A 57,671-nucleotide genomic window follows, 5' to 3' on the forward strand; every position below is an offset into this window, starting at 1 on the left:
ATGAATTTTCGTTTATTACCGATCACGTTAGGATTGGCAGTAGCGACACTATTACCTGGCTGCGGTCTTTTTAATAAGAAAGGATCTGCCAGCGAAAAGGCTAATAGAAGAGGAGAAGTAACCGGAGTTCCTAAAAGGGAAAGTTGGCAACAAAACCTTCCATATGATATGGTTCCGATTAAAGCGGGAACATTTTGGATGGGACAATCTGATGAAGATATTGCCTATACTCAATCTTCGATGAATAAGCAGATTACCATCTCGGAATTTTTTATGGATAAATACGAGGTGTCCAATAATAAGTACCGCCAGTTCTTGGAAGCTGTTAAAAGCGGTCAATTGGAAACAGGTACTCCAACTACCTTAAAGGAGCCGCCAACTTTTAATTTGGATGAGTTAAAACCAGATACTACAGTTTGGTCCACTAGTTTTTCTTACCATTATGGAGATCCGCTGATGGAATTCTATTTTGATCACCCAGCATTTGACAACTATCCAGTAGTTGGGATTTCTTGGGATCAAGCCAAGCAATATTGTGAGTGGAGAACTTATCACATGAGAGCTAACGATGAATCTGAATATGATCTAACGCCGTTCAGGTTACCATCAGAAGCAGAATGGGAATATGCTGCCAAAGGTGGAAAAGATGTAGCTAAATACCCTTGGGGTGGTCCTTATCTTAAGAACAAGAGAGGATGTTTAATGGCTAACTTCAAACCAGGAAGAGGTAACTACATTGATGATGGTTTTCCATATACTGCTCCAGTAGACGTTTTTGCTCCTAATGGTTTTGGCCTTTATAATATGTCAGGAAACGTTGCAGAATGGGTGTTAGATGCCTACGCAGCTACGTCCAGTGCCATAACATGGGATTTGAACCCAGTTTATGATATTCCTAGTGAGCCTAGAAAAATCGTAAGAGGCGGAAGCTGGAAAGATATTGCGCATTACTTGGAAACTAGTACTAGAACCTATGAATATGAAGATGTGGCGCAAGCTCACATTGGTTTTAGAACGGTGATGACATTTATTGGTCGATCTGGATCTATGGATGTAAAATCATCAAGAAGAAGAAAAAGATAATACCAAACACATAAATAATTCCACGATTAAAAACCTAACACCTTAATTACAAAATTACTCATGGCTAGCAACAGCAATTCATTTAAGTCAAAATTTTACGGCAGCATCATGCCAAAAATCTATGGTATTGGTGCGTCAGTAGTTATTCTCGGAGCGATGTTCAAAATTTTGGATTGGGCTGGAGGTAACTTGATGATCACGATTGGTCTTACAACAGAGGCTGCGATCTTCTTTCTTTCTGCTTTTGAACCTCGTCAAGAAGAAGTTGACTGGTCTAAAGTATATCCTGAATTAGCTGGCGGTGCTCCAGGTAATAAAAAAGCTTCAGCAGGGGCTGCATCTGGCGATAGCGTATCTCAAAAATTGGATGAAATGCTAGCCAATGCCAAAGTTGGTCCAGAATTGATCGAAAGCCTAGGAAAAGGAATGCAAAATCTTGCTACTTCTGCAGAGAAAATGGGCAATCTGTCTGATGCCGCTGTAGCAACCAATGAATATGCAACGAATGTTAAATCTGCCGCTAAAACTTTGGTAGACATGAACGCTTCATATAGTAAAACTGCTGCAGCTTTGACTGAAATGTCCTCTGCTTCTCAGGATGCTAAGGAATATCATAATCAAGTTCAGACGGTAACTAAAAATCTTTCTGCATTGAATGCGGTATATGAGATGGAACTTCAGGACGCCAATAGCCATGTGAAAACTTTGAATAAGTTCTATTCAAATATGACTGCTGCTATGGAAGGTCTTACTGAAGCCGGAAAAGAAACTGAAGCCTTCAAGAATGAATTGGCTAAGCTTAATCAAAATGTAAGTTCATTGAATAAAATCTATGGTGGAATGTTATCCGCTATGAAAGGTTAATTATACTCAATCATCTAGAATAGACTAAAAAATTAAAGATGGCAGGAGCTAAAGAGACACCTAGACAGCGGATGATCGGGATGATGTACCTGGTTTTGACGGCCCTATTGGCCCTCCAGGTAAGTAACCAGATTCTCCAGAAATTTGTATTGCTAAACGACGGTATGGAGCGAACTTCTAGAAATTATATTTCTAAGAATGAGTTTACCGTAAATTCTATCGAGTCCACCGTAGAACAGCAAGGGAATAATGAAAAAGATGTTCCGAAAGTAGCAGCAGCTAAAGAAGTAAGAGAGGCTACCAAAGAAATCTTTTCTTATTTAGAAGAACTGAAGCAGCAATTGATTACTCAATCAAATGCCAAAAATGAAGAAGGAAACTTCGTTAGTTCAAGTTTGAAGAATACTGAAATTCCAGGAAACATGTTTGCCAACAATGGCAAAGGTGATGAAATGAAGGGAAGATTGAATGAGTATCCAACTCAAATTTCCCAGATTTTAAGTGGAATTGGAATTGATATGTCTTTCCAACCCATTGCAAAGGATGCAGGTGAAATTCCGCTTTTTGCGAATGATCGGGAAGTAAGAAATAAGGACTTTGTTGCATTGAATTTCGTGAAATCCCCAGTGGGAGCCGTGATGGCATTAATTTCACAATATCAAAATGAAGTTTTAAATATTGAAAGTGAAGCTTTGGCTCAAATCACAAGTTCAATTGGTACATTCTACTTCAAGGCAGATATCGTTGAAGCAAGAATTGCTGCTACTTCCAATGTGGTTGCTGCCGGTACCAAGTTTGAAGGAGATATGTTTATTGCTTCCAGTTCCTCCGCAGCTGCTCCACAGATGACAATTGATGGACGTTCGGTACCTGTAGAAAATGGATTTGGTAAGATTGATTTTACAGTGACTCCAGCGTCTCAATATGACGACAGAGGACTTGCTAAAAGAGTATTGAAAGGTGAAATCGTGACCAATGTTGGTGGAGAAGATAAAGTTCTTCCTGTGGAATATGAATACTACGTTGCTCAGCCTGTAATTAAAGTTTCTTCTGAGGTAGTTCAGCAACTTTACGCAGATTGTGCGAATGAATTATTGATTGAAGTTCCTGCTTTAGGTAATACCTATTCTCCAGACTTCAGCCTTACAAATGGCCAGTCTATTAAAGGAAATACTCCAGGTCAATTAACTGTCATTCCAGGAGCTTCTGGAAAAGTTACCATTGGAGTAAGCTCAGGAGGCAATAAAATTGGAGATGTAACGTATGATATTAAACCAGTTCCAGAACCTTCTTTAGTTCCAGCAGCATCTAATGGATCTGAATTGGATGTAAGTCAAGCTCAAACAATCAGCTCTTTGACCGGTCTGAAAGTGTTGGCAAAACCTGAAGCTACTTTCGGTAGAACCATGGCTAAGGATGCTAACTTTGAAGTAACTGGTGGGGAAGTAAGATTACTTAGAAATGATGTGCCACGACAAACTACTCAAATTGCCAATGGAAATAGCATTGCCATGCGACAGTTAATGGAAAGTGCTAGAGCTGGTGATGACATTGTAATCGTGGTTACTCAAGTAACTAGGACTAATTTTAGAGGAAATAAAATTCCTTCTACGTTGAATAAAGTTATTCGTATCGGAGTGAAGTAAGAATTCCCTACGAATCCAGATAAAATAATTATGAAAAATTTCCTTCCAAAATTGATCTTATCCTTGCTTTTTGCAGCAGCAATTGCCCCTTTGGCAAGTGAAGCTCAAATTGCAACTAGTGTGACTCCATCCGGGTATGGTGATCGGACCTTTGATATGGATACCATCTTCTCTGCGAAAAGAATTCGTGAGGATGATAAAATGTATCAAATTGCGGTTTGGAGAAGAATTGATCTTAGAGAAAAGTATAATCTTGCTCTATATGGATCAGGTGATGCAAAAAAGAATGGGATTATCAATTATATCTACAAAGCGGTAGTGGATGAAAATGCGCTAGAAGTTTTTGCAGATGAAGATTTTACCCAACCGATGTCTATCGCAGAATTCCAGGATAATTTCTGGTTAAATGCCACAGGCGATAGCATCTTTGTCAAGCAATTATATTATTTGGATTTTAAAGAGGACTTTGTGTTTGATAAGCATCATTCTGATATGGTGTTTGATATCAAATACCTTGAGTTGGTGATGCCTTCTCAGACGAATTCAAACGCAGGTCAGAAGACAATCGCATATATCAGATACAAAGATTTCTATAATTACTTCAAAGATCATCCAGAGGCTAGATGGATCAATTTCAAGAACTTATCAAAAAGCTTGACTTATGATGAGGCCTTTGAATCTAGATTGTTTAGATCTGTCGTTAGAAGATTTACAAATCCGGATGAAGCATTGATAGCCGACTTAGTGGATGCGGATAGTCCTAACCCTGAAGTACAGGCTTATATCAACTCACTTGAGTTTGAGTATAAACTCTTAGAATACGAAAACACTCTTTGGGAGTGGTAAAAAATAAAAAGGGGCTTTTAAGCCCCTTTATTTTTTGCTATCCAATCGAATAAGTTTTGAGCCTTACTGGCCCCAATTACAGAGGCTATTTCTTCTTGGGTAGCTTCACTGATTTTTTTGACTGATTTAAAATGGGAAAGGAGTTTGTTGGCAGTATTTTCTCCAATTCCCGGAATGGCAGTCAATTGAGTTCCAAATGCGTTCTTACTTCTGACCTTTCTATGAAAAGTAATAGCAAAACGGTGTGCTTCATCTCTAATTCTCTGCAATAGTCTTAAACTCTCCGACTTTTTATCAATGTGAATGGGGTAGGAGTCACCCGGGAAATAAATTTCTTCCAATCTTTTTGCGATCCCTATAATGGGCATCTTTCCATAAACGCCAAGCTCTTGTAAAGCCTCTACTGCGGAGGATAGCTGGCCTTTTCCTCCATCAATGACCACTAACTTAGGCATGGGCTTGTTCTCCTCTAATAGTCGCTTATATCTTCTCGTTACGATCTCTTTCATACTTGCAAAATCATTTGCACCTATGACCGTTTTGATGTGGTAGTGCCTGTATTCTTTTACTGCAGGCTTTCCATTAAGGAAACAAACCATGCTGGCAACTGGATTAGTCCCTTGGATGTTAGAGTTGTCAAAACATTCAATGTGATCAGGGATTTCAGGAAGACTTAAGTCCTGTTGTAACTGTTTAATGACCCTATCTTTTTTATCCTCATTAAGCCCTTTTAATAAGGCTTTCTCCTTCTTATAATAAAGTGCATTTTTCAATGAAAGTTCTACCAACTTTTTCTTATCTCCAATTTTAGGTAAGATCAAGTTTAATCCTTCAATGGGCTCTTCTAATTCAATATTGATTAAGACTTCGTTGGCATCACTTTGAAATTGATCCTGAAGTCTTACAAGTGCTGTAATGAGGAGTTGCTCCTCATTTTCATCCAGACGTTTTTTCAATTCTACGTTTTTGGAGACGTTCATGGCTCCATTTTTTACCCGCAGGTAGTTTACATACGCAGCTTTTTCATCCGTGACAATCGTACATACATCCAGATTTGAAATACTAGGATTGGCAACCAATGATTTGGCTTGGTATTTCTCTAGTAGATCTAACTTTTCCTTGGTTTTTTGTGCTTTTTCAAATTCCAAGTTTTCAGCATAATGCTGCATTTCATTTTTGAAATAGGATTTGGCAATCCCTAGATTCCCCTTAAGAATATGTTTGGCATGCTCCAAATCTTTCAAATAATCTGGTTCTTTTTGAAGGCCCACACAAGGCCCCTGGCAATTCCCAATGTGGTATTCCAAACAAACTTTATACTTCCCCTCAGCGATTTTGTAAGGAGATAAATCCAGATTGCAGGTTCGAATGGTGAATAACTCTCGTATCAAATCAAGCACATTGTTCATGGCCTTCACACTCGCAAAAGGGCCATAATAAGTACCTTTTTTAGGAATCATCCTTCTTGTCTGAAAGATTCTAGGAAAATTCTCATTGGGGAGCAGCAGGTAGGGATAAGTCTTGTCATCCCTAAGTAAGATGTTGTACTTTGGTTGAGTTTTTTTGATCAGGTTATTTTCTAGTAAAAGTGCATCAAACTCACTGTTTACAATCGTAATCTCAATTCTTTTGATTTCCCGAACCATTCTTTTGGTTTTGAGATTCACTCCTGAATTTTTATTGAAATAGCTGGAGACCCGTTTTTTTAAACTTTTGGCTTTACCTACGTAAATCAATTCGTTTTCCGAATTGAAATATCGATAAACTCCCGGTTGATCAGGGAGTGATAAATGTTCTTCGGGTGTATAAGAAGATGCCTGCATGTCCTAAAATTAAAAAAACAGCCTTGGATTTAGGCTGTTTTTCTAGCTAGTGTTTGATGAAATTAGAAATCATTCTTTTTCGCATCGTAATCAAAGTCTGCGAATCGTTGACTTTCTTTTTCATAAACATCACAATCAATTTCAATACTTAATGGTCTTTCAGGTCTTGGGAATGGGCCTTTGGTATAGCCTAAACTTTTATCAGCATAGACTTTTTCCATGTACTTCACCCAAATAGGTCGGGCAGTTCTGCCTCCTTGTCCTGCAATCCAACTTCTAAAGTGAATGGCTCGGTCGTCTCCTCCAACCCATGTGCCGCTAACAAGGTCTTTGCTGATACCCATATACCATCCGTCAGAGGCATTTTGTGTGGTTCCAGTTTTCCCACCTAATTCATTTCCTTCTCTTAAAGACCATGGAACACCCTGGCTGGTACCATCTTCTTCCTCAAATCCACCTCTGAGCATGTAAGTCATCAAATAAGCATGCTCCTCGCTCATAGCAGGACGTTTTTTGGCGGTGAATTGCTGAATGACATTGCCATTTTTATCCTCAATTCGATCTATGTAAAAAGGCGTAGTATGTTCTCCTCTATTTACGAAGGTTCCGAAAGCGCCCACCATCTCATAAATACTTACGTCATTAACACCTAATGCTAAGGCAGGTACTTCTTCTAAGTCACTGGTAACTCCTAATCTTCTTGCAGTTTCTACCACAATTTTAGGACTCAGCTTTTTCATCATGTAGGCTGTAATGGAATTGACCGATTGGGCCATCGCCTTACGAATGGTCATTTTTTCATAAGTGAATTTTCCATCAGCATTGGAAGGACTCCAAGTTGGTTGCCCAGGAATAAAGACTTCCACCGGCTGGTCTATTACTGAATAGCATGGACTGTAACCATTTTCTATTGCTGCGGCATAAACAAATGGTTTGAATGTTGATCCTGGTTGTCTCTTTCCTCTTTTAACATGGTCAAATTTGAAATATTTATGATCCATTCCCCCTACCCATGCTTTGATTTGACCGGTATGGGGGTCCATACTCATAAATCCAGTTTGAAGGAATTTCTTATAATATCTCAATGAATCCATGGTACTCATGAGCGTATCGATTTCTCCCTTCTCCCAGGAGAAAACTGTCATTTTCTTCTTTTCATTGAGTTTTAAATCAATGGAATCAGTGTCATTTCCATATCTGATTTTCAACAGTCTGTAAGCTTCAGTTCTTTTGACTGCGTCCTCAATGAAGTTTGGAATTACTCGATTGTCTCCGTCAACCCAAGGGTCTCTATTTCCCATTTCCTTATAAAATGCTTTTTGAAGAGTTGCCATGTGTTCGGCCACTGCCTCTTCAGCATATCGTTGCATTCTACTATCAATGGTGGTGTAAATTTTCAATCCATCCCCATATAGATCATAGGAGGTGCCATCAGATTTCAAGTTTTCTTTCGCCCATCTGATCAAATCTGCTTTGACAATTTCTCTAAAGTAGGTTGCCAATCCTTTGTTTTGGTTGGCCACATTGTAATCCAATTCGATTGGTAATTGGGAAAGGGAATCAAATTCTGCTTCGGTCAACTTGTCGTTTTTAACCATCTGGTACAAAACCGTATTTCTCCTTCTTAAGGAATTTTCAGGATTGTAAACTGGGCTATAATAGGTAGGTGCTTTAAACAACCCGACTAAAACAGCCGCTTCCTGTACATCCAATTCGTCAGGGCTTTTATTAAAGAAAGTTTTGGATGCTGTTTTGATACCATAGGCATTCGATCCAAACTCAGATGTATTTAAATAAAGTGTAAGAATTTCGTTTTTTGTGTAGGCTCTTTCCAATTGAGTGGCTACAATCCATTCTTTGGTCTTGATGATCAACATTCTTAGCCCAGGAACAGAGCTTAAGGCACCTTGAGAGGCATCAGTTCTAGTCTTAAACAGGTTTTTGGCAGTTTGCTGACTCAATGTTGAACCCCCACCTGCATCTTGTCCAAGTAAGATGGATTTGACAAATACTCGCATCATAGCGATCATGTCAATCCCAGAATGGTCTTCAAACCTTACATCTTCAGTAGAAATTAAGGCATGAACCAAATTCGGAGAAAGCTCCTCATAGGTGACAGGACTTCTATTTTCTCTGAAATAGGTCCCTAATAATACTCCGTCTGAGGAATATAGCTCGGATGCTAATTCACTTTCTGGATTTTCAAGCGCTTTGAAATCAGGTAAAGTACCGAATAAGCCCAGAAAATTGATGCTCACCATCCACACGAAAAGGATGAAACCAAAAAAACCAGCCACAAAGGCTAGCCAAATGAATTTGACTATTTTTTTGGCCCAGCCAGAGGATTCAGGTTTTGAATTTTTACTCATAATTACTTATAAACTGACTTAAAGAAAGTCCTGTACTCTTCTAAATTCTTTGTTTTATTCAGTTGTTGGAAGTTTTCAATTGAAATGACAAAAGAATCATTTTTTATTTCTTCTGTGATTTCATTGGACTTAAAATCCGTTAAAAACAACTGGTAATACGCTTTTGCTTTTTCCGCATTGCTAAAAGGGGAAATAATAAAAATAGCATGATCACTATTCATATTCATATTTCCGGTTCGTAACCTAGCGTTTTGGAAATTCTTAGTATGAAAAGCTTCTAAGTCTCCTAACAAACCTTCTGCATTTTCCATTTCATCTGGACTCATTACCAATACAAAGATATGTGTACTCGATTCATTGACCTTGTAAGGTGATTCTGGTAGGTTTTCAAGTCCTTCATTATTGGATAAATCGGGATTCGCCAAATTTGCAGAATCTAATGCAGTGCTATCTGATTTATTTAGAGAAGCGAGTTCTTCACTAGACATCATGGGTCTAAGCATATTTCTTGCCAATTCTATCAGATTTTCATCTTTTGAGTTTTGGATATAGGCTTCCAGTCGCTGGCGGTATTGCTGGCGGCTTTCCAATTTCCCGGTAATCATGATGTCCAACAATAAAATACGTTCCGTATTTCGGGTTAATGGATATTCTTCTAAGGTATTGACGATAATTTCACGGGCTTGTTTATAGTCACCTTTGTAATAGGCATCATAGGCCAACTCGTAATTTTTAGAGGATGCCAAGTAGGCGAGATTTCCTGAAGCGGCTTCTGGGTTATTTACCGAGTAGGTGTATTGAGAATCCGGGAATTCATTATTGAGCCTCCCGATATATTGTTGGAAATTCCCACCCCGATCTCTCTGGCCTAAATATAATAAGTAATAGGCTTCAGGTTTTCTACTAGAATTAGGGTATTCTCTAACCAAGGTTTCTAAATTTTCAATACTGGATTCTACTTCCCCTAATTCAAAGTAAAGTAGCTTGCCCAATTCAAAGTAAGATTCTTCCAGCTCAAGATTTAATTTGGAAATATCTTCCTCAGAGCTTGGGATCTGTGCGAGAAGAGTTTCTAAATCCGGTAACTGATTTAATGGATTAGCAGCTTCATCCACCCCTGTAGAATCGGTCTCAGTGGGTGCAGCAATGGTAGGCTCAGTACTTTGAAAACTTGCAGCACTTCTTCTCCAATTATCTTGAATGGGCCTATTTCCCCAAACCCGATAAAATTCAATGGTCCCTTGTTGCATGGCCACAGAATTATCAAAATAAAAAGTAGAGCCGGACCCTCGGTCATTGAATGCCAACAGGTTGTCAAAAATGCTGTTGCTTTCGGGCTCCTGTTTTGCCGCGGCTTCCGCGAGCAAACGTTCCTCTTCTTTTTTTATAAAATTCTCTGCAATGGCCTTTTGTTCCTCAGGAGATAAGCGAGCCAAACTAATCAGACTATCATTGGATGTGATTCTTTCTAGATGAAAAACATAATGATCCAGTGTTTCCTTTTGTTCATTTATCTGTTCTGCAACTGGGTCAGTTTCTTTAATGAAGGTTAATGCACTATCGAGATAATATTTGGTGGCTCTGTAATCTTTATAATTATCGAGGTTGATTTCAGCAAGTTTTTGATAGATATACCCTTTTTGACGCGGATTACTTCCAGGCTCTTTGGCTGCCTGATGTAATAATTGAAGTGTCTTGAGCGTGTCTCCTTGTTTTTCTTCAAAAAGGGCCATTTCATAAACGACAACATCTTTGAGATCTTTGTTTTTGGGGTCGTTGTATAAATCTTCATAATAGCGTCTCACCTTACGAAGGTCTTTCGACGCATTCAACTCAGCTACTTGTTGGGCGTAAAGCTGCGCAAAAAAGCTTCGCTCATAAGGAGGGTTCCCATCTTGGGAGTTGTTGTAAAAGTCATAAGCCAGCGCATCCAAACCGGCTTTTTGATAACGTTGTGCAAGGATGAAGTTAATGCGAGATTCTTCTTTGTTATCGTCTACATAATCCAAAGCTTTTGTTAAGGCTCCGATTACGCCATTGGCATCATTTCTAGTTTCATAATAATAGGCCAGTGTTCGATAGAGTTGGTATCTGTTTTCGTCGTTGATTCCAGATTCTTTAGATAAATAATCAATGGTGAAATTGGCATTTTCAAATTCTTTCAAATCCACATAGAGCTTCAAAAGTGAAATCAAGGTCTTATGTCGGAGATCTTTGTCTTTACTATTGACATTGACGAATTTAAATGTGTTTTGGGCATCATCGAAATGTGATTGTAAATAATCGATCTTGCCTAATAAATAATAGCTATCATCGACCCATTTACTGATGCGGTGCCATTCCACTGCTTTAGAAGCCAATTCTCGAGCAGATTGCAAGGTGTCAGCAGATTCCTGAATAGAGGTGGAGTCAATGGGGATAAAGACAGGCAGGACTTGGGTATAATCCTCCTTATAATTGCTTTTAACTAAGTTTTCTACATTTTTGATTTTGACATCAGCGAGGTAATACGCATTAAAATGCGAGGTTAAATTATGAAAAGTACGGTTTGTAAAGGTATTTCGCTCAGAAGAGCAGGCAAAGGCAAAAATTAATAAGACCAATGCCAACCTCGAAATTTTAATCATGAATCAATTTGCCCAATTTCCACACCAAAATAGGCTTTTTGGCTTACTTATAGAACGGATTATGCAATCAAATATTTTTTGATGGTGGAACTGATCTATTTAAGCCACAATAATTGGTTAATTTTAAACTCATCCAATGATTTATGGAATCCCAAAAACCAGCTAGAAAAGATTCAAAAGAGACCAAAACACCAGTATTCGTGAAATACATAGGTTTGTCTTTCCAATTATTCGGAATCATCGGTGCAGGTACTTTTTTAGGTTGGTGGATACAGTCAAAGAGTGAAATGAAGTTTCCTATTTGGCTATTGCTTTGTTGTTTTGCTTCGATCGCCATTGCATTCTATCAACTTTGGAATATGCTAAAGCAGGATGAATAACCATTTTCATTTTTTGGAGTAAATTGCAGCAAATTTCAAAAATCGTCATGCTTCAGAACTTTCATGTCCGCTTTTTTATGTTTACCGGGATCATTTCTCTGCTCATTTTTCTCTTGCAGCAAATCCTCCCTCAGGTGGTCCATGAAAAGATTTGGGGGATTTTGTGTTTTGTCGCGATCATGTCTTATTTAATAGGGTTTCTTAGCAAATTGTTATTGAAAAGTTCCCCTGAGAGCTTAATTCAGATAAAATTATTGGGTATGGTGCTACGGATTATTGCCTCATTGGTGTACATCACCATAGTTGTGATGAGCGGTGCGGAGAATATTCTTTTGTTTATATCGAATTTTTTTATTCTTTTTTTGTTCTTCCTAGTTTTTGATATCTATGCCTTTCTAGCTAACTTGCGCCCGATTTCAAAGTAGCCCTCAAAAAAACGAGTTGATGACGCGCAAATTATTGGCACTAAGTCTTTTATTTTCAGCATTTTTGCTGACCCTGTCTGGCCCCTTAATGGCAGCTGGTTCCGAAACTGAAGAAGGTAGCGAAGATCCTACGGGCTTCATCATGCATCACATCAAGGATTCTCATGAATGGCATTTTGCAACCATAGGCCATACTCATGTGACTCTTCCACTACCGGTAATTGTCTATTCTTCTGATCGTGGTTTGGAATTCTTTAAATCTTCGGATTTTCAGAATCATGAGACCCACGTTTTTGGAGAAGAGTATGCCCATGAAGGATATTACATCGATTCACATGATCATGTAGGAAGAGTAGATGGTGCAAGTTTTATCGACTTTTCGATTACCAAAAACGTGGTAATGATGTTTTTGGTCATTGCAATCGTATTATGGTTGGTGCTTTCAGCAGCAGCTCATTACAGAAAGCATGGTACTGCTGCTCCCAAAGGAGCTGCTTCTTTAGTAGAGCCGATTGTAGTGTTTGTTCGTGACGAAATTGCGCACAAGTCAATCGGTCCTAAGTATAAAAAGTTTGTGCCTTACTTATTAACCTTATTCTTCTTTATTTGGGTTGGTAACTTACTAGGATTGCTTCCTGGTGCTGCAAACTTGACAGGTAATATTGCTGTGACGGCTACCTTGGCTGTTCTTACCTTTATACTGGTTAATATTAACGGAAATAAAGATTACTGGAAGCACGTATTCATGACGCCGGGAGTTCCTCTTCCATTGTTATTGGTAATTGTGCCTGTAGAGATCATAGGTTTGTTTACCAAGCCATTTGCATTGATGGTTCGTCTTTTTGTGGCGATTACTGCAGGTCACATTGTGATCTTGGCTTTCATTGCATTGATTTTCATTTTCCAGTCTTATTCTATCGGGGTAGTAAGTACCTTGATGGTGACCTTTATTAATATGATTGAATTGTTGGTAGCAACTATTCAGGCTTATGTATTTACGCTGTTTACTGCGATGTACATTGGCTCTGCTGTTGCTGAGCATCATGACGATCATTAATTAGAAATTTCTTTGTTCAATTTATAAATCTAACTCTTATGTTAACTTCTATCTTGTTGACTGCTGGATTAGCTCTAATGGGAGCTGGTATCGGTGCAGGTATTGTTGCGATTGGCGCAGGCCTTGGTATCGGTAGAATCGGTGGTCAAGCTATGGAATCTATTGCTCGTCAGCCTGAGGCTGCTGGTAAGGTTCAAACTGCAATGTTGATTATTGCAGCCTTGATTGAAGTTGTTTCCCTGTTTGCAGTAGTAGTATGTCTACTTATTGCTTTGAACGCAGGTGGTATCGACTTCTAAGAACAAATGAATTGGGATCAGCTTCGTGCTGGTCCCTCTCTTTCTAGTAAAACAACGAAATTATATAAATAAAATGGATCTTATTTTACCTAGTTCCGGCCTTGTTTTTTGGCAATTGATTGGCTTTTTGGCCTTATTGTTCATCTTGATCAAGTTCGCTTGGAAGCCAATGCTTGCAGCTCTTGAAGAAAGAGAAACAAGCATTGACAATGCCTTGAAATCTGCTGAATTGGCAAGGACTGAAATGGCTAATTTAAAGGCGGAGAATGAAAAACTTCTTGCTGAAGCTAGATTGGAAAGAGATACTATTCTGAAAAAGGCGCATGAATCTTCTGCTAAAATGATAGAAGATGCAAAACAGGAGTCTTTAAAAGCAGGAGCTCAAATGATCGAAAACGCGAAAGCTGTTATCGAAACTGAGAAAAAAGCTGCTTTGGCAGATGTAAAAACTCAAGTGGCCACCTTGACCCTTGAAGTAGCAGAGAAATTATTGAGAAAGAATTTGTCTGAAGACAAAGCTCAAAAAGAGCTTGTAGACGAATTTGTGAAAGATCTTAAGTTAAACTAAACCACCTCCATGTCAAATCATAGAGTAGCATCCCGCTATGCCAAATCTATTTTGGAGCTTTCCTTGGAAAAGGGATTGCTTGAGGAGGTTCATGCGGATTTTCAAAAATTAACAGCAATGGCCAAGAGCAATTATGATCTTGTGCTTTTGTTGAATAATCCGGTAATCAATTCAGAAAAGAAGCTGAATGTACTAAAGGCACTTTTCCCTGAAAAGTCCACTCAAAAAATGACTTCTACTTTTTTCGAGATTGTTTCTCGTAAAAGCAGAGAGAAAATTTTAGTGGATGTAGCAAAGGAATTTGAGGTTCAATACAACATTCATAAATCAATTCAGGTTGCTGAAGTAACCACTACTACTGCGATTAGCGATGAGCAAAGGGCAGCGTTTGTGGATGCAGTAAAACAAATCTCCGGCTTGACTGACGTGCAACTGGTAGAAAAAATCAATCCAGACATTATCGGTGGATTTATTTTGAAAGTAAACGACCGTCAGCTTGATGAATCTTTGAGTAGTAAATTGAGGGATTTGAGATCTCAGTTTATCCAAAATCATTACGAGAAACAGTATTAAAAACAAAAGCAAAAATCATAATCTTATCATATCATGGCAGAAGTAAGACCAGATGAAGTTTCAGCAATCTTGAGAGAACAGCTTTCAGGAGCAAGAACTCAAGCGGAACTTGAAGAAGTGGGTACAGTCCTTCAAGTAGGGGATGGTGTAGCACGTATCTATGGACTTTCTAAGGCTCAGGCTGGTGAATTGATCGAGTTCGACAATGGTCTGAAAGCAATGGTGCTTAACCTGGAAGAGGACAATGTAGGTGCCGTACTTTTTGGTGATTCCAAAGAAATTAAAGAAGGTGACACTGTAAAAAGAACCAAGAAAATTGCCTCTATTAAAGTAGGTGAAGGAATGCTTGGTCGTGTAGTGGATACCTTAGGTAACCCTATTGATGGTAAAGGACCAATTGCTGGAGAGTTGTATGACATGCCTTTGGAGCGTAAAGCACCAGGTGTAATCTACAGACAGCCGGTAACTGAACCTCTTCAAACAGGTATCAAATCTATCGATGCCATGATTCCAATCGGTAGAGGTCAAAGAGAATTAGTAATTGGTGACCGTCAGACAGGTAAAACTGCTGTGGTTATTGATGCGATCTTGAACCAAAAAGAATTTTATGACAGAGGTGAAGCGGTATTCTGTATCTATGTAGCCATTGGTCAGAAAGCTTCTACTGTTGCGAACGTGGTAGCTGCTCTTGAAAAGGGTGGAGCGCTTCCTTATACTGTTGTTGTAGCAGCTCCTGCTTCGGATCCTGCTCCAATGCAATTCTTTGCTCCTTTTACGGGTGCTGCAATCGGAGAATTTTTCCGTGATACTGGACGTCCTGCTTTGGTGGTTTATGATGACTTGTCTAAGCAAGCTGTTGCATACCGTGAAGTATCTCTACTTTTGAGAAGACCTCCAGGACGTGAAGCATATCCAGGTGACGTATTCTACCTTCACTCAAGATTGCTAGAAAGAGCTGCGAAAATCAATAAATCTGATGCCATTGCTTCTCAAATGAACGATTTACCAGATTCAATCAAGCATTTGGTAAAAGGTGGAGGATCATTAACTGCACTTCCTATCATTGAAACTCAGGCTGGTGACGTTTCTGCTTATATCCCAACCAACGTAATTTCTATTACAGATGGTCAGATCTTCTTGGAAACAAACTTGTTCAACTCTGGTATTCGTCCTGCAATTAACGTAGGTATCTCCGTATCAAGAGTAGGGGGTAACGCTCAGATCAAGTCTATGAAGAAGGTTTCTGGTACCCTGAAGCTGGATCAAGCTCAGTTCCGTGAATTGGAAGCATTTGCTAAATTCGGATCTGATCTAGATGCTACTACAAAGAGAACGATCGAAAGAGGTAGAAGAAACCAAGAAATCTTGAAGCAGCCTCAATACTCTCCAGTATCTGTAGCGCATCAAGTAGCAATTATCTATGCTTCTACAAGAGGATTAATGGATTCAGTGCCAGTAGAGAAGGCAAGAGCATTTGAAAAAGAATTCTATGTGCTTCTTGATGCTTCTTATCCTGAGGCTCTTGATTTGATCAAAAAAGGTGACATTGATGGTGCTGGTAAGATTCTTGCCAAAGCAGCATCTGAGTTGGCTCCTAAATACGCATAATTTTAATATTCAATATCCGGTAGGATTTACTCCTACCGGAATTTCTATAGCTTACAAAGCAATCACTGATGGCTAACCTTAAGGAAGTAAAGGAAAGAATTAACTCGGTAGTATCTACCCAGCAGATTACCAAAGCAATGAAAATGGTATCTGCGGCAAAGTTGAGAAGAGCGCAGGATAAAATCGTCCAAATGCGTCCTTACTCTCAGAAGTTAACGAATATCCTGAATAATGTTTCTGCAGCATCCGAGGGAGCTGCGGATATTATTTATGCCGAAAAGCGTGAGGTGAAAAAAGTACTTTTAATCCCTGTTACTTCAGATAAGGGACTTTGTGGTGCTTTTAATACCAATATCATCAAGGCGACCAATGCAGCTATTAAAGATCAATTTTCTGCATATGATGTGACCATCTTGCCTTTAGGTAAAAAGTCATATGAATATTTCAAAAAATCGAAATACCCAGTTATTTCAGATTATTACCAAGTCTTCCAAGATCTGAATTTTGAGAACGTTCGCCTAGCTGCTGAATATGCGATGGGTTCGTTCGTTGCAGGGGATTACGATCAGGTATACCTAGTATTCAATGAATTCAAGAATGTGGCTACTCAAATTGTAAGAACAGAGCAGTTTTTACCGATGGCCAAAGAGGAGACTACTGAAGTGAAAACTTCTGAAGTGGATTATATCTTGGAACCTTCAAGATCTTACATTATTGAAGAGTTAGTGCCAACTTCCTTGAAAATCCAACTATACAAAGCAGTATTAGAAAGCAATGCTTCTGAGCATGGGGCTAGAATGACCGCCATGGATAAGGCAACAGAAAATGCAGGTGAATTGCTGAAAGAACTTCGATTAATGTACAATAGAACCCGTCAAGCTGCGATTACCAATGAGATCTTGGAGATCGTTGCTGGTGCAGAAGCTTTAGGGTAATTATTAATTGCAATAGATCCAACCGTAACCACAGCTCGAAAGAGTTGTGGTTTTTTTGTTTATTAGTATTTTAATCATAACCCTGTATTATTTATCCTTATTTATGAAACCTCAGGAGTATCCCATCTTCTTTTTCATTCTATTTCTAGGACTTTTTTCTTGTCAAAAGCAGGAAGAGGTTGCTCCACTTCCGAAACCCAATATCATTGTGATATTAGCGGATGATTTGGGGTATGGTGATATAGGGGCCTTCAATCCTGAGAGTAAGATTCCCACTCCGCAAATTGATCAACTGGCAACTGAGGGTATGATTTTTACAGATGCGCATACTCCTTCAGCAGTATGCACTCCTACTAGATATGGCTTTATGACCGGAAGGTATAATTGGAGAAGTAGACTGAAAAGCGGTGTGTTGACCGGCAAATCGAAAGCTTTAATTCCGGATGATCGAACTACAATTGCGGATATACTCCAAAATAAAGGATATCAAACGGCATTCATTGGTAAATGGCATTTGGGTTGGGACTGGGCTTTGACAGAAGGTGACTCTCTTCGTGGAGAAGGATGGGATGCCAAAGATTTTGAACAGTTGGATTTTAGTAAAGCGGTAACGCACACTCCAAATGATTTAGGTTTTGACTATGCTTATGGACATTCCGGCTCCTTGGATATGGCTCCTTATGTGTATGTTGAAAATGGAATGCCTACTGCAATACCGGATACTGTGACGGTTGATACAGGAGAATATTCATGGTGGAGAGAAGGCCCGACTTCTCCGGATTTTGTACACGAAGAAGTGACCCCCAATTTCTTTAATCGTTCCATAGAATACATTCAATCACATGCCAATCAAGAAGAACCATTTTTCCTTTATTTGGCATTGCCTTCTCCACATACTCCTATATTACCTCCTCAAGAATGGCAAGGTAAAAGTGGATTATTGCCATTTGGGGACTTTATGATGATGATTGATGACTATGTGGGGAAATTGAATCAAGCCATCAAGGATGCTGGAATTGAAGAGAATACCTTAGTGATATTTACCAGTGACAACGGAGGCTCACCAGCAGCAGGTATCGATAAAATGCAAGCCATGGGACATTACTCTAGCTATATCTACCGAGGACATAAAGCAGATATTTTTGAGGGAGGTCATCGAGTTCCTTTTATCGCAAAATGGCCAAAGAAAATACAAAATGGGACCTCACGAGAAGAAACCATTTGTTTAACAGATATCATGGCTACCAGTGCTGATATTGTAGGCTATTCTTTAAAAGATAATGAAGGGGAAGATAGTTACAGTCTTTTGGAGTTGTTTGATGCAGACAAGGAAGTGAGTTCCTTTAGGGAAGCCACCGTTCACCATTCTATCAATGGAAGTTTTGCGATCCGACAAGGGGATTGGAAGTTGATCATGGCAAAAGGTTCTGGAGGCTGGAGCTTTCCTAAACCAGGTGACCCTACTGAATCTGAACTCCCAGATGTTCAGCTATACAATTTGAAATCAGATCCGGCAGAATCTCAAAACCTGTATGCAGAAAATCCTGAGAAAGTTTCTGCTCTGAAATCGCTTTTGATTAAATACATCAAGGAGGGAAGAAGTACACCAGGCGCACCTCAACAAAATGATCCCATTGAGGGAGAATGGAGACAGATTGGTTTTGTGGAGTAGAAAAAACCCTCCAGGTTTCTAAAACCTGGAGGGTTTAAAATTGCTCTTCTAATTTTGCAAAGAAGGTAAATTACAACCGAATCGCTCTAGCAATTACTTCAGCCATAATTCCCAATCCTTCCACATTTGGGTGAACACCATCTGGTAGCAATTCAGCTTTGTCCATCAAGGGAGTATATAGGTCTATTAGTTCTGCATTGGCCGCTTGTGCAATATCTACAATCATCATTCTTTGCTCATTATTCATCACGGAAGCGGTAATACCAAAATTGTCTTTCGTTACCGGAACAGGCATGATTACATAAACTTTTCCATCTACGGGCATCGTCTTTCTGAATTCAGCAATCATATCTAGGTAATCTTGTCTGAATTCAGATGCATATTTCCAGTTTTGAGGTTTGGAATCATTGGTGCCCAGCATAATCACTAAAATATCAGGAGAAAAATCTTTGACTTGCTGAAATTGGGGCTCATTCCAATAGGGATAATCACCTTTACGAAGCAAAGTCCGACCGCTGACTCCAAAGTTTCCTACTTCATAGCCATCTCCGAGAATTTCCTGCATTTGTAAAGGCCAACTATCGGGGTTGTCTCTACCTGGGCCTTGGGTAATACTGTTTCCGACACAAGCAACTTTTAGAGTGGATTGAGCAAATGAAAAGCTACAAATCAGTGCAAAAGTTAAAATCAAATAGGTTTTTTTCATGAGTTAGGGATTTGTCAATTTTTAATAAGTTAATCAGTTCCAATTTTTTTAAGAGAAAGTACCTTGGAAAAAGAAAAATTTAAAATAAGCATTATCTGTCAAATCCGAATGGGTGGGTATCTTTAAGCGTGAATTCAATAAAAGAATTATACCAAAGGCTTACTTGGCTTTCATTGGATGTGGTTTTTGGAGCAATGGGAGGAATGCTCTTTTTCTCAAGGCTATTGAGAGTTCAGTTGCATTGGACCATTTATGCATTGCTAGGGATGGCAGTTTGGGCAATTTATACATTTGACCATTTGATGGATGCAAGAGTACATCCTACTGGGTCCAAAATGGATCGACATGGGTTTCATCAGAAGCATGGTTTAGCACTTTGGTTTTTATTGGTTACTGTGGTGTTGGTAGGTCTATATGGAGCCTACGTAGTTTTTGGGATTGGAAAAGAGCTTTTTGCAGGTGGAATATTAGCTGTAATTATCTTATTAGTCATGCTGATAATACGGGTATTACCACCTAGGTTTCATTGGTTGAAAGAATTGAATACCGCAATTTTCTACGTCATAGGGATAGCCTTGCTTCCATTTCTCCGGTTTTCATTTTTTGATTGGACCTGGGAAACAGGAACCATCACATCAGGGTACATCGCCTTGGCATACCTCAATTTAATCATGCTTTCTTTTTTGGATGCAGGGAAAGATCAAGCTTCAGGCTATGGATCATTGATCAGTGTGTTGCCCAAAGATCAATTAAATAAGGTAATCCGAATTTTATGCATTGCGATTATTGTCGTGTTTTTTGGAGGAGTCATTTTCCTTTCTTCATTTTATAAACTGTTTTCCTGCCTCATTTTGATCATGGGCCTGATCCATTACCTCACATTTTTTAATCCAAGGCTTAGCTCTCCACAAATTAGGTATAGGATGGAGGCTACCTTCTTTCTTCCCTGGATACTTTTGGTTTGGTGATTAGACAAACGCACTGTGTCCTGTAATCGCACGGCCTACGATTAAAGAGTTGATTTCTTTGGTTCCCTCATAGCTGTAGACTGCTTCCGCATCTGCAACAAATCGAGCAATATCATGTTGCAGCAAAATACCATTACCACCAAATAACTCTCTGGCATGATCCACAATGGAACGCATTCTTAGGGTACAGAAGACTTTGGCCAAGGAAGCATGTTCATCTTTCAATAGATCGCTGTCTTGCATTTCAGACAATCGGAAGACCATAGTTTGCATGGCTGTTAAATCTCCTAACATAGTTACTAAGAGGTCTTGAACCAATTGGAAAGATGCAATAGGTCTACCGAATTGTTTACGTTCATTCGTATAGGCTAAGGCTAATTCATAAGCGCCTCTTGCGCAACCTACAGCTTGCCAAGCTACTCCAGCTCTGGTCATACGAAGTACTTTGGAAGTATCTCTAAAAGAGTTGGCTTCTTGTAGTCGATCTGATTCTGGTACCTCACAATTAGTCATCGTGATCAATGCATTTTGCACAGTACGCAGCGCCATTTTATCTTCTAATTTCTCAGCAACAAATCCTGGGTTTTCTTTTCTTACAATAAAGCCTTTGACTTGTTGGTCATCTAGATCCCGCGCCCAAATAATTGTGATATCTGAAAAGGTCGCGTTTCCAATCCATTTTTTTTGTCCATTCAAAACCCAAACATCACCTTCTCTTTTGCAAGTTGTGGTCAGTCCCCCTGCAACCCCGGACCCAACTTCTGGTTCAGTTAGTCCAAAGGCTCCGATTTTCTCCAATTTTTGCATGGAAGGTAGCCATTCTTTCTTTTGTTCTTCAGACCCGCATAAATAGATAGACCCCATAGCTAATCCGCTTTGTACCCCGAAAAAGGTAGACATAGAGGTGTCGACTCTTGCCATTTCCATTGCAATAAATCCCTCCAAAAGGGCAGAATGCCCTGGGCATCCGTAACCTTGGTAGGTCAACCCTGCGACATCCAGTTCAGCCATTTTAGGGATAATATGCATGGGGAATTCGGCACGGTTCCAATAGTGATTGGCAATGGGTTTGATTTCTCTTTCCATAAACTCCCTGACCCGCAATTGGATTTCCCGTTCATGATGAGGCAGACTTTTTCCTAACTCATAAAAATCTCCGTTAATAGGAGGGATTTCTTTAGGTTTACTTCCTCCCTTGAGCATTCCCATCATCTTCGAAAGGTCTTCCTCACTCATTTTTGAGACCAGGTTAACCATTTTGGGTAAGTCTACTTTCTGGGAAAGCTTGGATATTTGGTCAAAGTCAACATTAGATAGGATTTGACGAAGTCCTGAAATGGATTTAAATATATTTTTCATAAAAAATTATTTTGGGTTTTCACTAAGTTACATTTTTAACAGATGAAAGACAGCTACGGTTTTATAGCACCTTACTACAATCGATTAGCCAAATTAGTTTTTGGCAATCAGTTAGCCCTAGCTAAACAATCTTTTATCTCAGATTTAAGGAAAAAAAAGGTCTTGATTATTGGAGGTGGGGATGGGAAAGACTATCAGATTTATCAAGAAGGTTTACAGGGAGATTATTGGGAGCTTTCGCAAGCTATGCTTGAATTGGCAAAGAAAAATCTTCCTAAAAGCTCATTAAACTTTCAATGGGGATATTTTAGGCAGGTAGAAGATCAGACCTATGATGAAATCTGGCTTCACTTTGTCTTGGACACAATGCTTGATTCAGAAATCGTAGAGTTGTTGGATCAATTAAAGAAATCTTTGGTCCCAAGTGGCAGCATTTTTTTGGTGGATTTTTTTCAACCCACCACTCTTAAAAGCAAGGTGCTGCAATTTTTAATGATTTCTTTTTTCAGGATCGCGGCGCAACATAAAAGGAAAAATACTCCTGACTATGAGGAGCTTTTCAAACGATGTTTATGGGAAAAAGAAGAAGAACATATCTTTTTAAAATGTTGGATAAAAGCCCAGTTATGGAAAAAATCAGATGGATGAGGATTGTTGAAGTAGTCTGAATTTTTCAGGAGAATAGGAAGTCTTCTTTTTGAATAGCCTACTGAAATAGCTTGGATCTTCAAATTGTAATTTGAACGCAATTTCTGAAATGCTTAAATCTGAATGTACCAGCAACCGTTTGGATTCTAGAATGACCCGTTCCATTAAGAGTTGTGAAATAGGTTTTCCGGTCTTTTTCTGGGTGAGTAAGTTGAGTTGCTTTAAACTCATGTTCATTTGAGAGGCGTAAAAGTTTACATCTCTTTGCACTGAAAAAGCTTCCTCTATGATTTTCTCCAGCTTTTGGAATTGATCGAGATTGGGTATTTGGTTTTTAAGCTGTGGATTTTGATCTAAAAAATATCGATAAGAAAGGGTCAAAAGGATATTAGTATAACTTTTTAATAAATCCATGCTTGACCAACTGGGATGAATAATCTCTTCTTCAACTTTTTCAAAGTTAGAAGCCAGTTTAATGAATTGAGCACTGTCTAAATTCAGCAAAGGGATAGTTAGATTTGAATTGAAAAAAATAAAACTGTTAAGCTTTGCGAGGCTATATGTTGAGGTATAAAATGATTGACTGAAAAAGAGAATGTGGCCTTTGGTATCTGGGGAAAGTGTCCATGAATGAACTTGCCCGGGGGCAAGAAAAAACATGGATTTGGGGGTCACCGGGTAGGATTTGAAATCGATTATATGAGTTCCATTTCCATGGCTAAAAAAAACAAGGATATAAAAATCGTGTTTGTGAGGTTTTTGGATAAATAGATGAGTCTGTAAATGTTTTTCTAGCCTTGAATAATAAAACTCTTGGGGATCAACAGAAACTTTTTCAAAATCTGGGATTTGATATGTAGGAAGTATGGCTTTGGGCATATTTGAATTTCTCAAATAATATACCGAAAACCTACTTTACGCTGCCGACTGGTCTCTGGATGGATCGGATTCCTTTTTAAAAGGAATGAAAATAGCTATCCAAATGGATCTACTTAATCGGAATATCATTGGCAAGGCAAGAATTGCAGCCAAACTGATGGTGATCAATAGCATGGTCAAAGAATAGTCTGGATAGAAAGTTTTCAAAAGTATCCAGACTGTAATGAAAAGGGCAGTATTAAATGCATAACTAATGAACATTGCCCCAAAATAAAAGCCTGGTTCCGGCTCAAAAGATTGATGACAATTTTCACATCTCTTATTCATACTAAAAAGGCTCGAGGGTTTAGAAATTCTTCCTTTCTCAAACATTTTTCCATGGTGACATTTTGGGCAGTTACAGCTCAAAATGCTTTTCAAAGTAGAGTCTTTGTTCCCGTCCATTATTGATTACGTTTAGACAAAAGTAAAACCCTATTGACTTTAGGCAGCAGGACAATTATTCCAATTTATAGGACAAATGGGAAAATTATGGTCTTTTATTGGCCCACTTTATTGATGATGTTCCTAATCAAATCATCATAGTATTTCCCATTACCAGGTCCGTACCAGTTCATTTCTCTTACTTCATGAAACTTCCGGTCATAGTATTTATCAGGAGTAATGTATCCCATATAGCCTCCATTGAATGTGGTAATCATTAGGTTTAAGCCATATTCTTTTGCTTGCTTTTCCCACTCAGCAAAGAATACTCCTGAAATCTCTCCGCTAGAGGCAATCATCAAGGTATTTCCTATTAAGGTGATGTCGAAATGAACATTCGTTTCCCCCAACAAATAATCAAAAAGCCAGGGCCTAATCCTTAGATTGTCCGAGACTCTGAGGTGAGGCTCCCTTAAGGCAATGGGTAAGGTACCCGTTTCAATTCGGTGTGTGTGAAGCGTAGCGTAATAGGTCATTTTGATCTGCATCACAGAGTCCAGTTGATGGGCATATTCCTGCACCTTTTCTGGGCTGTTCCCTGATGCCAAAGGACGGTGACTTCCCACAGTGCCAGCAGCAAACATGGCAAAATCAAAACCCCTTTTTTCCAGGTCCTTCATTAAGTAATAGGGATAATCTCCTGATAGTCCCATGAATTTGGAACTTAGAATAGTCGCATGTGCGGAATAGGTGAAAAATGTAGCCTTTTCTCCGCTTTTCTTGGTAAAGATTAGCTGTCTTATGGAAGGCTCAATCGGATCTTCTTTGACGAAACGATTGGCTACAAACTCTGAAGCATCTATCTTTTTATATTGAATGGTAGTGCTGTCCTGAGTCGTGAGTGCTTGGTTTAAAGCCTTCAAGGTTTTGTTGACAATCAGCTCTACAGTTTCCTCCTGGTATCCCCCAAAGGCTAATTCTCCTAAAGGGCCAGGCATATATCCCCCCATTCCTGCATGGGTATGGGTAGCTGTAAAAATCACTTGATCAATAGGCAGGTTTTGCTTGCGGATCGCTGTTTGAATTTCCTTTGCCAAATGAGGGTGTACAATCAATAATTCATAGCTTAACCAAGCGACGGTTGTTTCCCCATTTCCAAGAGCTAAGGCCTTTACAAAACTGCTGTCTTGTACAAATTCGTAATTCCCTCTAGGTGCATATCCCACAAGCTCAACGGGGTCGTCCGGTGTCATATTGGATTTGCCCCAGCCAGCTAACCAAACTGAAGTTTCAGAGCCCTGAAGTTGGAGCTGCTCTAAATCCGAAAACGTTTCTTTATAAAAATCCTGTTCCTCAATTGGAGATCTGTCCACTCTCGTTAAGGTGAATATGGCTACCAAAAAAACAAAAAGGAAAATCCCAAAAAGGATTTTCCCTATGTTATACGCCAGCTTTTTAATTGCCATTATTGATTAATATTCAAAGACTCCGTAAGGGCTTTTTATGGTGACTTTTTTCCCCTCATGTGGCTCAACTCTACCTATGATTTGAGCATCTACCCCGTAGGATTCTGCGATATCAATGATTTCCTCTGCATATCGTTCATCCAGATAGACCTCCATTCTATGTCCCATATTGAATACTTTGTACATTTCTTTCCAATCTGTACCACTTTCTTCTTGGATGATATTGAATAGAGGGGGAGTTTCAAATAGATTATCCTTGATGACATGTACATCATCTACAAAATGCAACACTTTGGTTTGAGCCCCTCCGCTACAATGTACCAAACCATGGATTCTGGATCTCATATAATTTAAGACATCTACCATGATTGGAGCATAAGTTCGGGTAGGAGAAAGCACCAACTTTCCAATATTTACAGGAGAGCCTGGAGCTGCATCTGTCAAATTGTATTTTCCTGAATACACTAAGTCTTCTGGGACAGCAGGGTCAAAACTTTCAGGATATTTGGTTTTTAATACTTTATTGAAAACATCATGTCTTGCAGAGGTGAGTCCATTACTACCCATCCCTCCATTGTAAGAGCTCTCATATTTAGCTTGACCATAGGAGGCTAATCCTACAATTACGTCGCCTGCTTGAATGGTATCGTTAGAGATCACTTCGTCTCTTCGCATCCTACAGGTAACCGTGCTATCTACAATGATGGTTCTGACCAAATCACCTACGTCTGCTGTTTCTCCTCCTGTAAGTACCGCATTGACTCCATTGTCTCTGAGCATCTGAAGTACTTCTTCAGTTCCTTCTATGATGGCGGAAATGACTTCACCGGGAACGAGGTTTTTATTTCTTCCAATGGTAGAGGAAACCAAAATATTATTGATCGCACCTACACATAGCAAATCATCTGTGTTCATGATGATCGCGTCTTGAGCAATTCCTTTCCAAACGCTCAAATCCCCAGTTTCTTTCCAATAAGAATAGGCTAAGGATGACTTGGTGCCTGCTCCATCAGCATGCATGATGTTGCAGTAGGCTGGATCGTTTCCAAGGGTGTCTTCCACGATCTTACAAAAGGCTTTTGGATAGAGACCCTTGTCAAGTTTTGAAATGGCCTGATGTACATCTTCTTTGGAGGCGGAAACTCCGCGCTGCATGTATCGCTCGTTCATAGCTGCAAAGTTAAGTAATCCCCATCAATTCGGGAGTAAGTTTGGGAAAACTTGAAAAGAGAAAAGTGGTCAGAATTGGGTTTGTATTCCAACTTGACCACTTTTATCATTTTTCCATGGTATTTACTCTATAATTTCTATGACCTTGAATTCAGTTCTTCTGTTTACTTGATGCTCTTCCTCTGTAGTTGCATTTTGGATGATCAACTGACTTTCACCATATCCCTTCGCTACTAATCTATCCCTACTGATGCCTTGAGAAACCAAGTAATCAACTGCAGATTGAGCTCTTCGTTGAGACAAGTCTAAGTTATACTCATCAGAAGATCGATCATCCGTATGGGAACTCAATTCTATTTTTATCGATGGATTATCTTTCAGAATTTGAACCAATTTATCCAATTCAACCGCAGCATCTGGGCGGATATCTGCTTTGTCCAGGTCATAATAGATGTTTTCTAACACGATGGACTTCTCTAAGATCAACTGATCCAAAACAATTGTCGTGTCTAGGGTGATATTGGTTACTTCCTGAATTAAGTCTTCGGGGTTTGGAGTTTTTCCTACTGTGGTATATGGAATTGACTTGGAGAAATAACCGGTTTTAGAGGCTATGATTGTGAAATCCGCATTAGGCTCTAAGGTGAATCTTACCCGGCCGTTTGAGTTGGAAAAATCTCCTCCGGACTGCTCATTGTTATCATCATAAAGAACTACACGTGCTTGTTCCAGCACTGCATCTGGTTCCCCTGCTACCCGTTGCTTGGTATATACATTAAGAAGTACATTGACAATTTTGGGTTTTGGAGTCTTGTCTTCAAAGAAATAAATATCATCGTCTCCAACTCCACCTTCACGGTTTGAAGAGATAAATCCTTCTTTCGGATAATTGGTAAAGAAAATCCCAAAATCATCTGCTGGAGAATTAAAGTTTTCTCCCAGGTTTTTGATTACTTGATTTCCTGAAGCATCTTTTTCAGCTACGAATAAATCCAGTTTACCATATCCAGCATGACCATCGGATGAAAAGAAGAATTTACCATCCGCAGTGAGCCTTGGGAACATTTCATTTCCGGGGGTATTTACATTTGGGCCTAAATTGACCGGATTCCCAAAATCACCATTCGCCAGTTTCGTAGCTTTATACAGGTCAATACCTCCATATCCCCCTGGTCTATTGGATGCGAAATATAGTTCCTCTCCATCTGGGCTGAAAGCGGGGGTGGAGTTCCACCAAAACTCATCTTCATTAACTGGCATCCAAATGGGCTGAGTAAATCCAGATCCTCTGAAATAGGAGGCAAAGAGTGCTGTTTCAGGAAGGTCTTTAGGAGAGGTAGAATTCCCTCTGGCGTAAATGATGGTATTTCCATCAGGGCTGATGGCTATGGCAGCCTGATTTAACCCCTCTTCATTTTGGAATTCCGGTAAAGTCTGAATATTTCCCACATCTACTCTCAATCCTTCAGCTCTTGTTCTAAACAGTTTGGTATAGGGAGATCCATCTGCTGGGTAAATTCCAGACGCTCTTCGTCCAGATGTGAAATAAATAAAATTATCATTGGTCACCGGGGCATAATCGGCACCCGGAGTGTTCAATTCATTGTAATTGACCAACACGTAATTCGGGAAGTATTCCTCAATCCCATTTGCTAAGTTAATCGCTTCAATTTGCCGTTGTGTTTCCGCAAGCAAGCTTTCATCTTGGGTAAACCCTTTTGCCTTCTCAAACGCTTCAATGGCCTCCTCATCTTTTTCTTGTGCTTTTAAACTTTGGCCAAGACGGAAAAGAAGGTCAAATGAAGGATCTTCCTCTACCAGTTTTTCATAATAAGGGCCTGCGTCTTCAATCCTATTTGAAAGTCTGAAACTCTCAGCCACTGCCAAATTAGCCTCTTGATTATCAGGATCCGATTCTAAAATCTGGGAATAAGAGTTGATGGCATATTGGTATTGACCGGAAAGGAACTGATCATTGGCTTTTTCTTGAAGGCTTTTACAGGCGTTCAAGCTCATTAAGAGAATAAAGGTGATCCACAAAAAATGGTTTTTCATCTGAAAGGGCTATTGATGATCTATCTAAGCTGAATATTACTAATTAATTTGGGAAAAATTTGTTTAACCAACTAGACTTTGCGGGAATCCATAGCTGATTTAAATGTGATTTTTCCTTAATCAATGGATTTATTACCTCCGTATCTACGGAGATTTCCCCCGCAAGGACTTTTTGTTTGATTCCCAGAGCCGGGGAAACTTTAATAGTTTGGTTATTTTTGTAACTCACTTTTCCCTGATTGGTCAGGTCAACTCCCAAGGAAGCTTCCAATTCACGAAGCACTCGGACTGAACTATCAATTGAACATCCACTTGCTCCTAAATTGCTTTCGTCCACTGCCAGCAGGATGATCTGGTTTTCAATCAAATCAAAAGAAGTAGGCATCAGATTTCCATGCGTATTCCAACCTTCACAAAAGGCAGTTAGCCTTCTTTTTAATTGAGACGCTTCCTGTTCATTTAAAGTCCGCTCAGCCTGATAAACCCAAACTCTGGAATTCTCAGGCATTTTATTAAAATCAACGTACATAATTCAAATTTATTTAGGCAAAGAAAAACCCTTTCTACCTAACGGCAAAAAGGGTCAAATTGATTCAATCTTATTCAATCATATTCCCATGTCCTTAGCGATCATCTCCGCTAAGTCATAGACTTTTACTTCTTCTTCTTTCTCTTTATTCTTTACGCCATCAGTCATCATGGTCAAACAAAAAGGGCAACCTACAGCAATGGCCTGGGCTCCTGTAGCCAATGCTTCTTCTGTTCTTTCCACATTAATGTCTTTTTTGCCAGGTTCTGGCTCTTTAAACATCTGTGCTCCTCCAGCTCCACAACAAAGTCCTTTAGTTTTACAACGCTTCATCTCCACCAATTCCACATCCAGAGCTTTGATGACTTCTCTTGGAGCTTCGTAAACATTGTTGGCTCTGCCTAAGTAACAGGAGTCATGGAATGTGATCTTTTTGCCTTTGAATTCTCCTCCTCCTTTTAAAGTCACTTTGCCCTCGTTAATCAGTTGCTGAAGAAATTGGGAATGGTGAATTACTTCGTAATTGCCTCCCAGGGCAGGGTATTCATTTTTAATAGTATTAAAGCAATGAGGACAAGCGGTCACTACCTTTTTTACTTCATAACCATTTAAGACCTGAATATTTGCTACTGCTTGCATCTGGAATAAAAATTCGTTTCCAGCTCTTCTTGCAGGGTCCCCTGTACAAGCCTCTTCCGGTCCCAAAACGGCAAAACTCACACCTACTTTATTCAATATTTTAACGAAAGCCTGGGTAACGGACTTGTATCGCTCATCAAAAGAACCGGCACAACCTACCCAGAACAATACTTCTGGAGTTTCGCCTTTTCCGGCCATTTCGGCCATGGTTGGTACTTGATAGGTAGACATATATTTTAATGTATTTTTTTGCTAAAAATGGAACCTGAAGACTTTATTCAAGTTCCGTTAACTGAAATCTGAAATCACTTCATTTCTTCTTCTTTCACTTTTTCTGCCCAATTGAATCGATCGGAAGGGCTGAATTTCCAGGGAGAAAAACTGGTTTCCATATTTTGGAACATCGCATTCCATTGTGCCGGGGAGCCAGATTCTTCCATGGCCACATATCTTCTCATTTGAAGAATGATGGAAAGTGGATCAATATTCACTGGACATGCTTCCACACAAGCATTACAGCTGGTACAGGCATTGATTTCTTCTTGGCTGATATAATCACCCAACAAGGACTTTCCGTCTTCCAATCCCTTGCCTCCGGCATCTAGGCTTTTTCCAACCTCTTCTGCTCGATCCCTTACATCCATCATGATTTTTCTTGGGGAGAGCTTTTTGCCGGTCAGATTTGCAGGACACTCAGAAGTACAACGTCCGCATTCTGTGCAGGAATAAGCATTCAACACATTGATCCAAGAAAGGTCGTTGATGTCTTTCGCTCCAAACCTGGCGATTTCAGATGGAGGGTCGGAAGGAGTTTCTGAAGGAATTCCCAACATCATATTCACTTCATTGGTGACTTCAGGCATATTGCTCATTTCACCTTTTGGTTTCAAATTGGAGTACCAGGTGTTGGGGAAGGCTAAGAATATATGAAGGTGCTTCGAATAAGTGACATAAACAGCAAAAGCCAAAATGCCTACAATGTGAAACCACCATGCAAATCGTTCAATGAAAATCAAAGTGGCATCGCTCATGGTTTCGAATAGCGGTTGGATGATGCCACTGAATGCCAGGCCTCCAAATGCCAAATAATGCGATACTCCTCGATCAGCTAAAATTTGATCCGTGGCATTCATGGTCAGAATTGCCAGCATCAAAATAATTTCGATTACTAGAATTAAGTTACCGTCTAAGGCTGGCCAACCTTGCATTTCAGGTTTGGTGAAGCGTTCCACTTTCAGGATGTTTCTTCGAATCAAGAATACGATACAAGAGAAGAGAACTGCTACGGCTAGGAATTCAAAGAAATTCATCGCAGCTACGTAAAAACTTCCCAGGAATGGGGCAAATAGCCTATGAGTTCCTAAAATTCCATCCAAGACAAATTCTAATACTTCCAGATTGATAATGATAAATCCTACATAAACGAATAAATGGAGGATGGCAGGGATAATTCGTTTAAACATCTTCTGCTGGCCAAATGCAACCAGTAACATGGTCTTCCATCGTTCATCTGGTTGATCATTTCTAGTTTCACTCTTGCCTAAAAGAATGTTTCTCCGAAGGAATTTTACCCTTTTACTCAGGAACCAAGCAGCGGCTCCAAAAATTATCAAAAATATTAATTGAGGTAAAAAGCTCATATTGATGAGTTTAGCGATTTTCTTCTGTTTAAACCTGTATTTTTTTCTTCAAATGATTTGGAACAAAAACTCAAATACCTACCTTTGCATCACTTTACAAGAAGGTGATGTAGCTCAGTTGGTAGAGCATCGGACTGAAAATCCGTGAGTCGGTGGTTCGAATCCACTCATCACCACAAGCCCTGTCGAAAGACGGGGCTTTTTTTATGCCGATTTTTGTGTTTTCGATTCCCATTTCCATTCATTTTTAACTACTGCAAAGTAATAAATACTCTGCATGCATACTAAATTTCTCTAAAAATTAAATTAGAGAAATTGACTTGACTTAAAGAAAGATGGATAGTTCCGTTGCTATAAGTCTCATGAAATCATTAATTTTTAAATATTTTAAATTTTTTTTCACCCAAAGTGTAACATTTCAAGTTTTGATGCATCACCTAACAAAATGAAGTCATTTTTTGAAACACATATCTGGCCGAAGAGATCGAAGCTCTACCGATTGGTTTACCTCTGGATTAGAGATAGGGCTTTGGCTGAGGATATGATTCAAAATGTATTCGAAAAATCTTTTCAAAAGGAAGAGGAATTGGCAAACCACCCAAATCTATCTGGATGGTTAGTGAAAAGTTTGAAAAATGAGGTGCTGATGTATTACAGAACTTCCAATAAACTGGAAGCATTGGATGGTTTGGAGGAAATACAAGTCTCCGAACCTGTCGATGAGGAAGCTAAAGAATCTGTGAGAAAAGTGATGATTTTAGTAAAGGATCTTCCTTTGAAGCAACAGGAGATTTTCCAATTGAGAGAAGTGGAGGGAATGAGTTATGAGGAGATTTCTGATTACCTGGAAATCAGTTTGGAACAGGTAAAGGTCAATTTGCATAGAGCAAGAACGAAGATAAGAGAGCGCATGATGTCATTAAAGGAAAGAGGATGAAAGATCGCATAGAATATTTGCTAGGAAAATATTGGGAGGGAGACACTACTCTCGAGGATGAGAAAGAATTAAAACTACTCCTGGGAAGTCAATCTGAATTTGATAGGGAGAAGGAGTATTTTGGGATCATCGAGGATTATGGAAAAGAAGAGCCTAAAAATCTATATATCCCTAAGGCAAAGGTGAGAAAGTTAAACTCCCGCTGGTTGAGTTGGGCTGCTTCAGTAGCCATTTTCACAGCTTCTTTTGTAGGGTGGAGAGCTTATGAACAAAAACAGCAAGAGGAACAAGCGTATCAAGAAGTGATGCAGGCCTTTGCTTTGATTCAAACAAATATGGCTAAAGGGCAGGAACAGCTTGAGGTCATGAACGAAATAAAATATTTGAATACCACAAACCAACTATTTGGTACAGTTAAAAAATAGAACCATGAAAAAAATTCTGATTATACCGATTCTACTCTTGTCTTTGGTATTCAAAGCCCAGGCTCAAGACGACGCCATTCAAAAGTTCTTTTCCAATTACATGGAAGATGACAGGTTTTCCCGTGTATACATTTCTCCTAAAATGATGCAGATGGCTGGAGGGTTTTTAAAGAGCAACTCCGAGAATGATCAAGATGCAGAAGATTTGGGTACCCTGATTCAAAAAGTGAAAGGGATCCGGATTTTGAGTTCAGAGGAGGTCAATGGGCAGGCATTATATAATGAGGCAATGAGTACTTTGACCAATAATAAATACGAGGAATTAATGGATGTTCAGGATAAAGGCTCCAGTCTCAAATTTATGGTAAGGGAAGAGGGCGGCTTGGTTCGTGAATTATTGATGTTGTCCGGTGACAAGGGAGGTCAATTCACTTTACTCTCTATGCTGGGAGCTTTTACCTATGAGGATTTAAATTTGCTAGCAGAAAAAACTGACATCCCTGGAATGGACTCTTATAATAAAGGATCTAAAGAAAATAACTAATAGAAAACTAAACCTTATTACACATGAAACGAATTATTTTAACCTTGATGCTGATTGGAACAGTGATGGCTGTTCAAGCCCAAAGTAAAAGCGTGAAAGCCCTTTATGAAAAATATAAAGGAGATGATGACTTTTTCCACCTGGAGTTAGGAGGTAACTTTATGAACTTCGCTGAAGGCTTTAAAATAGATATGGACAAGAATGATATGGCGACGGTAGCCAAGTCTGTGGAGAAATTAAACTTTTTCACCCTTCCAGATAATATTGATCAGGACCGGGCGGAATTCAAAGCACTCCAAAAAGGTCTTGAAAGAGAACGATATGAATTGTTGATGGAAGCCGCAGAAGGAAAAGGTGGAGTATTGGTCTATTCAAAAGGGAATAAGACCATTTCTGATCTAGTCGTTTTAGTAGGCGGAGATGAAGGTGATTTAATGGTGGTAGAGCTAAAAGGAGAATTTGATTCCGAGACGGTGGCAAGAGCTACCAGTAAAGGAATACATTAATAGTATTTAAGTATTGTATAAGGAGAGCTGTCGTGAAAATGATGGCTCTTTTTTTTGTCAAGGAATTATGGTGAGGAATACTATGGGATTTAAGTCTAAAAATGATTCTGAAATATTAGAATTATAGTCATAAAGCTTTAGTTTTTAAGTGCTTCAAAACTTTTTTAAAAATTTTTTTTACCAAATAACTATTTTTTTTCTGAGGAATATTGAAATTCATGTCGTTACATCATTTTGGATTTTAGGTAAAAATATAAATAAAATTCTGTTGAACTGGCAAAATTCAAAATGAAACGAGTTTCGCAATCGATAGCGAAAGAAAAATGTATTATCGTTAACAAATCATTATAATTCTTAAGGAATCATTAATGAAAAGTATTTTTTGTTGAAACATTTGCAAAATAGATTCCGTTAGCTACCTTTGTAGAGTAAACAATGTCCGGACAAGATCTAGACGACCCTGTAACCCCAAAATATCCCCCCTAGATGGAACGGCCATCCAGAGGTTACACATAAGAATCTAAAAACCTATTAAACCAATTATTAATATGAAAAAATTATTCTCTTTGCTTTTTGCTGCGGGGATCGCAACAGGAGCATTTGCAACTGATCAAGACAAAGTTGTCAACATCAGACAAACTGAAGCTAAAAAGGTAGCAGTAACTTATGCTGCTGTACCACAAGGTACTGTGATTGTTAAAATTACTGATTCTCAAGATAGATTGGTAATGAGAGACAAAATCAACAAAGAAGAAGCTTTCGCTAAAAGATATGACTTGAACGCTCTTCCTGAAGGCACTTATGAAGTTGAGGTATTGGATGAATCTGGTGTAATAAGAACTGCATCTTTCGATACATTCGTAGCTGAAACTCCAGAAGTATTCTCTAGAGTGACTAAAATGGGTGAAAACAAGTACAGATTATTGGTAAGTAACCTTGAAGCGAAAGAAGTGTCGGTTTCTATTTTCGATGGTGATCAATTGATCCACTCCGAAAGAATCGATAATCCTCAAGGTCTTCACAAGATTTTTGATATCGCTAAACCAAATGGAAACATCACTTTCAAAGTTTATACTGATGGCGGTTTCGAATCTTACGTAACAAGCCGTTATTAATTAACCAGCTATTATTTATCGAATCCCGTTCTTGAAAAGGAACGGGATTTTTTTTGTTAGAGGCAAAGAAGTTTATTAAGACGAATCCGTATGCTATTGCCAGTAATATCCTATGGAAATAGAATGCTCTTATCCTTAGGGCTTATTAGAATTTGTTTTAAGACAAAGTACAAATTCCCTTACCATAGATAGTAGTTCTTCCAAAAGGTTTCAATTATGGAGGCTTGCGCCTAATCAACAAACATTTCAAAGGAGCGAATTGTGAATTATGAAGTGCAAAAAAAAAAGCCCTGAGATTCGTCTCAGAGCTTTTTTTGAATTCTTGTGGTTTACTTCTTCCAGCTTACTTTTCCTCCTTTTGCAGAGTCAACAGTAATAGAGTAATTAGATCCTGAAGAAACAATCCACTTAACTTTTACTGCAGTCATTCCAGGGATATTTGCTACTTCAATCTTTTCAGGATTTCTTTTTTGTTCACTGAATTTCTTGAAGTCCTCATCTTCTACTACAAAGCCGGCCACTACTTTTGCCCCGGAAATACTCACATAATCTGGTCTCTCGATTTTATACTTTAAATCCTGACTAGCATGGGTCGGCATCAATCTTTCATTGAAGATGGTTGCTGTGATGGATTTTAATCCTCCTCCTAAGTCTTCTTCCTTCACATCCATAATCGAAAGTTTTGGCGTATGATAGGCATGATAAATAGTGAAAGCTGCATTTCTATGAGCATCTTGCTCCAATAAGAAGCCTGGATGTGCTCTTCCAAATGTCTTTTTGAATCCGCCTATTTCCACAGTGCCGAATTGAGGATGTTCATATTCATGCCACATCACAAATGCATCCCCCATGGTCAGCAATTGATCTACTTCAAACATTTCGTCTTGATTTCCTCTTCCAGAACCTTCTTTATGGAAATACAAATAAGAAGTCATTAATTCATTAGAATAGGTGAATACGCCTCTTGTCCCATAAAACCAGTCCAATTCTCCTCCAAAAACTGAATAGAGGTCTTTATAGACAGTCAAATAACGGTAACCAGGAATCATTTCCTCTCCTTTAGAAGCGATGGCATCATAAATGCGGATATCATCTCTGTTGTATGTGCTGACATCTTCCTCCGCGCCTGGGCCTCTTAAAATCATCCCCCCACTGTTGTGAAAGCTTTGAGCACCGGCAATGTTGGGGTGCTTCATCACAAACTCCATAATATTTCTGTTTTCAGGCAAGGAAAATGGATATCTCAAAGCCCCTCTTTGAATATAGTCTGGCTGCCAATTCCATCCCCAATCTCTGTTTGGGTCATAATACCCAACTCCGTCATCATTGACTCTACCATCTCCATCACCATCTGTACCTTCCTGTCCTAGTATTTCGTATTCACCGACTTTATCTGCACCCACCATGATCAATTTTCTTGGATCTTGGGGATCTTTGATATATCTGCCAGTAGGTGATTTTCGTATCATCATCGTAATATGTCCATCCCCATCTAAGTCATCCATCCCATCTTCACCTTTGAGTCCGTCCCCGTCATTATCCAAAACCATCATTCCAGATCGTGGAGAATTGGCGGTGTTGGGCTGATTGAAGAAATCGTTTCTTGCATCAGGATTGATTGTTGGGGTGATGTAAAAGGTTTTGTCCTTTAATAGTTGTTGGATGAATTCATTATCTGCATGCATTTCGGTCAAATACCAAGCAGCGTACAAAGCAAATTCCCCACCCTGAATTTCATTAGAGTGAATGTTACCATCGATCCACATACCTGGCTTGTCTGTATCAGGACCCGTGGAGAAATCAGTGATGGTTAAGGTCATCATATCTCTACCTTCGTAGGATTTTCCGATGGATTCTATCTTTGCGATATCGGGATGGGCTGCTGCAATTTTTTTCATATTGTCCACAAGCCCTTCGTAGGTGTAATAACGATTAAATGCTATTTCAACTTTTGGCATGTATGGAGTACCCACTGCTTGGAAGAATTTTTCCTGAGCATTGGCGTCGATAGTAGTTAGACTCAAAGCACTAAAAGCCAGCCCAACGATTAATTTTGTTGTTTTCATGATTTTTAGATGTTAGAGTTTAAAAGTTGCATTCACAAAACCTACATGAGAAGCTCCTGCTTTCACAGGTATTTCTCCTTTACCTTTTACAATCCAGCTAAGTTCTACCTTCTCATATGCTCCAATCACATCAATTAACTCGATTTTGTTTCCGGAAATAATTCTATCAGCTGGAAGGTTCATATCTACTCTAACCTTTCTTAACCATCTGGAGCGCTCTCCCATTTGAGAATGTGTCGGAATAGGAGAGTTGTTAAATAAATCCACAGTAATTCTCGTTAAACCATTTCCTAATCCCTCAATCTTGAGATTATGCATTTCCAGTTTAGGCTGCATTTCTGCAAGCTTTAAAATAAAATCCGTGTGTTCATCGGCTATCTCTCCTACTTTTTCAAATGGAGGATTGACCATGACAAATGGGTTAATTCCACCTACTTCTACTTTTTTGCCTGGAAAATCAGGATGATTGATTTCTTTCCAAGGAGTGTAAACACCTTCCCATCCCAAAGAATCAGCCCATGCCAGATAATTGGCTTCTGCATTTGTTTTTCCTTTAAATTCTGGAGTCCAATATCCCGGCGTTCCAAAACTTAATCTTCCAAAGTGAAAATAAGCCCATTGGAAAAAATCTCCATCAGTTCCCTGGTTCGTTTGCTGAAATGGTTTACTTGAAATGGTTTCATTGTAAATAGAAGATACCATACTATTTATGGCTTGGTCTTTCTCCAGAATAGAGGTCACAATCCTTTTTCTAGCCTCGCCCGCATTATATTTTAAGGGAGAGGAAAGGTTGTTTGCAGGAGAAAATGTAACAAATGCAAAAATGTTCCATTGGTCAAACAGGTAGTCCAATAAAGCTCTGGATTCTTTTTGAGCTACAGGAATATCACCCGCAAGCGGTTCGAATACGGGGAATTTATAGGTCAAAGACTTATTGAAAGCGATTCCTTCTTCAAGGTCTTCTGCATATTTCCCATCCTTATCCTCATCTACAGATTCTTTGAATACTAAATATTTTCCAGCTTCTCCTTTAGCATGATTCGCCTTTTCCATAACACGTTCATCTTCTGAAGAAATCACATAGTCTCCCATGGGATCTTCTACACGCATCCAAGTAATCATTCCATTTCCATCTAAATCAGTGTACCCATTGTCAGCAGGAACACCGTCTCTATCATGGTCTACTGTAACTGCATTTCCCCGTCTTTCATACTTCAATGCCGCATGATATTGCTCATAGGCATCTGGTGACATGTTTGGAAAAATATAGAAAGTAGTATTTTCCAATGCAGCAGCATTTTCTGACACTAATTTCTCAGCGAATTGCAAGGCGAGCTCAACACTAAGTACATGATAGCCTTCCACTCCTCCGACTACTGCAATAGCAGGTTTTTCATCTACTTGACCGGTCCCTATTTTTAACGCCCAAATATCTTTTCCTCCTTCCGTCTTGGTGAGAGAGGTTAGTTCGGCCGATGCATTGGAGCTAATCTGTTGTAGCCTTTGGTTTACTTGAGAAAGTGTGGGGTAATCAGATTGCGCAAAACCATGCATTGACCAACCCAAGCTTCCTAAAAGTAAGCCTGTTAGTAGTAATTTTCTCATAAATTGTTTGGGTTTTAAATTTCATTGGTATCCAGGAGAAGCTCCTGATCTTCCTTTAAATTTTATAAATTTTACAGATAATTTAGGTAGTACTTTTTCCGAATGCTTAAATCACGCATAAGTGGGCATTGCTCGGGATAAGTGGATAAGATAAAAAACTATGTTGTACAGATCGGGATTTTTCGCTTATTTCATGCAAATAGCTACTACATCATGTACCAAAAAATAGCCCTTGCAATAGCCTTTTCTCCAAGAATTGAGGCGTTGATCTCCGAAACCAAAAGATTGGTAGAGCTCTTTGAGTCAGAATTGATATTAATTCATGTTGGGAAAAAGACAGATGAGTTGGTACAGAAACTAGAAGGATTAGTAGAAAATGCACAGCTACCTAAGGACCGCACCAAAATTATTTGGAAAGAAGGGAAGCCTGGTAAAATGATTTTAGAAGCATGCAGGGATGAAAATGTAGATTTACTAGTAGCAGGAGCCCTAAAAAATGAAAGCTTTCTAACTTATTACCTAGGTTCGGTGGGGAGAAAAATAATCAGAAAAGCCCCTTGCTCTGTACTTACACTTATTGAGCCGAAAGTAGAAACTACTGGCTTTTCACAGGTGGTATTCAATGGAACGCAAACTCCTATCACACCTTTTGTAATACAGCAAGGCATCGATTTTTCAAAAAAAGTAAAGGCGGACCAGGTTTTTATTTTGAATGAGATTAAAATGTATGGGCTTCAAATGGGGACTGCCTCTGAAGATTCGGAGCAGGAGGTTGCTCAAACCAGACGTCAGCTAGTTCAGGATGAAATCAAGTATGTGGAGGATATCCTGAGCAAACTGGATAAAGATGATTTAAAAATTAGTATCAAAGTGACCGGGGGTAGGTGGGCCATCGAGTTGGCACGATTCTGTGAAAAAATTAATGCAGATTTGTTGGTAGTAGGTGATGAACATAAATTAAATTTTTTCGATAGGATTTTCCCACATGATTTGGAAGACTTATTAAGCACTTTGCCTTGTAATCTATTAATTGTAAAAGAATAATCTTCCATGGAAACTTTAAACCATAAGGAGGTTATTAATTTACTCCTCCAGCTTGCCGCCATGTTAATAATGGCCAGAGTATTTGCCGAATTGGCAAGGAAGTTTAAACTTCCTGCAGTAGTCGGTGAAATTTTGGCTGGTATCATTTTAGGACCGACCATATTAGGTACCTTATTCCCAGGAGCTCAGGATTATTTGTTCGGCTCGCATGAAATGTCAAATGTTGCTTTGGATGGCTTTGTCCAAATCTCTGTAGTCCTACTCCTGTTTATTGCGGGATTGGAAGTAGAGCTTCAAGTGGTATGGAACCAAGGGAAAAATGCGCTAAAAATTGCTACGGCCTCCATGGCATTACCCATTATTACAGGGTTTGTGTTAGCCTATGCTTTCCCGGAATTTTTGGGAGTGAATATCAATGATAGAGCGGTAGCCTCTACCTTTTTTGGATTGGCCATTTCCATCACTGCATTGGCAGTTGTCGCAAGGATATTAATGGATTTGGGAATCTTTAAGACCCAGACAGGTTTGCTGATTATAGCTGCTGCCATGATCGTAGACATCCTTGGTTGGATTGTTTTCTCAGTAATATTGTCCTTATCCGAATCGGGTGCAGAAGGATTGGGTGTTTGGCCTACGATTGGGTTAACCCTGATATTTACGCTCTTTATGTTGACTTTAGGAAAGGGGTTAATTAATCGGGTGTTGCCTTGGATCAATAAAAACCTAGCTTGGCCAGGAGGATTACTTTCCTTATCGTTGGCCATTTGTTTTTTGGCAGCTTCTTTTACAGAGTTTATTGGGATTCATGCCATTTTTGGAGCTTTCATCATTGGAGTAGCTTTAGGAGATTCCGAATACTTAACAGAAAAAGCCAAGGAGATCCTTCATCAATTCATTAACAATATTTTTGCACCTATTTTCTTCGTGTCCATTGGATTGAAAGTAAACTTTGTGGAGGCCTTCGATCCTGGCGTAACTGGAGTGGTGGTGATTCTTGGCTTGTTGGCAAAGTATTTTGGAGCCTACTTAGGAGGAAGGTATGCAGGAATAAGCCGAAAAGAATCGATCATTGTTGGCTTTGGGCTTAGTACCAGGGGGAGTATGGATATCATTCTGGGATTGATTGCCCTAGAGACAGGATTGGTCTCTGAATCCTTGTTTATTGGGTTGGTTATTCTTGCCTTGATTTCAAGTATTTTCTCAGGTCCTTTAATCAACTGGGCACAGAAGCTGAAATTTTAAGATCATTTTTCAATGACTCATTTGAAAGATCAATTGGCTTAAGTTAACAATCAGATGTAATTTTGGGTTGTCCTTTTCATTACCCACAATCAAAAGCACATGATCAAAACCGGAAAAACTGGCGTATTGCTAGTGAATTTGGGAACTCCAGATAGCACATCCACAGGTGATGTAAGAAAGTATTTACGCGAATTCCTAATGGATGGACGTGTGATAGATATTCCATTTATACCGAGATGGATGTTAGTCAACTTGATTATAGCTCCTTTTAGAGCCCCAAAATCTGCTGCAGAATACCGTAAGCTATGGACAGATAGAGGCTCACCATTGCTTTTTCATACCGTGGACTTAAAAGAAAAGCTGGTAGAAAAACTAGATTCATCTGAATATGTGGTGTCCATGGGAATGAGATACCAAAGTCCTTCCATTGAATCGGCATTGGAGGAGTTGATGAAAAAGAAAGTGAAGAAGATTATTGTCGTGCCATTGTTTCCACAATATGCCTCTGCCACCAATGGTTCGGTTATAGATCGAGTAATGGAAATAGCCCGTGGTTGGCAGATCATTCCAGAGATTACCTTTGTTAGCAATTTTATAGATCATCCTCTTTTCCTTAAAGCTTGGAAAGAATTAGGGCAAGAAATGATGGAGAAGAAAAAATATGATCGCTTTTTATTTTCTTATCATGGCCTTCCTGAACGACAAATTAAAAAAGGTTCAGTAGACAACTATTGCCAATTAGGCGCTTGCTGTAATAAATATTCCTCTTCAAATCAGTTTTGTTATAGAGCCCAGTGTTTCCAGACCACTCGGATGATTGCGGCCGAACTTGGTCTGCCCGAGGATAAAGTAGATACCTGTTTTCAATCTCGATTAGGAAAAGACCCTTGGGTTCAGCCCTATACGGAGGATATGATCAAGAAATTGTCCTCGGAAGGGGTAAAGAACGTTTTGGTGTTTTCTCCAGCATTTGTTGCTGACTGCTTAGAGACTACAGTCGAGGTAGGACAAGAATATAAAGAGCAGTTTGAAGAGCAAGGTGGAGACCATTGGGATTTAGTCCCAAGTTTGAACTCTGAGGATACCTGGGTGGATTGTTTGGTAGATTTAGTCCACTCTAAGTCTTGAATGAAATCTATTTTCCCATCACAATTATAAATTAGGTCAGGTTTCGGTTCTTTGATGGAGAATATTGATCTTTCATTCATAAATCACCTTTGCATCAATTGTCAAAGTCAAACTCATCGGAATTTTTATTAATCTCAGGGATTCTATTGGTATCCATTAATCTGAGGACCTCTATCGCTTCAGTGGGCCCATTGATTCCGTTTATACGGGATGACCTGGGTTTGTCGAATGGGTTGGCGGGTTTCCTCACCACACTGCCTTTGTTGACCTTTGCCACCTTTTCCCTTTTTGCCCCTGCGATTGGAAGAAAAATGGGTATGGGGAGGGCGGTTTTTTTGGGTATTCTATTATTGACTATTGGGGTCATTCTCCGGGTTTTGGGAGGAATTGAACTTTTATTGGTAGGCACTGCCCTGACAGGAGTTGGAATCGTAATTGCCAATGTTTTGGTGATTCCTTTGATAAAGGTCCGATTACCACATAAAATAGGTTTGATGACTGCCTTATTGGCTACTATGATGTCACTTTTTGCGGCTATTGCAGCAGGCTTTTCAGTCCCAATCGCAGAAGATTTAGGTTTTGGATGGAGAGGATCTTTGGCATCTTGGGCCTTCTTTATGGTTCTTGCTCTAATTGTCTGGATTCCACAATTGAAAAGGCCAAAAGCGGGCATGCATATAGGTGGGGAGAAAGCAAAAAACGTCTGGAAATCCAAATTAGCTTGGCAAGTCACGCTATTTATGGGTTGCCAATCTGTAATGTATTTTACTTTGACAGCTTGGCTTCCGGATATGTTGGTGTCTAGAGGATGGTCTCCCGTAGAGGCAGGTGCTGTATCTTCCATTATGCAACTGGTATCCTTGATAGGTTCCTATTTTGCACCATCTATTTTGATCAAGTTGAAGCAGCAGTCAGGAGTAATATTAATTGTTGGGATAGGCTATATCATTGGATTTTTAGGCTTATTTATTGAATCGGAATGGGTTACTTATTCCTCTTTGACCCTAATAGGATTGGGAATGGGGGCTAGTTTAAGTATCGCCTACACGTTGATCTCACTGAGAACGGCAGAAGATCAGACGACAGCCAAGCTCTCTGCGATGGTTCAGTCCTCTGGATACTACTTAGCAGCATTGGGACCTATGCTTTTTGGTGTTTCCTTAGATCTTTTTGGGTCATGGAATATTTTAATCTGGTTCTTGATTCTATTCTCTGTTCTTTTTACTGGCTTTGGAATGGCTGCAGGACGAGATATGAAGATCTAATAGGATTATTTCCGCTGGCATTATGTAATTTTGCGCGAGTTTCCCAAATGATATTACCATGCAAGAATTAATGCAATCCCTAGGCGTTTCAGAAAACTTATTTAACTATCTGATTATGCCCCTATTAATCTTTATTGCACGTGTAGGAGATGTTTCAATTAATACGTTGCGTATCATGTTTATGATGAATGGGAAGAAGAACATTGCTCCCATTTTGGGATTTTTTGAGGCTTTGATCTGGTTGCTTGCCATAGGCCAGATATTTCAAAATATATCCAACCCCATGTCTTATATCGCTTATGCTGCTGGTTTTGGTACTGGAACTTACGTTGGGATGTATTTTGAAGAGAAACTCGCTCTCGGGAGGGTTTTGGTACGGATTATAACTCCAAACCCCAACCCTCAATTGATGGAATATATGAAAGAGGAGAATTTCCGCTTTACCAATGTAGGGGCCGAAGGGAGGTATGGTAAAGTTCAATTGACTTTTACTGTTATGAAAAGGGATGCACTGGCAAAATTTATAGATAAGGTAAGGAGCTTAGATGAAAAGGCGTTTTATACCATTGAAAGTGTGAAACGAATTTCTGAAGACGACCTGAATGTCATGGATGATAAGCCCAGGTTCAATATGAGCTTTTTCAGCAAAGCCAGGACCTAATGGCCAATACCTGGTTTCAATTTCAGCAGTTTCGGGTTCATCAGGACCAATGTGCTATGAAGATTAGTACTGATGCAGTACTCTTGGGTGGATTGGCTTCTATTGAAAATCCCCAAAAAATACTGGATATAGGTACGGGGACAGGAGTGATCTCTTTGATGCTGGCCCAGCGTTATCCCATTGCTCAAGTAATCGGTATTGAACTCGACAATGTGGCTGCAAATCAAGCAGGTGAAAATTTTAATTCCAGCCCTTTTTCATCTAGGATGAAGATTTGGGAAGGAAGATTTCAAGAGTTTAATTCTGAAGAGAAATTTGACCTGATCGTCAGTAATCCTCCCTATTTTCCAGATCATTTAAAGTCTCAAAACTCCAAAAGAAATCAGGCTTTGCATACGGACACCCTTTCTTTTAGGGAGCTTGTTTGCAATTCAGCTAGCTTGCTTAGTAAGGAAGGTTGTTTTTGGGTGATTTTACCTCCCAGACAAATGCAAGATCTGAGGGAGGTTTCTAAAGAGTTTGGACTAAGCCAATGGCAATCTTTCACGGTACAAGATAAACCAGGAAAGAGAGTAATTAGAGAAATGGTGTGTTTTGGGTTGGAAGAAAAGGAGTTCCAATCCCAAGAAATTTTCATAAAAAATGAGGATGGGACAGCTCATCCTAGCTATCAAAAGATTGTTTCAGGCTTTTTGTTAGAATTTCCTTGAAAAAATAAGGAGAATCTAGAGGTTTCCTTGGATATTGAGATCAATTTTGGCCAAAAATTCAATTTTTAGCTTTAATTAAACCATTTTTCTACCCTGATATTTTCAATAGGACGTATTTTTTTTAAAGAATCTTCAATATTTGACCCTATTTGTTGTGAATGGTAGTTTTTGAGGGGTAAGTGATCTTGTTTGTGAATACTAATTCTATATTTTTGGGTGATATTTAATTACTACTACAATCATATGCGAAAACTTCTATCTCTGAGCATGTTATTTATGCTTCTTTTGGGATGGGCTTGTACTGAAGAGGAACCTGAAACCACGGTGTTAGTCACTGAAGATGTGCTATACACCAGTGCAGAAAATGTCAGACTTCTCGGTCGCTTAATTACAAACCAAACAATCAACGCGGTCGATCATGGTTTTTATCTCGCCGAAGATGAAAATTTTTCATCCCCAATAATTATTTCACTAGGTACAAAAGAAGGTCCCGGTAGATTTATAGGGGAAACTACTGGATTGACAAATTCAAAAACCTATTATGCAAAATCCTTTATGGATTTGGGAGGAGAGATTCAATTTGGAAATGTGATTACCCTAAACACATTAAGTCCAATAATTGAGACCTTCTCGCCAGCATTTGGATTGGTTGGGGAGAGCATGACTATTACAGGTCAAAATTTTACAGAAGATACAGAAGTGTTCTTTGGTGATTCAAAAGCGGTAATCACATCTATAGAATTCGAGTCCAGGCTTCATTTGATCATCCCTGAGGCCTCAGATTTTTCGGTTCCTATTACCGTAATCGTTCAAGATAAAACCTTGGAATTTAACTCCAACTTTGAATACCAAATTGGTACCTATGAGTTGATCAACAAGTTTCCTGAAGCTGTTAGACTTTATGGAAATGCATTTTACCAGACCAATTCCGGGTTGAATATTGGCTTGGGAACAGTTTCCAAGAACAGTTTTTATTCAAAAATCCAGCAATATGACATTGGTTCCAATACATGGAAAGAAGTTTCATTTCCGGGTACAAACCGAGCCTATGGATTTGCCACCAAAAATTACTTGGGAGGTGGAACCGCTGGTTTGATACCGAATCCATATGATATTAATTTCTCATTTTATAAAGTGACGGATTCTGGATTTGAAAGGCTACCGGATTTACCTTTTGCCAGTAGAGAATCAATCGCTTTCGAAAATGGGGGAAATCTCTATGTCCTTGGAGGAAAAGAGGGGAATACTTCCGCATTAAGAAGATTTAATTCAGCCACCAATACCTGGACAAATCTGAATGATTCTCCGGTTGAGTTTTCTACTGAGAATGCATTCTTTGTGTATCAAAATAAGGTCTATATCATAGGCAATGATGCAGTGCTTTGGGAATATACGATCAACTCTGATTCTTGGGAGTCTGTATCTACCTATCCTGGTAGCTTAGGGCAAGGTTATGGGATGGGGCAAGTGATTGGTAATAAAGCATATGTAGGGCTTTATCAAAGAAATACTCAGGTTTGGGAGTTGGATATGAATACCATGATTTGGAAATCAAAAAATGACATTCCAGGTTTACCTCAGGAAATTACGGTAGCCCACTTTGAGAAGGATGGATTCCTATATATTATGAGAATGCCTGATATTACTTTGGCAGGGAATTTCCCGATGAATTTGTACAAGTTTGACCCCAACGGATTTTAATCTCAGCATATGAAAAAACATTTACTCATTTTCTTTTTACTGGTTAGTCAGTTGGGATGGGCTCAGACCGAAGTGAATCGGGAAGTAATCGGAAGAGATATTGGCCAATTGAAAGGAATTAGAATTACTGGCCGAATCATCGATGAAATTACAGGAGAAGCATTGGTAGGAGCTACTGTGACTGTTCCTGAATTAGAAATCAACAGAATAACCGACAACAATGGTGGCTTTGAACTGATCCTAGATCGTGCAGAGTACAACCTTCAATTTAGGTATGTGGGCTATGAAACCATTGATTACCCAATCACTGCAGTAGGCGATGGAAGAATTTCCATCAAAATGCTTCAGGAAGATTTTCAATTAGATGATGTGGTGATTTATGGTAGTGATCCCGAGAAAAATATTCGTTCCACGGATATGGGAGCCATTACCATGAGTATGAATACCATGCGTGAGTTGCCTCCTTTTTTAGGAGAAGTGGACATTATTCGCTCTATGGCCACCCTTCCAGGGGTAAGCCAGGTGGGTGAAGCTGCAGCTGGCTTAAACGTCAGAGGTGGAGGCGCCGATCAAAACCTGATCCAATTTGCAGGGGCTCCTATCTATAACCCTACCCACTTGTTTGGATTGTTTACTTCTTTCAATGCGGATGCGGTGAATGGTGTGACTTTATACAAGTCAGTAATCCCAGCAAGATTTGGAGGTAGAGGTTCTTCGATCTTGGATATACAACCAAAAGCGGGATCTATTTCCAATTGGGGTGGAGATTTGATGCTAAGTAATTTTTCCGGAAAAGTAGGTTTCAATGGACCAGTTGTAAAAGACAAGGTTTCCATAAGAGGGGGGTTTAGAGGATCTTATATCAATTGGTTTTTAGGTGCTTTGAGCAACCCGGACCTAAAGAATTCAAGAGCGAATTTTTATGATGGAAACCTGGTGATTTCTGCCCCGATCTCAGAGAAAAATGAGTTCACGTATAGCTATTATACTTCTTACGATGATTTTGCTTTTGCCTCTGATACGACCGTGTCCTGGAAAAACAACAGTCATTCCTTGCAATGGAAAAGTGTTTTCAATGACAAGATGGGCCTCGAGGCTTTGGGGTATTATACCCAATATGATTACAGCATTTTCAACAGATCCGGAATCAATGATTTTGACCTGAATTCTGGCATCAAAGATTATGGTATCAAAGCATATTTCTATTATATGTTTAGCGAGACCAATAAAATAACAGTGGGAGGAGATTTCAAAAATTTGGAATTGCAACCAGGGGAATTAATTCCTTCTACAGGAGGGGAATCAGGAATCTTACCACAAAAAGTGCAGAATGAAAATGGAAGAGAATCAGGTGTTCACTTCCAGCATGAATTTGAATTAGGAGAGAAGTTTGGGATGTCTTACGGTGTCCGATATGACATGTATAGTTATTTCGGTCCTAGGGTTGTCCGGGAGTATGCGGAAAACCAACCTCTTTCGGATGGAAGTGCCATTAGTGAAACTACCTATGCAGATGGAGAGGAGATTCAATCATATAATGGACTTGGGCCAAGAGGTTCATTACGTTACTCCTTCTCCAAGGCTAGCTCGATTAAATTGGGATACAATAAAATGTACCAGTTCATCCACCTAATTTCCAATACAGCCACTATTGCCCCTACTGATGTTTGGAAGCTGAGCGATAATTACTTGAAACCGCAAATTGTCGATCAGATATCATTGGGATTCTATAACAATTTCAAAGGCAATATTTTTGAAACCTCCATCGAAGTCTACTACAAAGACATCCAGAATGTCATAGAGTATAAGGATGGAGCCAATTTAATTCTTCAGAATAATCTGGAAACCGAATTGGTTCCTGCCAATGGACGGGCATATGGGGTGGAATTATATGTGAAGAAGAATTTGGGAAGATTGACTGGCTGGGCTTCCTATACCTACTCCCGAAGTTTGAGACAAGTAATCACTCCATTTGAAGAAGAAATCATCAATGATGGAGATTGGTATGCTTCCAATTATGACAAGCCTCATGACTTTACCTTGATAGGAAACTACAAAGTGAGTACCAACACCTCTGTTTCGGCAACATTTGGATATAGCACTGGTAGACCAGTTACCTACCCAGAAGCCAAGTTTGATTATTCAGGAAACAATCTTGCTTATTTCAATAGAAGAAATGAACAGCGATTACCAGATTATCATAGATTGGACATTTCTGTCAACTTTAAACTTCCAGGTAAGGGTAAATTCTTCGATGGGGATTGGACTTTCTCAGTATTGAATGTGTATGGACGTAAAAATCCATTCTCGCTCTTCTTTGTGGATGAGTTAGGTGCACCTCCACAAGCGTTAAAACTTGCCGTATTAGGTGTTCCTCTTCCAAGTATCAGCTACTCTATTAAGTTTTAATAAGATGCTAAAAAAATATATTTACCTGCTTTTAATTTTACCATTGGCTGCTTGCATTGACCCCTATGTGGTTAATGTAGAAAGTGGTGAGCAGTTATTGACTGTGGAAGGCACAATAACTACTACTCCAGGAGTTCAAAGTATTCGACTTACGAGAAGTGATACTTATGGGAGTATTTTTGAAGGCTTGATCAGGCCAGTCTCCAATGCTACTGTAGTGATTCGAGATGACCAGGGAAAGGTAATTTTCTTGACTGAAGATACTGAAGACAGAGGTGTGTATTATACTCCTGAAAATTTTGCGGCGGTTGTTGGTAGGTCCTATACCCTGCAAATCCAACTCGTCGATGGGAAGGTATATACCTCCTTGCCGGAATTAGTCAATTCAGTACCTGAAATAAAAAATATCGATGTGAAGGTAGTGAAGATCGCAGTGGAAGGTGAGGTTTTGGAGCGGTCAGGTGTACAGTTGATAGCAGAAATTGAAGATCCATCTGATCAAAATAACTTCTACTACTGGAGAACAGATCAGTCTACCTATATTTTAAAAACAAGGCCAGACCTTTATACTCCAAATCCGAACTTAAGAAACCCACCAAGTAGGGAGCCTGAACCAAAGGACTGCTGCATTGTATGTTTCAAAACCGAGTTGCTTGGAAGTCAAGGGATTTATTTGGAGAAAGATGACATCTTCAATGGTTTGAATACTAAAGTAGCTGCTGGTTTCATTGAAGATGATGGGAAGCGATTTGTAGAAACATTGAGAACTGATTTGAGGCAGATGAGTATTTCTCAGGAAGCTTATCGATTTTTAAGATTGGTCAAACAACAAACGGAAGTTTCAGGGTCTGTATTTGATCCGCCACCTGCAAACATCAGAGGGAATATGATCAGTTTGGATGATCCAGAAGAGGTGGTTTTAGGGTATTTTATGGCTGCGGGAGAAACAGTCAAACGAATTTATATCCAAGCAGAAGATCTTGATTTTACGCAGCCAGCAGTAATTATTCCAGACGATTGTCGTGAAATTGAAGGAGCCCAATTGAATCCTCCAGTAGACTGGAATCCATAAAATTTATTGATATAAAGTACTTTGAAAAAGTTTAGTTTTATCTTTTTTATCCTACTATGGAGTTGTGTAGACCCATATGAAGTGGATATTGAAGAGGGGGTTCAACTGCTGACCGTCGAGGGAATGGTGACTAATGGACCTGGACCTCATCTTGTAAAGCTTTCTAGGAGTGATACGTATGGAAGCATTTATGAAGGGCTCGTTCGTCCCGTTGCTGGAGCAACGGTGATCGTAAGGGATCAAACAGGAAAAGTGATTTTTCTGGAAGAAGATCTTGAAAATAGGGGTGATTATTATACTTCTGCAGATTTTTCAGCAGAGGTTGGAAATACCTATACCTTGCAAATCCAGCTGGTAGACGGAACCGTTTATTCTTCTTTACCAGAGACCTTACCATCCGTTCCAGAGATCCAAGAGATCAATTATCAGGTCAAAAAAATTCCTGTGGAAGGAGAATTGAATCCAGATTCAGGAGTTCAATTCTTGGTGGACATAGAGGACCCTGAGGAGGAGGATAACTATTACTATTGGAAAAAAGGTCCTTCTATGTACATTTTAGAAACCAGGCCGGACCTTTATCACTTACCTCCGCCAAGCCGACAGCCAGCACCAAAGGATTGTTGTATTTCTTGTTATCGATCTGAGCAGGTGGCTAACTATTCGATATTCATAGCAAATGATGACACTTTTAATGGTCTTAGCTCTAGAATCCCTGCAGCTTTTGTGTTGGATGACGGTTTGCGTTTTGTCAACCAATATAGAATTGATATCGAACAATACAGTATTTCTGCAGGAGCCTACCGCTTTCTTCGATTGGTGAAACAGCAAGTTGAGTTGAGTGGATCTGTATTTGATCCTCCACCTGCCAATATTCGAGGCAATATGGTCAGTTTGGATCATCCTGATGAAGTGGTTTTGGGGTATTTTATGGCAGCAGGAGAAACCAGCAAAAGAGTCTATGTGGATGCTACTAAATTAGATTTTGTACAGGGTAGAACGATTATTGCTGATGATTGTAGAGTTGTAGATGGCGCACAAACCGAGCGGCCTTCAGATTGGAATCCATGAGAAAGTACCATAAAGACTAGTTGATACTTTCAATAAACCGAATTCCTAGTGTTTCAAGTTTATTTAGAATAGGGGTATATAACTCTGGTAAAACTGGTACATAAAGTCCGGTGAGTTTAATTTTTCCATTCAGAAATTCATCTACGGCAATTGCTAAAGGTAAGCCAACCGTTTTTGCCATAGCCGTATAGGTAGAGTCTTCACCATAACAAACGAGACTCGAGATGATCGTTTTGGTGCCCTTGCTGGATTTGATTTCAAACTGATGTTGCATCAGGATCATATCTTTGTCCTCTGGAAATAATTTCCAATCTTCTTCCAAGATTGCCTGCAGTATACTAGCTGGACTTCCTTGGGTTTTTGGTAGTTTTCGATTACCAAAGAATCCCAACCATTGGATTTTTTCAAATGTTGGGAAATCCATTTCGGGGATGGCCTCTGCAAGTTTTTCCTCCACTGACAACTCTTTTTTATAGGGTAAAAATGTGTTCAGGAATTGTCTGAGGGTACTTCCTTCCTGCAAGTTTAACTCGTAAGAGTCATCGGTTAATCCAAGTTGAACAAATACATCCCAAGCTTTACAATAGCCAGACCTCCTCAAAGTGCCACGCAACATGGTTTGAATAGATTCAATGCCGTATACTTTCCGATAGTTTAGGGAATCACGATTAGGGTAGCCATCAAAATCTCCTAATCTGTCGAAATGGATGGTTTCGGTTCTTTTGAATACCTGATGATACGGAACAAATTTCAATTCCCCTTGATCAATATATTTGGAGATTCCCTGTCCTGCTAATACCACATTTCTTGGGTTCCAGGTAAACTTGTATTTCCATGGATTATCTTCACTGATTGGGGCAAGTAATCCACCACAATAGGATTTGAAGGAGAGAATTTCTTCCTGATTGGCTTTTGCCTCTAAAATAATCTTCATGGCAGACATATGATCCAATCCTGGGTCTAAACCACATTCATTTAGAAAAAAAAGGCCTTTCTTTTCTATTTCAGCCTGCATGGATTTTATTTCTTCAGATTCATAGGAAGCGGAGAAAAAATGTTTTTTAAGGATCAGACATTCTTTAGCGACGATAGGATGCATAAATGCGGGCAGCATGGAAATAACCACATCGGAGGCAGTGATTAATTTTTTCAGTGCCTCTTTATCTTCAATAGAAAAACCTGTTGCTTCTGTATTAGGCTTTCCTTGGATTTTGGAGTTAGCTAATGCGAGGTCTAAATCTGCAAGAATAAGTTTTCTGCTACCATCACTACAAGTTGCTGCTATATAATCAATTAAATAGGAGGATGATTTTCCCGCTCCAAGAATCAAAATTGTCTTCATATTCAAACTTGGTCAAAGACCTAAATTGGTTATTATTATCAAGCTAGGAAAGGGACTGGCCTTTAATTTTGGAACTATTCACTACATTGTTCGTAAGGATAACTCCTAGATACAACTATGGGTAAAAAAATTAAAATATCGGCCGAATTAGAAGAGTTGGCTTGGGAGGAATTGGAGAATGAGGATCAGGAATTGATTTTAGAGGCAAAATCAATTAGTAAAGATGCCTATGCACCCTATTCAAATTTTCAAGTTGGTGCGGCTGCTAAACTAAATTCGGGTAGGATTTTGAGGTCCAGTAATCAGGAGAATGTAAGTTTCCCTGTAGGAGTTTGTGCCGAACGATTGTTATTAGGATATGCAGGAGCTAATTATCCAGAAGATCCAGTTAAAAAGTTGGCGATTGTAGCCAAAAGAAAAGGCGAAAAAGATTGGGCCTCAGTTTCACCTTGTGGGTTATGCCGGCAGACCATCAGCGAAACAGAGATGAGGTTTAATCAAGCGATCACCTTACTCATCTTAAGACCAGAAGGTCAAGTGCTTAAGATTCCGGGAATTCAGGCTCTATTGCCTTTTAAATTTGAGGATTTGAATGGGTAATCTAATGAAGAAGCGTATCATGGTCAGTTATCAGGCAGAATACTGTGTCTCCCACGAACCTAATTTTCAAGAGGAAGAAATTTGGATTCTGTTTCATGGATATGGACAATTGGCAGAATTTTTCATTCGTAAGTTTTTACCCTTTGATCAAAACCATCGGCTTTTTATTGCTCCTGAGGCAACGAATTATTCTTATTTGAAGGATTTCTCTGGCCGAGTTGGTGCCAATTGGATGACCAGCCATGAACGGGAGCTGGCCATTGAAAATAATCATAGGTACTTGGATCAATTAGTGGATGGAATCCTGTCAGGGTTTGAGAATGCTCCAAAAGTTCATGTGTTTGGCTTTTCCCAAGGAGTAGCAACTGCCACCCGTTGGGCAAGCCGTTGGGAGGGGAGGGTCAACAAGTTCGTTCTGTGGGCTGGGGGATTTGCACACGATTTGCAATTAAATGTCAGTAGAGAAAAATTTTTGGATACTGAGTTTATTAGTGTTTTGGGTGACCAAGATGAATTCGTGAATTCTGAGAATCTCCAAAAACAGGAGGAAATGGTAAAGCTATTGGAAAAAAAGGTGAAAAGAATCAATTTTTCTGGAGGACATATCATTGATTCTGAGGTTTTAAAAGGCCTTTTTGAAAAAATATGAGAAATAAATTCATGATTTTTAATACAGGGTCCAAAAACAATTTGATGCAACTTTGACATTCACTATTTTTCGAAAAATTTTGTAATTCATTCATGTTTTCGCTTACTGAAAAAGAGGTTGAATCAATATCAACCCAATTGCTGAAAGGCAATGTATGTTTCTATCAAATCGATAAAAAGAAGATTCATCATATGCCCGATGACGAAGATTATTTCAACTATGATCTCACCGAAGAGGAAGAGGATATTCTAGACGAAATAGAAGATAATCCTGACAATTTTGCTGAGTTCACTAAAATGGAACCTGCCCAAGAGCATCAAATGATGCAGGACTTTGTCGATAGAAAAATCAAGGAGAAAAACTTAGCCGAGGATTTGGTCAATGCCTTGAGTAAACCAAAGGCTTCTACGGGTTTTAAGTTTTTAATTGATGAATCCAAATACAAGAATGAATGGTTGGAGTACAGGCTTTCGAAATACCATGATTGGGTAAAAGAGCAAGTTGATAGCTTCAATTATTCTGAAGATTAATCCCAAACCGCCTTCCCGGCGGTTTTTTGTTTTAGTATGATCACTGAAGAAAATAAACTTTCGATTCGGAATTTTTTGAAACCTGGGGATTTGGGACAGGTAGCTGCCTTGCATGGCAAGATATATGGGGAGGAACACGGTTTCCCCATTGGTTTTGAAATGTATGTAATGGAGAGCTTGATAGAGTTCTATAGACAGTTTGACGAAGAAAGAGATCGTGTTTGGGTAGTGGAGTCCAAGGGGAGGATGGTTGGCTTTTTGCTTTTGATGCATCGGAATGAGAATAGTGCCCAGCTCCGTTATTTTATTATTGAGAAGCCATTTAGAGGAATTGGTTTAGGAAAAGAGTTGATGCAAAAATGGATGGAGTTTTTTGAGGAAAAGAACTACCAATCCGCTTACTTATATACTACCTCAGGACTGGATCCTGCCATCAGCCTATATGAAAGATATGGCTTTGTGAAAATATCTGAGGAAAAAACAGAGAATTTTGGTTTTCCAATGTTGGAGATTTTATATCGGTTAGAAAAGGCTTGATAGTTAAGAGTTTGCTAAAGAAAAATGTATTTTTAGTAAACAATCATATCAATCATGACTTCACAACCTTTCAAAACCATCAAAAAAGCGCTGGATTACTGGTACTTGTTGACCTTAATTGGAGCAGTATTTATTCTTTTAGGAATTTATGTGTTTAGTACTCCTCTCGCTTCCTATTTAGTGTTGGCGACACTTTTCAGCCTATCATTTTTAGTTTCTGGTTTGAGTGAGTTGACTTTTGCTTTTGGGAATAGAAAACACTTGGATAATTGGGGCTGGTTTTTGGCATCAGGCCTGATCAGTACGGTAATTGGATTTTTATTACTGACTAATCCTGCACTTTCCATGGTGACTTTACCTTTGTATGTAGGGTTTGGAGTGATGTTTAAGTCTATAGCAGGTATCAGTTTTGCTTTGAGTTTAAAAGACCATGGCGACGAATACCAATCCTTACTTTGGTTAAGTATTGGAGGGATGATTTTGTCCATCATCCTAATTTGGAACCCTGCAATCATTGGGATGACCCTAGTTACTGTCACAGCGATGGTGTTTATTCTTCTAGGAATTGTTGCAGTTTTATTCTCTTTGAAGCTTAAGAAATTACATGACCTTCCGAAAAAGCTAAAGAAGAAATTCGAAGAAAATTCTTGAGGGAAATGACTTTCTTGGATAGTTGACAAAAGTGGTTTGACCTTTTCTAAGGATTAAGACGTTAGAAATGGGGATGGATTTTAATTCCTTCAAGCTATCTTTGCTTTATGCGAAAATCCATATTCTCTCTATTGATTGTCTTCTTTTCTATCTCTTCTTCCTATTCTCAAAATTGGGATTGGGGTGGTCCTATGGATCCTCTGCAAGAGAAATTCAAAGTGTTACATTATCAATTGGAACTTGAAATTCTTTTGGATTCAAAATCCATAAAAGGGAAAAATAGGATCACATTTGATGCCCCTGAAAAACTCGATACCCTTCGACTAAATTTAATTGATGAATATGTGGTGTCCCGTGTTTTGATGAATGGGGAGGAAGTGAGTTTTACTCATCAAAACGATATTTTGGATATCATTCCCATCGATTGTAGGTGCAATTCGGTCGAAGTATTTTACGAAGGGGTTACACCTATTGCTATCAACCCACCTTGGACAGGAGGATTCACTTGGGAGTTAGATTTAATGGATCAGCATTGGATGGGACTTTCTTCCCAAGGTGAAGGGGCTAAGATTTTCATGCCTGCCCTTGACCACCCCTCAAGTGAGCCAGAAAACGGAGTAGATTTATTTTTCACGGTTCAAAAACCCTATTTCGTGGCTTCCAATGGGAGATTAATCGAACAAAAGGAAGTAGGAGATCGCATCACATATCATTGGGCTACGGAGTACCCGATTAATAATTATGGAATAAACTTTACAGTGGGAGTTTTTCATGAAGCTAAAATGGATTTTGAATCCATTTCAGGCCAGAAAATCCCAATGCACGTATTCGTTTTGCAGGAAGATGAAGCAAAAGCTCAATCTTTATTAGAAGTCTTAAAAGTGAGCGTCGAAACACAAGAGAAATATTTTGGAGCATTTCCTTTCCCAAACGATAAAATAGCGGTAGTTGAAACTCCTTATTTAGGGATGGAGCACCAAACCATCAATGCCTATGGGAATAATTTCCAGTTTGTTCCTATGGGGGATGTTTCCTATGATTGGTTATTGCATCATGAACTAGGGCATGAGTGGTTTGGAAATAAAATGTCGGTTGGGGATTGGGCAGATATGTGGATCCATGAAGGTTTTACAGCCTATGGAGATTGGTTGTTTTACGAAGCACATGGTGGTTTTGATGCCTATTTGGATCACGCTGGTTCTGTTTTAAAGACTATTCCACATGCCAAACCAGTGGTATCTCCACCTAACAGTACGGAAGAGGAGGCTTATCATGGTGAGATTTATAGTAAAGGGGCTGCGGTGGTTCACGGTTTGCGTGGGGTAGTTGGAGACGAAGTGTTTTTCCCTCTATTGAAGGCATTTATTTCAGATGATCGTTTTACCTATCTTAATCAAGTGAATACCAATGATTTTATTGAGTTTGTCAATGCCTATACGGGGCAGGATTTAAGTCTATTCCTTAATTTTTATTTGAAAACGACAAACTTGCCTGTACTAAAAGTTGGAAAGAAGGGGAAGGATGGGTATCAAGTGAGCTTGAAAGGGATCGATTTTACCATTCCTGTTGAAATTGAAACTTCCAATGGATTGATTAAAGAAAAGATAGGTTCCAAACCTGTTTTTATTGAAAGTACAACTGAGATTAAAGTTGATCCTAAAGGATGGTTGATGTTATCCAAATAACCCTCTAGATGATAAAGAATTGGACTACTAATCCCCCCAAAAGCCAGATATAACTGAGAATGGCAATGTATTTAAGAATGGTTTCCATGTTTTTGCTTTTGGGAGCCATTTCTTTCATGTAATGCATGTCCTTATATTTTTGATAACCTAACCAAATCAAATAAACTGAACCAATCAGAAAAGCGATGTTTAGAAAGAAGGTATAGTTTAATTGAAAATAGGATTCATCTTGAATACTAACCTGAGAGGGGTCAGGTAATATTCCTAGAAAGTCAAAGGAGTAATGAAGGAATATTGATGTGAAAATCAATGAAGAAAGCAACAGGAATAAAATGTATAGGGCCATTTTCCAACCATAATATTTTGCATTGATTCTGAGTACAGGGAATACTACCAAGTCACTGAATATAAAGGCCATCACTCCCGCAAAACTTACCCCTTTCCCAAATAGCAAAGCTGCCAAAGGAATATTACCCATAGAGCCTATAAAGGTCAAAAAAGCTGCTATTGGTCCAATGATGACGTGTTCCAGGATTTCTAAAAACGAATAATCAGTCTTCCCTAGATTACTGTTGATAAAAAGTGTTTGAAAAAAGGAATCTGGGATCAATGCGGCTACTATTCCGGCAATAGTGAAGCCAATGGTCACATCTTTCCAAACCATCTTCCATTCCATCCCATATTGACGCCCTACTTTTGCCCAGCTTTTTTCGGAATGCACATCATCTTCACCAGTAACTCCCATTTCTTGCATCCCCATTTCTCCTTCAGACAGGTTTTTTTTGGCTGCTTTGATCAGTTTTAAAGGTTTGGTAATCCGGATGATAATCCAGCTAATCAATATCAGTAATATTCCTCCCAGGTATTCGCCAACAACGAACTGCCAGCCTAAAAAAATGGAAATAATAATTCCCAATTCGAT

The 57,671-nt window shown here is 39.2% G+C and carries 52 protein-coding genes and 1 tRNA gene (2 of these 53 running past the window's edge); 36 read left to right on the plus strand and 17 right to left on the minus strand.

All coding sequences use genetic code 11. The features are described 5' to 3' along the window. The 4 genes in view from porK to porN are tightly spaced (at most 60 nt apart) and all read left to right on the plus strand, a layout consistent with a single transcriptional unit that may run on beyond the window. Positions 1–1,083 carry the 3' portion of a T9SS ring complex lipoprotein PorK/GldK gene (gene porK, locus BUR11_RS19465; protein WP_074226709.1) on the plus strand. 12 nt of this gene lie to the left of the window's left edge, so only the last 1,083 of its 1,095 coding nucleotides appear in the window; the start codon falls outside the window, past its left edge; its stop codon occupies positions 1,081–1,083. A gap of 60 nt (positions 1,084–1,143) precedes the next feature. Further along, positions 1,144–1,947 carry a type IX secretion system motor protein PorL/GldL gene (gene porL / locus BUR11_RS19470; protein WP_074226710.1) on the plus strand — a complete coding sequence of 268 codons (804 nt, stop codon included), beginning with the start codon at positions 1,144–1,146 and terminating at the stop codon, positions 1,945–1,947. A 38-nt stretch (positions 1,948–1,985) separates the two neighbouring features. Further along, entirely contained in the window at positions 1,986–3,593 is a 1,608-nt protein-coding gene (gene porM / locus BUR11_RS19475; RefSeq protein ID WP_074226711.1) for a type IX secretion system motor protein PorM/GldM, read from the plus strand. 30 nt (positions 3,594–3,623) lie between these two features. Continuing rightward, entirely contained in the window at positions 3,624–4,439 is an 816-nt protein-coding gene (porN, locus tag BUR11_RS19480; protein ID WP_084561106.1) for a type IX secretion system ring subunit PorN/GldN, read from the plus strand. A gap of 17 nt (positions 4,440–4,456) precedes the next feature. Here the strand turns inward: porN and uvrC are convergent, their stop codons facing one another. The 3 genes from uvrC to porW all read right to left on the minus strand — a co-directional run bounded on the left by uvrC (position 4,457) and on the right by porW (position 11,258). Further along, positions 4,457–6,262 carry an excinuclease ABC subunit UvrC gene (gene uvrC / locus BUR11_RS19485; RefSeq protein ID WP_074226712.1) on the minus strand — a complete coding sequence of 602 codons (1,806 nt, stop codon included), beginning with the start codon at positions 6,260–6,262 and terminating at the stop codon, positions 4,457–4,459. A gap of 62 nt (positions 6,263–6,324) precedes the next feature. Continuing rightward, positions 6,325–8,631, minus strand: coding sequence for a penicillin-binding protein 1A (locus tag BUR11_RS19490; RefSeq protein ID WP_074226713.1), 2,307 nt, complete (start codon positions 8,629–8,631; stop codon positions 6,325–6,327). A 2-nt stretch (positions 8,632–8,633) separates the two neighbouring features. After that, positions 8,634–11,258, minus strand: coding sequence for a type IX secretion system periplasmic lipoprotein PorW/SprE (gene porW, locus BUR11_RS19495; protein WP_074226714.1), 2,625 nt, complete (start codon positions 11,256–11,258; stop codon positions 8,634–8,636). 143 nt (positions 11,259–11,401) lie between these two features. Between porW and BUR11_RS19500 the strand changes: the two genes are divergently transcribed. The 8 genes from BUR11_RS19500 to BUR11_RS19540 all read left to right on the plus strand — a co-directional run bounded on the left by BUR11_RS19500 (position 11,402) and on the right by BUR11_RS19540 (position 18,775). Beyond that, the gene (locus BUR11_RS19500; RefSeq protein WP_074226715.1) at positions 11,402–11,638 is read left to right on the plus strand and encodes an AtpZ/AtpI family protein; all 237 of its coding nucleotides are present in this window, start codon (positions 11,402–11,404) and stop codon (positions 11,636–11,638) included. Positions 11,639–12,082: 444 nt separating this feature from the next. Further along, complete coding sequence (gene atpB / locus BUR11_RS19510; protein WP_074226717.1) at positions 12,083–13,120, plus strand: F0F1 ATP synthase subunit A; 1,038 nt, start codon at positions 12,083–12,085, stop codon at positions 13,118–13,120. Between the two features lie 38 nt (positions 13,121–13,158). After that, complete coding sequence (atpE, locus tag BUR11_RS19515) at positions 13,159–13,419, plus strand: ATP synthase F0 subunit C (protein ID WP_074226718.1); 261 nt, start codon at positions 13,159–13,161, stop codon at positions 13,417–13,419. 73 nt (positions 13,420–13,492) lie between these two features. Continuing rightward, the gene (locus BUR11_RS19520) at positions 13,493–13,987 is read left to right on the plus strand and encodes a F0F1 ATP synthase subunit B (protein WP_074226719.1); all 495 of its coding nucleotides are present in this window, start codon (positions 13,493–13,495) and stop codon (positions 13,985–13,987) included. 9 nt (positions 13,988–13,996) lie between these two features. Continuing rightward, positions 13,997–14,560 carry an ATP synthase F1 subunit delta gene (gene atpH, locus BUR11_RS19525; RefSeq protein ID WP_074226720.1) on the plus strand — a complete coding sequence of 188 codons (564 nt, stop codon included), beginning with the start codon at positions 13,997–13,999 and terminating at the stop codon, positions 14,558–14,560. A gap of 33 nt (positions 14,561–14,593) precedes the next feature. Further along, entirely contained in the window at positions 14,594–16,168 is a 1,575-nt protein-coding gene (gene atpA, locus BUR11_RS19530) for a F0F1 ATP synthase subunit alpha (RefSeq protein WP_074226721.1), read from the plus strand. A 68-nt stretch (positions 16,169–16,236) separates the two neighbouring features. Then, complete coding sequence (gene atpG / locus BUR11_RS19535; RefSeq protein WP_074226722.1) at positions 16,237–17,103, plus strand: ATP synthase F1 subunit gamma; 867 nt, start codon at positions 16,237–16,239, stop codon at positions 17,101–17,103. A gap of 103 nt (positions 17,104–17,206) precedes the next feature. After that, positions 17,207–18,775, plus strand: a complete 1,569-nt coding sequence (locus BUR11_RS19540) for a sulfatase family protein (RefSeq protein ID WP_074226723.1) — start codon at positions 17,207–17,209, stop codon at positions 18,773–18,775. 70 nt (positions 18,776–18,845) lie between these two features. Here BUR11_RS19540 and BUR11_RS19545 read toward each other — a convergent pair whose 3' ends face one another. Then, a complete protein-coding gene (locus tag BUR11_RS19545; protein WP_074226724.1) occupies positions 18,846–19,481 on the minus strand; it encodes a GDSL-type esterase/lipase family protein in 636 nt (211 codons plus the stop codon). A 128-nt stretch (positions 19,482–19,609) separates the two neighbouring features. On the opposite strand from BUR11_RS19545, the gene BUR11_RS19550 reads away from it, so the two are divergent. Then, positions 19,610–20,449 carry a hypothetical protein gene (locus BUR11_RS19550; protein WP_074226725.1) on the plus strand — a complete coding sequence of 280 codons (840 nt, stop codon included), beginning with the start codon at positions 19,610–19,612 and terminating at the stop codon, positions 20,447–20,449. Here the strand turns inward: BUR11_RS19550 and BUR11_RS19555 are convergent, their stop codons facing one another. Beyond that, positions 20,450–21,808, minus strand: a complete 1,359-nt coding sequence (locus BUR11_RS19555) for an acyl-CoA dehydrogenase family protein (RefSeq protein ID WP_074226726.1) — start codon at positions 21,806–21,808, stop codon at positions 20,450–20,452. A gap of 42 nt (positions 21,809–21,850) precedes the next feature. Here BUR11_RS19555 and BUR11_RS19560 point away from each other — a divergent pair, with 42 nt between their 5' ends. Next, entirely contained in the window at positions 21,851–22,456 is a 606-nt protein-coding gene (locus BUR11_RS19560) for a class I SAM-dependent methyltransferase (RefSeq protein ID WP_074226727.1), read from the plus strand. On the opposite strand, the gene BUR11_RS19565 is transcribed toward BUR11_RS19560, so the two are convergent. From BUR11_RS19565 to BUR11_RS19600, 8 genes are all read right to left on the minus strand, one after another. Then, complete coding sequence (locus BUR11_RS19565; RefSeq protein WP_074226728.1) at positions 22,445–23,335, minus strand: AraC family transcriptional regulator; 891 nt, start codon at positions 23,333–23,335, stop codon at positions 22,445–22,447. The two genes, BUR11_RS19560 and BUR11_RS19565, sit on opposite strands and share 12 nt — an antisense overlap. A 36-nt stretch (positions 23,336–23,371) precedes the next feature. Continuing rightward, positions 23,372–23,662 carry a DUF983 domain-containing protein gene (locus BUR11_RS19570; RefSeq protein WP_159439246.1) on the minus strand — a complete coding sequence of 97 codons (291 nt, stop codon included), beginning with the start codon at positions 23,660–23,662 and terminating at the stop codon, positions 23,372–23,374. A gap of 212 nt (positions 23,663–23,874) precedes the next feature. Further along, a complete protein-coding gene (locus BUR11_RS19575; RefSeq protein WP_074226730.1) occupies positions 23,875–25,224 on the minus strand; it encodes a neutral/alkaline non-lysosomal ceramidase N-terminal domain-containing protein in 1,350 nt (449 codons plus the stop codon). A gap of 6 nt (positions 25,225–25,230) precedes the next feature. Next, on the minus strand, positions 25,231–26,394 hold the full coding sequence (locus tag BUR11_RS19580; RefSeq protein ID WP_074226731.1) for an AIR synthase related protein: 1,164 nt from the start codon (positions 26,392–26,394) through the stop codon (positions 25,231–25,233). A 123-nt stretch (positions 26,395–26,517) separates the two neighbouring features. Then, complete coding sequence (locus tag BUR11_RS19585; protein WP_074226732.1) at positions 26,518–28,449, minus strand: OmpA family protein; 1,932 nt, start codon at positions 28,447–28,449, stop codon at positions 26,518–26,520. Between the two features lie 43 nt (positions 28,450–28,492). Then, a complete protein-coding gene (locus BUR11_RS19590; protein WP_074226733.1) occupies positions 28,493–28,978 on the minus strand; it encodes a hypothetical protein in 486 nt (161 codons plus the stop codon). Between the two features lie 78 nt (positions 28,979–29,056). Next, positions 29,057–29,848 (minus strand): (Fe-S)-binding protein, encoded by a 792-nt coding sequence (locus BUR11_RS19595; protein ID WP_074226734.1) that lies wholly within the window; start codon positions 29,846–29,848, stop codon positions 29,057–29,059. Between the two features lie 74 nt (positions 29,849–29,922). After that, entirely contained in the window at positions 29,923–31,257 is a 1,335-nt protein-coding gene (locus BUR11_RS19600) for a 4Fe-4S dicluster domain-containing protein (protein WP_074226735.1), read from the minus strand. A 103-nt stretch (positions 31,258–31,360) separates the two neighbouring features. On the opposite strand from BUR11_RS19600, the gene BUR11_RS19605 reads away from it, so the two are divergent. The 6 genes from BUR11_RS19605 (at position 31,361) to BUR11_RS19630 (ending at position 34,784) form a co-directional block, all read left to right on the plus strand. Next, a tRNA-Phe gene (locus BUR11_RS19605) sits at positions 31,361–31,433 on the plus strand. Positions 31,434–31,702: 269 nt separating this feature from the next. Beyond that, the gene (locus BUR11_RS19610) at positions 31,703–32,194 is read left to right on the plus strand and encodes an RNA polymerase sigma factor (protein ID WP_074226736.1); all 492 of its coding nucleotides are present in this window, start codon (positions 31,703–31,705) and stop codon (positions 32,192–32,194) included. Continuing rightward, a complete protein-coding gene (locus BUR11_RS19615) occupies positions 32,191–32,619 on the plus strand; it encodes a hypothetical protein (RefSeq protein ID WP_074226737.1) in 429 nt (142 codons plus the stop codon). Before BUR11_RS19610 ends, BUR11_RS19615 begins: the two co-directional genes overlap by 4 nt. 4 nt (positions 32,620–32,623) lie before the next feature. Continuing rightward, positions 32,624–33,163 (plus strand): DUF4252 domain-containing protein, encoded by a 540-nt coding sequence (locus BUR11_RS19620; protein WP_074226738.1) that lies wholly within the window; start codon positions 32,624–32,626, stop codon positions 33,161–33,163. A gap of 23 nt (positions 33,164–33,186) precedes the next feature. Then, positions 33,187–33,669 carry a DUF4252 domain-containing protein gene (locus BUR11_RS19625; protein WP_074226739.1) on the plus strand — a complete coding sequence of 161 codons (483 nt, stop codon included), beginning with the start codon at positions 33,187–33,189 and terminating at the stop codon, positions 33,667–33,669. A gap of 548 nt (positions 33,670–34,217) precedes the next feature. Continuing rightward, the gene (locus BUR11_RS19630) at positions 34,218–34,784 is read left to right on the plus strand and encodes a hypothetical protein (protein ID WP_074226740.1); all 567 of its coding nucleotides are present in this window, start codon (positions 34,218–34,220) and stop codon (positions 34,782–34,784) included. Positions 34,785–35,113: 329 nt separating this feature from the next. Here BUR11_RS19630 and BUR11_RS19635 read toward each other — a convergent pair whose 3' ends face one another. Further along, positions 35,114–36,850 (minus strand): M14 family metallopeptidase, encoded by a 1,737-nt coding sequence (locus BUR11_RS19635; RefSeq protein WP_074226741.1) that lies wholly within the window; start codon positions 36,848–36,850, stop codon positions 35,114–35,116. Between the two features lie 12 nt (positions 36,851–36,862). After that, positions 36,863–38,455 (minus strand): M14 family metallopeptidase, encoded by a 1,593-nt coding sequence (locus BUR11_RS19640; protein WP_074226742.1) that lies wholly within the window; start codon positions 38,453–38,455, stop codon positions 36,863–36,865. Between the two features lie 213 nt (positions 38,456–38,668). Between BUR11_RS19640 and BUR11_RS19645 the strand changes: the two genes are divergently transcribed. The 10 genes from BUR11_RS19645 to BUR11_RS19690 all read left to right on the plus strand — a co-directional run bounded on the left by BUR11_RS19645 (position 38,669) and on the right by BUR11_RS19690 (position 50,755). After that, the gene (locus BUR11_RS19645) at positions 38,669–39,499 is read left to right on the plus strand and encodes a universal stress protein (protein ID WP_074226743.1); all 831 of its coding nucleotides are present in this window, start codon (positions 38,669–38,671) and stop codon (positions 39,497–39,499) included. Positions 39,500–39,505: 6 nt separating this feature from the next. Next, complete coding sequence (locus BUR11_RS19650; RefSeq protein WP_074226744.1) at positions 39,506–40,741, plus strand: cation:proton antiporter; 1,236 nt, start codon at positions 39,506–39,508, stop codon at positions 40,739–40,741. 99 nt (positions 40,742–40,840) lie between these two features. Then, positions 40,841–41,869, plus strand: a complete 1,029-nt coding sequence (hemH, locus tag BUR11_RS19655; RefSeq protein WP_074226745.1) for a ferrochelatase — start codon at positions 40,841–40,843, stop codon at positions 41,867–41,869. A gap of 98 nt (positions 41,870–41,967) precedes the next feature. Beyond that, positions 41,968–43,134, plus strand: a complete 1,167-nt coding sequence (locus BUR11_RS19660) for a CynX/NimT family MFS transporter (protein WP_084561123.1) — start codon at positions 41,968–41,970, stop codon at positions 43,132–43,134. Between the two features lie 58 nt (positions 43,135–43,192). After that, complete coding sequence (locus BUR11_RS19665; protein WP_074226747.1) at positions 43,193–43,795, plus strand: DUF2179 domain-containing protein; 603 nt, start codon at positions 43,193–43,195, stop codon at positions 43,793–43,795. Then, a complete protein-coding gene (locus BUR11_RS19670) occupies positions 43,795–44,505 on the plus strand; it encodes a tRNA1(Val) (adenine(37)-N6)-methyltransferase (RefSeq protein ID WP_074226748.1) in 711 nt (236 codons plus the stop codon). Before BUR11_RS19665 ends, BUR11_RS19670 begins: the two co-directional genes overlap by 1 nt. A 243-nt stretch (positions 44,506–44,748) precedes the next feature. Further along, positions 44,749–46,206, plus strand: a complete 1,458-nt coding sequence (locus tag BUR11_RS19675) for an IPT/TIG domain-containing protein (RefSeq protein ID WP_084561110.1) — start codon at positions 44,749–44,751, stop codon at positions 46,204–46,206. A gap of 9 nt (positions 46,207–46,215) precedes the next feature. Then, the gene (locus BUR11_RS19680; protein WP_074226750.1) at positions 46,216–48,615 is read left to right on the plus strand and encodes a TonB-dependent receptor; all 2,400 of its coding nucleotides are present in this window, start codon (positions 46,216–46,218) and stop codon (positions 48,613–48,615) included. Positions 48,616–48,619: 4 nt separating this feature from the next. Beyond that, positions 48,620–49,687 carry a DUF4249 domain-containing protein gene (locus BUR11_RS19685; RefSeq protein ID WP_074226751.1) on the plus strand — a complete coding sequence of 356 codons (1,068 nt, stop codon included), beginning with the start codon at positions 48,620–48,622 and terminating at the stop codon, positions 49,685–49,687. A 21-nt stretch (positions 49,688–49,708) separates the two neighbouring features. Beyond that, on the plus strand, positions 49,709–50,755 hold the full coding sequence (locus BUR11_RS19690; RefSeq protein ID WP_074226752.1) for a DUF4249 domain-containing protein: 1,047 nt from the start codon (positions 49,709–49,711) through the stop codon (positions 50,753–50,755). Positions 50,756–50,771: 16 nt separating this feature from the next. Here the strand turns inward: BUR11_RS19690 and BUR11_RS19695 are convergent, their stop codons facing one another. Beyond that, positions 50,772–52,097 (minus strand): saccharopine dehydrogenase C-terminal domain-containing protein, encoded by a 1,326-nt coding sequence (locus BUR11_RS19695; RefSeq protein ID WP_074226753.1) that lies wholly within the window; start codon positions 52,095–52,097, stop codon positions 50,772–50,774. Positions 52,098–52,214: 117 nt separating this feature from the next. Here BUR11_RS19695 and BUR11_RS19700 point away from each other — a divergent pair, with 117 nt between their 5' ends. From BUR11_RS19700 to BUR11_RS19725, 6 genes are all read left to right on the plus strand, one after another. Next, positions 52,215–52,697 (plus strand): cytidine deaminase, encoded by a 483-nt coding sequence (locus tag BUR11_RS19700; protein ID WP_074226754.1) that lies wholly within the window; start codon positions 52,215–52,217, stop codon positions 52,695–52,697. Positions 52,698–52,701: 4 nt separating this feature from the next. Continuing rightward, positions 52,702–53,346 carry an alpha/beta hydrolase gene (locus BUR11_RS19705; RefSeq protein ID WP_074226957.1) on the plus strand — a complete coding sequence of 215 codons (645 nt, stop codon included), beginning with the start codon at positions 52,702–52,704 and terminating at the stop codon, positions 53,344–53,346. 92 nt (positions 53,347–53,438) lie between these two features. After that, positions 53,439–53,876 carry a UPF0158 family protein gene (locus BUR11_RS19710; RefSeq protein ID WP_074226755.1) on the plus strand — a complete coding sequence of 146 codons (438 nt, stop codon included), beginning with the start codon at positions 53,439–53,441 and terminating at the stop codon, positions 53,874–53,876. Positions 53,877–53,912: 36 nt separating this feature from the next. Beyond that, complete coding sequence (locus tag BUR11_RS19715; RefSeq protein WP_074226756.1) at positions 53,913–54,413, plus strand: GNAT family N-acetyltransferase; 501 nt, start codon at positions 53,913–53,915, stop codon at positions 54,411–54,413. A 54-nt stretch (positions 54,414–54,467) separates the two neighbouring features. Continuing rightward, positions 54,468–55,064 (plus strand): HdeD family acid-resistance protein, encoded by a 597-nt coding sequence (locus tag BUR11_RS19720; protein ID WP_074226757.1) that lies wholly within the window; start codon positions 54,468–54,470, stop codon positions 55,062–55,064. Between the two features lie 107 nt (positions 55,065–55,171). After that, positions 55,172–56,749 carry a M1 family metallopeptidase gene (locus tag BUR11_RS19725; protein ID WP_074226758.1) on the plus strand — a complete coding sequence of 526 codons (1,578 nt, stop codon included), beginning with the start codon at positions 55,172–55,174 and terminating at the stop codon, positions 56,747–56,749. Positions 56,750–56,753: 4 nt separating this feature from the next. On the opposite strand, the gene BUR11_RS19730 is transcribed toward BUR11_RS19725, so the two are convergent. Continuing rightward, positions 56,754–57,671: the 3' portion of a permease gene (locus tag BUR11_RS19730; RefSeq protein WP_074226759.1), read on the minus strand. It continues 303 nt past the right edge of the window; only the last 918 of its 1,221 coding nucleotides appear in the window; the start codon falls outside the window, past its right edge — the gene reads right to left on this strand; the stop codon is at positions 56,754–56,756.

The sequence above is a fragment of the Algoriphagus halophilus genome, from assembly GCF_900129785.1.
Taxonomy (GTDB): Bacteria; Bacteroidota; Bacteroidia; order Cytophagales; family Cyclobacteriaceae; genus Algoriphagus; species Algoriphagus halophilus.

Bases quoted from the DNA above. Each gene is read 5' to 3' on its own strand.
- porL (WP_074226710.1), top strand. From the start codon at position 1,144: ATGGCTAGCAACAGCAATTCATTTAAGTCAAAATTTTACGGCAGCATC.
- porM (WP_074226711.1), top strand. From the start codon at position 1,986: ATGGCAGGAGCTAAAGAGACACCTAGACAGCGGATGATCGGGATGATG.
- porN (WP_084561106.1), top strand. From the start codon at position 3,624: ATGAAAAATTTCCTTCCAAAATTGATCTTATCCTTGCTTTTTGCAGCA.
- uvrC (WP_074226712.1), bottom strand. From the start codon at position 6,262: ATGCAGGCATCTTCTTATACACCCGAAGAACATTTATCACTCCCTGAT.
- BUR11_RS19490 (WP_074226713.1), bottom strand. From the start codon at position 8,631: ATGAGTAAAAATTCAAAACCTGAATCCTCTGGCTGGGCCAAAAAAATA.
- porW (WP_074226714.1), bottom strand. From the start codon at position 11,258: ATGATTAAAATTTCGAGGTTGGCATTGGTCTTATTAATTTTTGCCTTT.
- BUR11_RS19500 (WP_074226715.1), top strand. From the start codon at position 11,402: ATGGAATCCCAAAAACCAGCTAGAAAAGATTCAAAAGAGACCAAAACA.
- atpB (WP_074226717.1), top strand. From the start codon at position 12,083: ATGACGCGCAAATTATTGGCACTAAGTCTTTTATTTTCAGCATTTTTG.
- atpE (WP_074226718.1), top strand. From the start codon at position 13,159: ATGTTAACTTCTATCTTGTTGACTGCTGGATTAGCTCTAATGGGAGCT.
- BUR11_RS19520 (WP_074226719.1), top strand. From the start codon at position 13,493: ATGGATCTTATTTTACCTAGTTCCGGCCTTGTTTTTTGGCAATTGATT.
- atpH (WP_074226720.1), top strand. From the start codon at position 13,997: ATGTCAAATCATAGAGTAGCATCCCGCTATGCCAAATCTATTTTGGAG.
- atpA (WP_074226721.1), top strand. From the start codon at position 14,594: ATGGCAGAAGTAAGACCAGATGAAGTTTCAGCAATCTTGAGAGAACAG.
- atpG (WP_074226722.1), top strand. From the start codon at position 16,237: ATGGCTAACCTTAAGGAAGTAAAGGAAAGAATTAACTCGGTAGTATCT.
- BUR11_RS19540 (WP_074226723.1), top strand. From the start codon at position 17,207: ATGAAACCTCAGGAGTATCCCATCTTCTTTTTCATTCTATTTCTAGGA.
- BUR11_RS19545 (WP_074226724.1), bottom strand. From the start codon at position 19,481: ATGAAAAAAACCTATTTGATTTTAACTTTTGCACTGATTTGTAGCTTT.
- BUR11_RS19555 (WP_074226726.1), bottom strand. From the start codon at position 21,808: ATGAAAAATATATTTAAATCCATTTCAGGACTTCGTCAAATCCTATCT.
- BUR11_RS19560 (WP_074226727.1), top strand. From the start codon at position 21,851: ATGAAAGACAGCTACGGTTTTATAGCACCTTACTACAATCGATTAGCC.
- BUR11_RS19565 (WP_074226728.1), bottom strand. From the start codon at position 23,335: ATGCCCAAAGCCATACTTCCTACATATCAAATCCCAGATTTTGAAAAA.
- BUR11_RS19570 (WP_159439246.1), bottom strand. From the start codon at position 23,662: ATGAATAAGAGATGTGAAAATTGTCATCAATCTTTTGAGCCGGAACCA.
- BUR11_RS19575 (WP_074226730.1), bottom strand. From the start codon at position 25,224: ATGGCAATTAAAAAGCTGGCGTATAACATAGGGAAAATCCTTTTTGGG.
- BUR11_RS19580 (WP_074226731.1), bottom strand. From the start codon at position 26,394: ATGAACGAGCGATACATGCAGCGCGGAGTTTCCGCCTCCAAAGAAGAT.
- BUR11_RS19585 (WP_074226732.1), bottom strand. From the start codon at position 28,449: ATGAAAAACCATTTTTTGTGGATCACCTTTATTCTCTTAATGAGCTTG.
- BUR11_RS19590 (WP_074226733.1), bottom strand. From the start codon at position 28,978: ATGTACGTTGATTTTAATAAAATGCCTGAGAATTCCAGAGTTTGGGTT.
- BUR11_RS19595 (WP_074226734.1), bottom strand. From the start codon at position 29,848: ATGTCTACCTATCAAGTACCAACCATGGCCGAAATGGCCGGAAAAGGC.
- BUR11_RS19600 (WP_074226735.1), bottom strand. From the start codon at position 31,257: ATGAGCTTTTTACCTCAATTAATATTTTTGATAATTTTTGGAGCCGCT.
- BUR11_RS19610 (WP_074226736.1), top strand. From the start codon at position 31,703: ATGAAGTCATTTTTTGAAACACATATCTGGCCGAAGAGATCGAAGCTC.
- BUR11_RS19615 (WP_074226737.1), top strand. From the start codon at position 32,191: ATGAAAGATCGCATAGAATATTTGCTAGGAAAATATTGGGAGGGAGAC.
- BUR11_RS19620 (WP_074226738.1), top strand. From the start codon at position 32,624: ATGAAAAAAATTCTGATTATACCGATTCTACTCTTGTCTTTGGTATTC.
- BUR11_RS19625 (WP_074226739.1), top strand. From the start codon at position 33,187: ATGAAACGAATTATTTTAACCTTGATGCTGATTGGAACAGTGATGGCT.
- BUR11_RS19630 (WP_074226740.1), top strand. From the start codon at position 34,218: ATGAAAAAATTATTCTCTTTGCTTTTTGCTGCGGGGATCGCAACAGGA.
- BUR11_RS19635 (WP_074226741.1), bottom strand. From the start codon at position 36,850: ATGAAAACAACAAAATTAATCGTTGGGCTGGCTTTTAGTGCTTTGAGT.
- BUR11_RS19640 (WP_074226742.1), bottom strand. From the start codon at position 38,455: ATGAGAAAATTACTACTAACAGGCTTACTTTTAGGAAGCTTGGGTTGG.
- BUR11_RS19645 (WP_074226743.1), top strand. From the start codon at position 38,669: ATGTACCAAAAAATAGCCCTTGCAATAGCCTTTTCTCCAAGAATTGAG.
- BUR11_RS19650 (WP_074226744.1), top strand. From the start codon at position 39,506: ATGGAAACTTTAAACCATAAGGAGGTTATTAATTTACTCCTCCAGCTT.
- hemH (WP_074226745.1), top strand. From the start codon at position 40,841: ATGATCAAAACCGGAAAAACTGGCGTATTGCTAGTGAATTTGGGAACT.
- BUR11_RS19665 (WP_074226747.1), top strand. From the start codon at position 43,193: ATGCAAGAATTAATGCAATCCCTAGGCGTTTCAGAAAACTTATTTAAC.
- BUR11_RS19670 (WP_074226748.1), top strand. From the start codon at position 43,795: ATGGCCAATACCTGGTTTCAATTTCAGCAGTTTCGGGTTCATCAGGAC.
- BUR11_RS19675 (WP_084561110.1), top strand. From the start codon at position 44,749: ATGCGAAAACTTCTATCTCTGAGCATGTTATTTATGCTTCTTTTGGGA.
- BUR11_RS19680 (WP_074226750.1), top strand. From the start codon at position 46,216: ATGAAAAAACATTTACTCATTTTCTTTTTACTGGTTAGTCAGTTGGGA.
- BUR11_RS19685 (WP_074226751.1), top strand. From the start codon at position 48,620: ATGCTAAAAAAATATATTTACCTGCTTTTAATTTTACCATTGGCTGCT.
- BUR11_RS19695 (WP_074226753.1), bottom strand. From the start codon at position 52,097: ATGAAGACAATTTTGATTCTTGGAGCGGGAAAATCATCCTCCTATTTA.
- BUR11_RS19700 (WP_074226754.1), top strand. From the start codon at position 52,215: ATGGGTAAAAAAATTAAAATATCGGCCGAATTAGAAGAGTTGGCTTGG.
- BUR11_RS19705 (WP_074226957.1), top strand. From the start codon at position 52,702: ATGAAGAAGCGTATCATGGTCAGTTATCAGGCAGAATACTGTGTCTCC.
- BUR11_RS19710 (WP_074226755.1), top strand. From the start codon at position 53,439: ATGTTTTCGCTTACTGAAAAAGAGGTTGAATCAATATCAACCCAATTG.
- BUR11_RS19715 (WP_074226756.1), top strand. From the start codon at position 53,913: ATGATCACTGAAGAAAATAAACTTTCGATTCGGAATTTTTTGAAACCT.
- BUR11_RS19720 (WP_074226757.1), top strand. From the start codon at position 54,468: ATGACTTCACAACCTTTCAAAACCATCAAAAAAGCGCTGGATTACTGG.
- BUR11_RS19725 (WP_074226758.1), top strand. From the start codon at position 55,172: ATGCGAAAATCCATATTCTCTCTATTGATTGTCTTCTTTTCTATCTCT.